Origin of the sequence: Erwinia sp. V90_4 (genome assembly GCF_029967685.1) — a bacterium.
In the GTDB taxonomy this organism is placed as follows: domain Bacteria; phylum Pseudomonadota; class Gammaproteobacteria; order Enterobacterales; family Enterobacteriaceae; genus Erwinia; species Erwinia aphidicola.
The window spans coordinates 1-55,471 of the sequence record NZ_JASCAQ010000056.1; the positions used below are offsets into that span (position 1 = coordinate 1).

The 55,471-nt window shown below is 54.3% G+C and carries 57 protein-coding genes (1 of these 57 cut by a window edge); 35 read left to right on the plus strand and 22 right to left on the minus strand.

Features of this window, described 5'->3' with window-relative positions; genetic code table 11:
• Positions 1 to 287: 287 nt before the first annotated feature.
• Positions 288 to 1,196 carry a LysR family transcriptional regulator gene (locus QLG07_RS16165; RefSeq protein WP_282469667.1) on the minus strand — a complete coding sequence of 303 codons (909 nt, stop codon included), beginning with the start codon at positions 1,194 to 1,196 and terminating at the stop codon, positions 288 to 290.
• 110 nt (positions 1,197 to 1,306) lie between these two features.
• Between QLG07_RS16165 and QLG07_RS16170 the strand changes: the two genes are divergently transcribed.
• On the plus strand, positions 1,307 to 2,689 hold the full coding sequence (locus QLG07_RS16170; RefSeq protein WP_282469668.1) for an MFS transporter: 1,383 nt from the start codon (positions 1,307 to 1,309) through the stop codon (positions 2,687 to 2,689).
• Here QLG07_RS16170 and msrA read toward each other — a convergent pair.
• Together msrA and QLG07_RS16180 are read right to left on the minus strand one after the other, a co-directional pair.
• Positions 2,686 to 3,222 (minus strand): peptide-methionine (S)-S-oxide reductase MsrA, encoded by a 537-nt coding sequence (gene msrA, locus QLG07_RS16175; RefSeq protein WP_282469669.1) that lies wholly within the window; start codon positions 3,220 to 3,222, stop codon positions 2,686 to 2,688. The two genes, QLG07_RS16170 and msrA, sit on opposite strands and share 4 nt — an antisense overlap.
• 185 nt (positions 3,223 to 3,407) lie before the next feature.
• The gene (locus QLG07_RS16180; RefSeq protein ID WP_282469670.1) at positions 3,408 to 3,548 is read right to left on the minus strand and encodes a hypothetical protein; all 141 of its coding nucleotides are present in this window, start codon (positions 3,546 to 3,548) and stop codon (positions 3,408 to 3,410) included.
• Between the two features lie 127 nt (positions 3,549 to 3,675).
• Between QLG07_RS16180 and QLG07_RS16185 the strand changes: the two genes are divergently transcribed.
• Genes QLG07_RS16185 through QLG07_RS16205 form a run of 5 tightly spaced genes read left to right on the plus strand, consistent with a single transcriptional unit; the run spans position 3,676 to position 8,907 of the window.
• Positions 3,676 to 4,989 (plus strand): MmgE/PrpD family protein, encoded by a 1,314-nt coding sequence (locus QLG07_RS16185; protein ID WP_282469671.1) that lies wholly within the window; start codon positions 3,676 to 3,678, stop codon positions 4,987 to 4,989.
• Between the two features lie 14 nt (positions 4,990 to 5,003).
• Positions 5,004 to 6,350, plus strand: a complete 1,347-nt coding sequence (locus tag QLG07_RS16190; RefSeq protein ID WP_282469672.1) for an LLM class flavin-dependent oxidoreductase — start codon at positions 5,004 to 5,006, stop codon at positions 6,348 to 6,350.
• A gap of 3 nt (positions 6,351 to 6,353) precedes the next feature.
• A complete protein-coding gene (locus QLG07_RS16195; RefSeq protein ID WP_282469673.1) occupies positions 6,354 to 7,250 on the plus strand; it encodes an ABC transporter substrate-binding protein in 897 nt (298 codons plus the stop codon).
• On the plus strand, positions 7,247 to 8,149 hold the full coding sequence (locus tag QLG07_RS16200; protein ID WP_048914864.1) for an amino acid ABC transporter permease: 903 nt from the start codon (positions 7,247 to 7,249) through the stop codon (positions 8,147 to 8,149). The genes QLG07_RS16195 and QLG07_RS16200 overlap by 4 nt, the downstream gene beginning before the upstream one ends.
• On the plus strand, positions 8,146 to 8,907 hold the full coding sequence (locus QLG07_RS16205; RefSeq protein WP_282469674.1) for an amino acid ABC transporter ATP-binding protein: 762 nt from the start codon (positions 8,146 to 8,148) through the stop codon (positions 8,905 to 8,907). Before QLG07_RS16200 ends, QLG07_RS16205 begins: the two co-directional genes overlap by 4 nt.
• A 46-nt stretch (positions 8,908 to 8,953) precedes the next feature.
• On the opposite strand, the gene QLG07_RS16210 is transcribed toward QLG07_RS16205, so the two are convergent.
• Complete coding sequence (locus tag QLG07_RS16210) at positions 8,954 to 9,613, minus strand: DUF1345 domain-containing protein (protein ID WP_133625236.1); 660 nt, start codon at positions 9,611 to 9,613, stop codon at positions 8,954 to 8,956.
• A 254-nt stretch (positions 9,614 to 9,867) separates the two neighbouring features.
• Between QLG07_RS16210 and QLG07_RS16215 the strand changes: the two genes are divergently transcribed.
• Genes QLG07_RS16215 through QLG07_RS16225 form a run of 3 tightly spaced genes read left to right on the plus strand, consistent with a single transcriptional unit; the run spans position 9,868 to position 12,384 of the window.
• On the plus strand, positions 9,868 to 10,893 hold the full coding sequence (locus QLG07_RS16215) for a methionine ABC transporter ATP-binding protein (RefSeq protein WP_282469675.1): 1,026 nt from the start codon (positions 9,868 to 9,870) through the stop codon (positions 10,891 to 10,893).
• Complete coding sequence (locus QLG07_RS16220; protein ID WP_048914860.1) at positions 10,886 to 11,554, plus strand: methionine ABC transporter permease; 669 nt, start codon at positions 10,886 to 10,888, stop codon at positions 11,552 to 11,554. The genes QLG07_RS16215 and QLG07_RS16220 overlap by 8 nt, the downstream gene beginning before the upstream one ends.
• A 17-nt stretch (positions 11,555 to 11,571) precedes the next feature.
• Positions 11,572 to 12,384 (plus strand): MetQ/NlpA family ABC transporter substrate-binding protein, encoded by an 813-nt coding sequence (locus QLG07_RS16225; protein WP_048914859.1) that lies wholly within the window; start codon positions 11,572 to 11,574, stop codon positions 12,382 to 12,384.
• Positions 12,385 to 12,445: 61 nt separating this feature from the next.
• Here the strand turns inward: QLG07_RS16225 and QLG07_RS16230 are convergent, their stop codons facing one another.
• Positions 12,446 to 13,240: a lipid II-degrading bacteriocin gene (locus QLG07_RS16230; RefSeq protein ID WP_062818100.1), complete on the minus strand. Its 795-nt coding sequence runs from the start codon at positions 13,238 to 13,240 to the stop codon at positions 12,446 to 12,448.
• Between the two features lie 208 nt (positions 13,241 to 13,448).
• Between QLG07_RS16230 and QLG07_RS16235 the strand changes: the two genes are divergently transcribed.
• The 5 genes from QLG07_RS16235 to QLG07_RS16255 all read left to right on the plus strand — a co-directional run bounded on the left by QLG07_RS16235 (position 13,449) and on the right by QLG07_RS16255 (position 17,492).
• Positions 13,449 to 13,832, plus strand: a complete 384-nt coding sequence (locus QLG07_RS16235; RefSeq protein ID WP_062818099.1) for a hypothetical protein — start codon at positions 13,449 to 13,451, stop codon at positions 13,830 to 13,832.
• A gap of 109 nt (positions 13,833 to 13,941) precedes the next feature.
• Complete coding sequence (locus tag QLG07_RS16240) at positions 13,942 to 14,673, plus strand: amino acid ABC transporter ATP-binding protein (RefSeq protein ID WP_282469676.1); 732 nt, start codon at positions 13,942 to 13,944, stop codon at positions 14,671 to 14,673.
• Positions 14,674 to 14,693: 20 nt separating this feature from the next.
• Positions 14,694 to 15,362, plus strand: a complete 669-nt coding sequence (locus QLG07_RS16245; RefSeq protein ID WP_187496736.1) for an amino acid ABC transporter permease — start codon at positions 14,694 to 14,696, stop codon at positions 15,360 to 15,362.
• Positions 15,363 to 15,381: 19 nt separating this feature from the next.
• Positions 15,382 to 16,173, plus strand: a complete 792-nt coding sequence (locus QLG07_RS16250) for a transporter substrate-binding domain-containing protein (protein WP_282469677.1) — start codon at positions 15,382 to 15,384, stop codon at positions 16,171 to 16,173.
• Between the two features lie 5 nt (positions 16,174 to 16,178).
• Positions 16,179 to 17,492, plus strand: coding sequence for an NtaA/DmoA family FMN-dependent monooxygenase (locus tag QLG07_RS16255; protein ID WP_282469678.1), 1,314 nt, complete (start codon positions 16,179 to 16,181; stop codon positions 17,490 to 17,492).
• A 31-nt stretch (positions 17,493 to 17,523) separates the two neighbouring features.
• On the opposite strand, the gene QLG07_RS16260 is transcribed toward QLG07_RS16255, so the two are convergent.
• Positions 17,524 to 18,165, minus strand: coding sequence for a TetR/AcrR family transcriptional regulator (locus QLG07_RS16260; RefSeq protein ID WP_282469717.1), 642 nt, complete (start codon positions 18,163 to 18,165; stop codon positions 17,524 to 17,526).
• Positions 18,166 to 18,449: 284 nt separating this feature from the next.
• Between QLG07_RS16260 and QLG07_RS16265 the strand changes: the two genes are divergently transcribed.
• Entirely contained in the window at positions 18,450 to 18,707 is a 258-nt protein-coding gene (locus tag QLG07_RS16265) for a YdgH/BhsA/McbA-like domain containing protein (protein ID WP_048914851.1), read from the plus strand.
• 35 nt (positions 18,708 to 18,742) lie between these two features.
• Positions 18,743 to 19,000, plus strand: coding sequence for a hypothetical protein (locus tag QLG07_RS16270; RefSeq protein ID WP_048914850.1), 258 nt, complete (start codon positions 18,743 to 18,745; stop codon positions 18,998 to 19,000).
• 138 nt (positions 19,001 to 19,138) lie between these two features.
• Here the strand turns inward: QLG07_RS16270 and hpaR are convergent, their stop codons facing one another.
• The gene (gene hpaR, locus QLG07_RS16275) at positions 19,139 to 19,582 is read right to left on the minus strand and encodes a homoprotocatechuate degradation operon regulator HpaR (protein WP_282469679.1); all 444 of its coding nucleotides are present in this window, start codon (positions 19,580 to 19,582) and stop codon (positions 19,139 to 19,141) included.
• Between the two features lie 253 nt (positions 19,583 to 19,835).
• Here hpaR and QLG07_RS16280 point away from each other — a divergent pair, with 253 nt between their 5' ends.
• Genes QLG07_RS16280 through hpaC form a run of 10 tightly spaced genes read left to right on the plus strand, consistent with a single transcriptional unit; the run spans position 19,836 to position 29,853 of the window.
• On the plus strand, positions 19,836 to 21,125 hold the full coding sequence (locus tag QLG07_RS16280) for a fumarylacetoacetate hydrolase family protein (RefSeq protein WP_282469680.1): 1,290 nt from the start codon (positions 19,836 to 19,838) through the stop codon (positions 21,123 to 21,125).
• The gene (gene hpaE / locus QLG07_RS16285; protein WP_282469681.1) at positions 21,112 to 22,566 is read left to right on the plus strand and encodes a 5-carboxymethyl-2-hydroxymuconate semialdehyde dehydrogenase; all 1,455 of its coding nucleotides are present in this window, start codon (positions 21,112 to 21,114) and stop codon (positions 22,564 to 22,566) included. Before QLG07_RS16280 ends, hpaE begins: the two co-directional genes overlap by 14 nt.
• 10 nt (positions 22,567 to 22,576) lie before the next feature.
• Positions 22,577 to 23,428, plus strand: a complete 852-nt coding sequence (gene hpaD / locus QLG07_RS16290; RefSeq protein ID WP_282469682.1) for a 3,4-dihydroxyphenylacetate 2,3-dioxygenase — start codon at positions 22,577 to 22,579, stop codon at positions 23,426 to 23,428.
• A gap of 15 nt (positions 23,429 to 23,443) precedes the next feature.
• Complete coding sequence (locus tag QLG07_RS16295; RefSeq protein ID WP_282469683.1) at positions 23,444 to 23,830, plus strand: 5-carboxymethyl-2-hydroxymuconate delta-isomerase; 387 nt, start codon at positions 23,444 to 23,446, stop codon at positions 23,828 to 23,830.
• Positions 23,831 to 23,843: 13 nt separating this feature from the next.
• Positions 23,844 to 24,647: a 2-oxo-hept-4-ene-1,7-dioate hydratase gene (hpaH, locus tag QLG07_RS16300; RefSeq protein WP_282469684.1), complete on the plus strand. Its 804-nt coding sequence runs from the start codon at positions 23,844 to 23,846 to the stop codon at positions 24,645 to 24,647.
• A 10-nt stretch (positions 24,648 to 24,657) separates the two neighbouring features.
• Entirely contained in the window at positions 24,658 to 25,455 is a 798-nt protein-coding gene (gene hpaI / locus QLG07_RS16305; RefSeq protein WP_282469685.1) for a 4-hydroxy-2-oxoheptanedioate aldolase, read from the plus strand.
• 16 nt (positions 25,456 to 25,471) lie between these two features.
• Positions 25,472 to 26,812, plus strand: a complete 1,341-nt coding sequence (hpaX, locus tag QLG07_RS16310) for a 4-hydroxyphenylacetate permease (RefSeq protein WP_282469686.1) — start codon at positions 25,472 to 25,474, stop codon at positions 26,810 to 26,812.
• 29 nt (positions 26,813 to 26,841) lie between these two features.
• Positions 26,842 to 27,720 (plus strand): 4-hydroxyphenylacetate catabolism regulatory protein HpaA, encoded by an 879-nt coding sequence (gene hpaA, locus QLG07_RS16315; protein WP_282469687.1) that lies wholly within the window; start codon positions 26,842 to 26,844, stop codon positions 27,718 to 27,720.
• Between the two features lie 41 nt (positions 27,721 to 27,761).
• Positions 27,762 to 29,345 carry a 4-hydroxyphenylacetate 3-monooxygenase, oxygenase component gene (hpaB, locus tag QLG07_RS16320; protein ID WP_282469688.1) on the plus strand — a complete coding sequence of 528 codons (1,584 nt, stop codon included), beginning with the start codon at positions 27,762 to 27,764 and terminating at the stop codon, positions 29,343 to 29,345.
• The gene (hpaC, locus tag QLG07_RS16325; RefSeq protein WP_282469689.1) at positions 29,335 to 29,853 is read left to right on the plus strand and encodes a 4-hydroxyphenylacetate 3-monooxygenase, reductase component; all 519 of its coding nucleotides are present in this window, start codon (positions 29,335 to 29,337) and stop codon (positions 29,851 to 29,853) included. Before hpaB ends, hpaC begins: the two co-directional genes overlap by 11 nt.
• Here the strand turns inward: hpaC and QLG07_RS16330 are convergent.
• Positions 29,850 to 30,710, minus strand: a complete 861-nt coding sequence (locus QLG07_RS16330; protein WP_282469690.1) for a LysR family transcriptional regulator — start codon at positions 30,708 to 30,710, stop codon at positions 29,850 to 29,852. The genes hpaC and QLG07_RS16330 overlap by 4 nt on opposite strands.
• A 103-nt stretch (positions 30,711 to 30,813) precedes the next feature.
• Here QLG07_RS16330 and QLG07_RS16335 point away from each other — a divergent pair, with 103 nt between their 5' ends.
• Positions 30,814 to 32,199, plus strand: coding sequence for an NAD-dependent succinate-semialdehyde dehydrogenase (locus QLG07_RS16335; RefSeq protein ID WP_187496732.1), 1,386 nt, complete (start codon positions 30,814 to 30,816; stop codon positions 32,197 to 32,199).
• A 2-nt stretch (positions 32,200 to 32,201) separates the two neighbouring features.
• Here QLG07_RS16335 and QLG07_RS16340 read toward each other — a convergent pair whose 3' ends face one another.
• Entirely contained in the window at positions 32,202 to 33,983 is a 1,782-nt protein-coding gene (locus QLG07_RS16340) for a sensor domain-containing phosphodiesterase (RefSeq protein ID WP_282469691.1), read from the minus strand.
• Between the two features lie 343 nt (positions 33,984 to 34,326).
• Here QLG07_RS16340 and QLG07_RS16345 point away from each other — a divergent pair, with 343 nt between their 5' ends.
• On the plus strand, positions 34,327 to 34,536 hold the full coding sequence (locus tag QLG07_RS16345; protein WP_048918560.1) for a glycine zipper 2TM domain-containing protein: 210 nt from the start codon (positions 34,327 to 34,329) through the stop codon (positions 34,534 to 34,536).
• Between the two features lie 32 nt (positions 34,537 to 34,568).
• On the opposite strand, the gene fhuD is transcribed toward QLG07_RS16345, so the two are convergent.
• The 5 genes from fhuD to QLG07_RS16370 all read right to left on the minus strand — a co-directional run bounded on the left by fhuD (position 34,569) and on the right by QLG07_RS16370 (position 40,331).
• Positions 34,569 to 35,489 (minus strand): Fe(3+)-hydroxamate ABC transporter substrate-binding protein FhuD, encoded by a 921-nt coding sequence (gene fhuD, locus QLG07_RS16350; protein ID WP_282469692.1) that lies wholly within the window; start codon positions 35,487 to 35,489, stop codon positions 34,569 to 34,571.
• On the minus strand, positions 35,479 to 37,653 hold the full coding sequence (gene fhuE / locus QLG07_RS16355; RefSeq protein ID WP_282469718.1) for a ferric-rhodotorulic acid/ferric-coprogen receptor FhuE: 2,175 nt from the start codon (positions 37,651 to 37,653) through the stop codon (positions 35,479 to 35,481). The genes fhuD and fhuE overlap by 11 nt, the downstream gene beginning before the upstream one ends.
• Positions 37,654 to 37,927: 274 nt before the next feature.
• Entirely contained in the window at positions 37,928 to 38,428 is a 501-nt protein-coding gene (locus QLG07_RS16360; protein WP_282469693.1) for a thioredoxin family protein, read from the minus strand.
• A gap of 63 nt (positions 38,429 to 38,491) precedes the next feature.
• Complete coding sequence (locus QLG07_RS16365; protein ID WP_048918556.1) at positions 38,492 to 38,848, minus strand: cupin domain-containing protein; 357 nt, start codon at positions 38,846 to 38,848, stop codon at positions 38,492 to 38,494.
• 190 nt (positions 38,849 to 39,038) lie between these two features.
• On the minus strand, positions 39,039 to 40,331 hold the full coding sequence (locus tag QLG07_RS16370; protein ID WP_282469694.1) for a glycoside hydrolase family 10 protein: 1,293 nt from the start codon (positions 40,329 to 40,331) through the stop codon (positions 39,039 to 39,041).
• Between the two features lie 202 nt (positions 40,332 to 40,533).
• Between QLG07_RS16370 and QLG07_RS16375 the strand changes: the two genes are divergently transcribed.
• The 3 genes from QLG07_RS16375 to QLG07_RS16385 are packed head-to-tail and all read left to right on the plus strand — an operon-like array spanning position 40,534 to position 43,362.
• Positions 40,534 to 40,926, plus strand: coding sequence for a GtrA family protein (locus QLG07_RS16375; protein WP_133625260.1), 393 nt, complete (start codon positions 40,534 to 40,536; stop codon positions 40,924 to 40,926).
• Between the two features lie 8 nt (positions 40,927 to 40,934).
• Positions 40,935 to 41,867: a glycosyltransferase family 2 protein gene (locus QLG07_RS16380; RefSeq protein WP_282469695.1), complete on the plus strand. Its 933-nt coding sequence runs from the start codon at positions 40,935 to 40,937 to the stop codon at positions 41,865 to 41,867.
• On the plus strand, positions 41,854 to 43,362 hold the full coding sequence (locus QLG07_RS16385; protein ID WP_282469696.1) for a glucosyltransferase domain-containing protein: 1,509 nt from the start codon (positions 41,854 to 41,856) through the stop codon (positions 43,360 to 43,362). Before QLG07_RS16380 ends, QLG07_RS16385 begins: the two co-directional genes overlap by 14 nt.
• A 1,864-nt stretch (positions 43,363 to 45,226) precedes the next feature.
• Here QLG07_RS16385 and QLG07_RS16390 read toward each other — a convergent pair.
• The 6 genes from QLG07_RS16390 to QLG07_RS16415 all read right to left on the minus strand — a co-directional run bounded on the left by QLG07_RS16390 (position 45,227) and on the right by QLG07_RS16415 (position 51,688).
• A complete protein-coding gene (locus tag QLG07_RS16390) occupies positions 45,227 to 46,264 on the minus strand; it encodes a tyrosine-type recombinase/integrase (RefSeq protein ID WP_282469697.1) in 1,038 nt (345 codons plus the stop codon).
• 581 nt (positions 46,265 to 46,845) lie between these two features.
• On the minus strand, positions 46,846 to 47,289 hold the full coding sequence (locus QLG07_RS16395) for an NUDIX domain-containing protein (RefSeq protein WP_282469698.1): 444 nt from the start codon (positions 47,287 to 47,289) through the stop codon (positions 46,846 to 46,848).
• A gap of 216 nt (positions 47,290 to 47,505) precedes the next feature.
• On the minus strand, positions 47,506 to 48,726 hold the full coding sequence (locus QLG07_RS16400; RefSeq protein WP_282469699.1) for a cellulase family glycosylhydrolase: 1,221 nt from the start codon (positions 48,724 to 48,726) through the stop codon (positions 47,506 to 47,508).
• Positions 48,727 to 48,817: 91 nt separating this feature from the next.
• Positions 48,818 to 49,645: a DUF2861 family protein gene (locus tag QLG07_RS16405; RefSeq protein WP_282469700.1), complete on the minus strand. Its 828-nt coding sequence runs from the start codon at positions 49,643 to 49,645 to the stop codon at positions 48,818 to 48,820.
• On the minus strand, positions 49,645 to 50,301 hold the full coding sequence (locus QLG07_RS16410) for a response regulator transcription factor (RefSeq protein ID WP_282469701.1): 657 nt from the start codon (positions 50,299 to 50,301) through the stop codon (positions 49,645 to 49,647). Before QLG07_RS16410 ends, QLG07_RS16405 begins: the two co-directional genes overlap by 1 nt.
• Complete coding sequence (locus QLG07_RS16415; protein ID WP_282469702.1) at positions 50,288 to 51,688, minus strand: DUF3404 domain-containing protein; 1,401 nt, start codon at positions 51,686 to 51,688, stop codon at positions 50,288 to 50,290. Before QLG07_RS16415 ends, QLG07_RS16410 begins: the two co-directional genes overlap by 14 nt.
• A 381-nt stretch (positions 51,689 to 52,069) precedes the next feature.
• Here QLG07_RS16415 and QLG07_RS16420 point away from each other — a divergent pair, with 381 nt between their 5' ends.
• Positions 52,070 to 52,387, plus strand: coding sequence for a helix-turn-helix transcriptional regulator (locus QLG07_RS16420; protein ID WP_048918046.1), 318 nt, complete (start codon positions 52,070 to 52,072; stop codon positions 52,385 to 52,387).
• Positions 52,377 to 53,642: a type II toxin-antitoxin system HipA family toxin gene (locus QLG07_RS16425; protein WP_282469703.1), complete on the plus strand. Its 1,266-nt coding sequence runs from the start codon at positions 52,377 to 52,379 to the stop codon at positions 53,640 to 53,642. The genes QLG07_RS16420 and QLG07_RS16425 overlap by 11 nt, the downstream gene beginning before the upstream one ends.
• Here QLG07_RS16425 and QLG07_RS16430 read toward each other — a convergent pair.
• On the minus strand, positions 53,631 to 53,888 hold the full coding sequence (locus QLG07_RS16430; protein WP_336798334.1) for a hypothetical protein: 258 nt from the start codon (positions 53,886 to 53,888) through the stop codon (positions 53,631 to 53,633). The two genes, QLG07_RS16425 and QLG07_RS16430, sit on opposite strands and share 12 nt — an antisense overlap.
• Positions 53,889 to 53,903: 15 nt before the next feature.
• Complete coding sequence (locus tag QLG07_RS16435) at positions 53,904 to 54,191, minus strand: VF530 family protein (protein ID WP_282469704.1); 288 nt, start codon at positions 54,189 to 54,191, stop codon at positions 53,904 to 53,906.
• A 175-nt stretch (positions 54,192 to 54,366) separates the two neighbouring features.
• On the opposite strand from QLG07_RS16435, the gene QLG07_RS16440 reads away from it, so the two are divergent.
• Both QLG07_RS16440 and QLG07_RS16445 read left to right on the plus strand, forming a co-directional pair.
• Positions 54,367 to 54,774: an Exc2 family lipoprotein gene (locus QLG07_RS16440; protein ID WP_282469705.1), complete on the plus strand. Its 408-nt coding sequence runs from the start codon at positions 54,367 to 54,369 to the stop codon at positions 54,772 to 54,774.
• Positions 54,775 to 55,249: 475 nt separating this feature from the next.
• Positions 55,250 to 55,471 carry the 5' end (the start) of a choline transporter gene (locus QLG07_RS16445; protein ID WP_048914845.1) on the plus strand. The gene runs 1,818 nt beyond the window's last position, so the window shows 222 of its 2,040 coding nt (coding positions 1-222); it begins with the start codon at positions 55,250 to 55,252; the stop codon falls past the right edge of the window.

Genomic DNA, 55,471 nt, shown 5'->3' on the forward strand with positions numbered 1-55,471 from the left:
ATCCTGCAATCCTGCAATCCTGCAATCCTGCAATCCTGCAATCCTGCAATCCTGCCTGAGTATTAGCCGTTCTGCCAAATGACTAGACCTGATGACTGGCCGCAAGTCTTTCAACCGTAGCCAGACCGATTTCGCCGTTACCGCCAATGACAACAGCTATCGGTCGGGGAATAGAAATAGGAGTCACGATTATCTGCGGTTGCTGGGATAACCGACGGTATCATTGCTCCAGTCGGCCGTTTAACGATGATATTGTGTTTTCCATTCTCGCAGCCTGGGAATCGGCTTTATAAAGGAGTGGTAGTAAACGCCGCTTTGAGCGCATCGATAGCACAACGTATCCGCCGAGGCATGACAGACGTTTTCAGCCACACGGCATAAATGGGCAAACTGCTGCAGCGTGTCCCCGGTAAAACTTCAACCAGCCTTCCACGTTCAATGTCCTGGTTCACCAGCCAGCGTGGCAGTTGCGCAATACCATAACCCTCCAGCGTTGACGCGTAGACGGCACTCATCGTGCTAAAGCGTAGTCGTCCATTCGGCTGCCAGTAAATCATTTCTTCCTGCGCATTTTTAATCAACCAAGGTTGAGAGCGCCCCTGCTCCAGCAGCGTGAGGTGAGGAAAGTCGGTCAGATCATCAGGACGATGAAGAACATCGCCTTCAGATAGCAAAGCAGGGGAGGCACAAAGCAGTAGCGCCTGATGCCCTAGCAGATGAGCGGTGAGATCGACATGGTGCCCCGGAGCGCCGATACGGATTGCCAGATCGATACCATCGGCGGCCAGGTCTACTCGCTGTGTGGACAGCCTCAGGTCCAGACCAAGCCCCTGCCAGCGTCGCGTCAACGGCAGTAAAACCGGCAATACCCATTTTTCACCCAGCAGAGGAGGAGCTGCAATTCGTAGCTGACCTGAAGGGGCGTTGACATGTGCCATCAGACGGTTTTCTGCGGCATCGAGGCTGGCGAGTATCTGCAGACAGTCCTGATAAAACACTTCACCTTCACGGGTGAGCGAAAGAGAGCGGGTGGTGCGCTGAAACAATTTTACCTGCAGACGAGCTTCCAGACGGGCAACGGCTTTCCCAACCGTCGAGCGGGATAGACCCAGTTGGTAAGCTGCCTGGCTGAACCCTCCCGCCTGAGCGGCCTGTACAAAAGCGCGGATGCTGTTAAGCCGGTCAGCATTAATCATGGAAAACAACTCTTAGATTGGCGATTTGGATTCTTCAGTATGGTGAAAAATCAGCGTAACTGAAGAATAAATATCGTGGCAGGCTAATGTTTTCCCTCCAGGAATGCTGCATGACAACTTCTTTCACTCTTTCCCGCACTCAGTTAATCAGGCTGCAAAGCGGGATATGCCTGGCCAGCTTCCTTGGCTGCCTGGATTTCACCATCGTGAATACCGCGTTGCCAGCGCTGCAGCGCTACTTCAGTCGCGACGTGGTTGCCATGCAGTGGTCGATGACGCTATTTGTGATGGCGCTGTGCTGCTGCATGGTAATGTCAGCCCGTCTGGCTGAGCGCTTTGGCGCTAAGCATGTACTGTTCGGCGGTATGTTGCTGTTTGGCGTCGCCTCGTTGGGAGCGGGGCTGGCGGTCAATCTGACAGTGATGAACTTCTGCCGTTTGTTACAGGGAACAGGGTGTGCAGTGCTGTATACCGTCAGCGCGAGCATACTGGTCAGTGTTATGCCGTCTGCAGGGCGGGGCAGGGCGCTGGGCATGCTGTTTGCTGCTAATGGTTTAGGATTGGCTCTGGGGCCGATAGCCGGAGGTATTCTGGTCAGCTGGTTAGGCTGGCGATCGGTTTTTTTGATCAATGTGCCGCTAATGCTGGTCAGTTTTATATGCTGCATGGGCGCCATCCCGACGTCCTCAAGGAATGTGCAGGTCCGACTCGATATTTCAGGCTGGTTAATGATGAATGCCGGGCTGATACCGCTGCTGATCTGGGCCAGTCAGGTGGCGCGTTGGGGGCTACTGAGTGTAAATTCACTCCTGTTGTTGATGTTGTCGCTGCTGTTTCTGCGGGTTTTCCTCACCGTAGAAAAGCGCACGATCCAGCCGCTAATTGATTTGCGTATGCTGCGCAATAAGGACTTTGCGGCTGCCTGCATGTTATCGGTGCTGCTGGCCATCTTTTATTGCAGCGCATTCATGCTGATCCCACTCAGGCTGGTTGCAGTCTTTCAACCCAGTGATGCCCTGATCGGCCTGATGCTGCTGCCGGTGACGCTGGTGATGGCGGTGGTTTCACCGATTGCAGGCCACGCTGCCGACCGCTTCACTCCCTGGCCTGTGATGGCGGCAGGATTCATCGCGCTGTCACTGTCAGCGTTGCTACAGAGCTTTGGCAATATTCCTATAACTACCGTTTTCGCTGCATTTATACTGATGGGGGCCGGATGGGGTGCGATCCTCGGGCCTTCGGTTAATGCGGCGCTTGGCGCTTTGCCTGCGTCAAGGCATGCGCAGGGGATTGGGATTTCCTGGACGCTGCATAATCTCGGCGGCGCACTTGGGTTGGCCATTGCTGCACAAATCTATCAGGCAGGCGGTGCCGAAGGCGGTTTTCAGCGGGTTATGATAGGACTTGCCGCGGGATCGTTGCTTGCCGTAGTGGTGGCACTTAGGGCGGCAAAGCGCGCCAGCACACAGCGGCTGGCGCAGAGCGATGATTAGCCGCTGATGGTTTTCGCCGCAAACTTTTTGCGTAGCTTCTGCAGCTTCGGTGGGATCACTGCCAGGCAGTAACGGTTTTCCTGACCTTCACCCGCCCAGTAATCCTGGTGGTAATCTTCTGCCGGCCACCATTTCGCATCGGTTTCGATGGTGGTCACAACCGGATCGGCGTGTTCAGTCTGCGCGCGCGCAATCGCCGCTTTCGCTTCAGCAAGCTGTGCAGCATCTGCCGGGAACAGCGCTGAGCGGTACTGCGTCCCGATATCATTACCCTGGCGGTTCAGCTGGGTGGGATCGTGAGTGGCAAAGCTGATATCCAGCAGGTCGCCATAGCTGACTTTGTCAGGGTTGAAGCCAATACGGATAGCTTCAGCGTGGCCGGTGTCCCCATTGCAAACCTGCTTGTAGGTTGGGTTTTCGGTGTGGCCGCCGATGTAGCCGCTCTCGACCGATTCCACGCCGTGAATCTGTTTGAAGACTGCTTCAGTGCACCAGAAGCAGCCTCCGCCAATAGTTGCGTATTCTGTCGCCATGTTTAACTCCTTCAGGGGTTTCCCTGCATATTGGCTATTGATATGGGATTAACCTTAGCTTTTTGCAACGGCAGGTCAATGCGTTTTTAGCCTTTACCCGCCAGCCGCTGATATTTTGCCATTGTTTCGCGTCAGTTCGCCAAGCGGAAGATCGTTCATAAAGCAGTAAAGTCGCTGAACGGTCATTACCAGGTTCCCTCATCCTGCTTGCGAGTGTTTTCCAGCGGGCTGATATCCAACTGTAAATCCAGCGCAGCGCAGGCGCGCAGCAGCGTCTCAATTTGGCAGATACGGTTTTTCTGAGAAAAGATAGTGCGAATTATCATTCTGCTTAGTTTATTTCGGAATGGCGTATAACCGTTGGATATTGGCCCCTCAACTGCGAACAAAAGAAAATAACCGTAATTTATAACGTATTGATTTATGTCAATACCTTATCAAAAAAGGTGTCTTTTGAACATTTCGCTTACTGCACGGCTGGCAGAAACGCTATCCAGCATCAATCCTGGCGCGACTGAGCGGCATAATGCCCGTGCTGGCGTCATGGATTACTTCGCCTGTCTGTTTCCTGTACTGCACGGAAGCGTACTGGACAGCGGCCTGGACGCAATATTTCGCGTATTCCCGGCTGAACATTCGCTGGAAAACCTGGCGCTGCAGCTCGGCTATCTCAGTCATTCTCTGGATTTCGATGATTATCACGCTAATTTCCGCGGCCACCCCACTACTGTGGTGCTCTCCTCACTGCTGGCGCTGAGTACTACGCGTAAAGCGCAAAGCGTGGAGGATTTCCTCGATGCTTATGTTGTCGGGGTAGAACTGGCAGGCCGGTTAGGGAAAGCCATCGGCACGCGCCACTATTCGGCCGGATTCCACAGCACTGCCACGCTTGGAACCCTTGCTGCCACTGGCGCAGCCTGCCGGTTATTGCAGCTCAGTAACGCCGAAACGCAGGTGGCCATCGGGCTGGCGGCGACTCAGGCCTCCGGTTTACGCAGCCAGTTTGGTTCAGCGGCTAAACCTCTGCATGCCGGGCTGGCCGCCCGCAGCGCGGTCAACAGCGTACAGCTGGCGCAGGCGGGTTTCGCCGGGCAGAGCAGCGGTGTTTTGGAGAGCTTCCTGCAGGCGCTGGGCTTTGGTGCCGGACAGCCGGCTGACTTGCTACATGAGTGGGGATCCCCGTGGCGCATTGTTTCACCGGGCCTGGAGTTTAAACGCTACCCGACCTGTGGTGGCACCCACAGCGCGGCCGAAGCCGCATTCATCCTGCGTGAGCAGTTGCTGGCGAACGCGAAATTGTCTGACGTTGAACGGATTGAAGTCAGCTTTCCACCAGGCGCCGATACCGCACCGAATATCACCGCGCCGCGTAACGGCGTTGAAGCGCGTTTCAGCCTCGAATACGTGATTGCCGATGCGCTGCTGAACGGCAGCGTTGCGCTGGAAAATTACAGTGAAGCGCCGGTTGACGACGTGATTGCTGAACTCGCCGCGCGCGTCAGCCGCCATCCCGACCCGAGTGCGCCTGCGGATGAGCTCGATCCCGATCGTCGTTTCCATCGCGTCACGCTTTATCTGCGCAACGGCAGCTCGCTCAGCCACTGTGTTACGCGCCGTGAAACCGCCGCAGCGCCCACTGACGTCGAGGCCAAGCTGCGCAACAGTCTGGCAGCTCTGCCTGCCGCCCAGGCACAAACCATTTTCAACGATGCATGCCTGGCGGATAGCGCCGCGCTGCAGCGTCTTATTTTCCTGATTAGCCAATAACGAAAGGATCTCCCATGTCTGTGCAGAAAACCTCACCGCGCCAGCTGCGTCTCGGCCTGTTTGTTCAGGCTCTGGGCCACCACGTGGGCGGCTGGCGTGCTGAAGGGGCGAAAGGCTCTCCGACCGATGTCGAATGGTTTACCTGGATCGCCAAAAAAGGCGAAGAAGGCCTGTTTGATATGTTCTTCGTTGGCGATGCGCTGGCAACCAGCGTTCACCGCCTCCCTTCCACCATGTCACGCCTGGAGCCTCTGACGCTGCTTTCCGCGTTGGCGGTGCAGACTAAATATATTGGTCTGGCGGCGACAGCCTCTACCACTTTCGATCAGCCGTTCCACCTGGCGCGCGCGCTGTCATCGGTCGACCATATCAGCCGTGGCCGCGGTGCGTGGAACGTGGTGACCTCATTCTCTGCTGATGCCGCGCGCAATTTCAGCCGTGAAGATCTGCCTTCCCACGCCGAACGCTACGACGTGGCGCGCGAGTTCCTCGATGTGACCTTTAAACTGTGGAACGGTTGGGAAGAGGGAGCAATCGTGCGCGAAAAAGAGAGCGGTCGTTACTCTGACGAAGGGAAGATTCACGCTGCCAACCACAAAGGTAAATATTTCCAGGTGCAGGGACCGCTGAACATCGCCCGTTCCCCGCAGGGGCGTCCGGTGATTATTGAAGCCGGATCTTCCCCGGCCGGTCAGAAACTGGCGGCGGAAACTGCTGAAGTGGTGTTTACCGCAGCGGCCTCACTGGAAGAGGGGCAGGCGTTCTACCGCAGCCAGAAACAGTTTGTGCGCGATGCTGGTCGCCAGCCGGATCATTTGCTGATCCTGCCGGGCGTGATGCCGATTGTCGGGCGCACGCGTGCGGAGGCGCAGGAAACCTGGAACCAGCTGAATGAACTGGTGGATATCGATAACGGTATTGAACAGCTGTCCGCGCGCTTTGGTGTGGATATGACCGCTTATCCGCTGGATGGGCCGGTGCCGGAGATTGGCGGTACGGAAGGCGGGCAGAGCCGCGTCAAGCTGCTGACCGACCTCGCCGCGCGTGAAAACCTCACCCTGCGCCAGCTGGCAGCCGTGGCGGCCGGTTCCCGCGGTCACCGGGTGATTGTGGGCACCGCCGAAGATATCGCCGATGACTTCCAGCAGTGGCTGGAACAGGACGGGGCGGACGGTTTCAACATCATGCCAGCGGTGCTGCCAAATCAGCTGGAGCTGTTTGTCGAACTGGTGGTGCCTGAGCTGCAGCGCCGTGGCCTGTTCCGCAACGAATATCATTACAGCACTCTGCGTGAAAACCTGGGGCTGCCGTCCGTCGATGAAAATTTTGCTGCCGTGCCTGCACTGGCAACTGAGGGGTAACTGATGAAACACATTGCACTGACTGCCGCCGTACTGGCGCTGGCTCCAATCACCGCCGCCCTGGCTGCCGATCAGGATGTTGCCTTTGCCAGCAGCGTGAAGCCGAAGGCCGATGCGGCGCTGCACGCTACGCTGCCGGAAGATATTCTCAAGAAGGGCTATATTGTGGCGGGAACCAACCCCAACACGCCGCCTACTACTTTTTACCAGGCGGATAATAAAACCCTGGCCGGGCGCGAGATTGATATTGTCAGCGCGGTTGCTGATCGCCTCGGTGTGGCCGTGCACTGGCGTGATACCGGGGGCTTTGACAACATTATCCCTGGTCTGAAATCTGGTCGTTACGATCTGGCCGCGTCTAATATCGATGCCAATAAGAAGCGTCTACAGCAGGTTGATTTTGTTGGCTACTACAACGCATCTAAACTGGCGCTGGTCGCCCGTAAAGATGCGGAGCTGGGGCCATTCAACACCTTCGCCGAGCTGTGTGGCAAGACCGTGGGCGCGGGAGCAGGTACGTCGCAGATCACCCGCCTGCAAACCGCCAGCGAAGCCTGCATTGCCGATAAAAAACCAGCGATAACTATCCCGGTATTCCCGGATCGTCCGGCGGGCGTGCAGGCAGTAATCAGCGGTCGCGTGCCGATGTTCTTTGGTCCGTATGAAGGCCTGCGCTACCAGGCCAGCCACGTTAAGCCGCTGGCATTAGCGGGTGAAATCACCATTGAGGACACCATCGTCTCTATCGCTCTGCCAAAACAGTCGCCGCTGGAGAAGCCGATTCAGGCCGCATTGAACTCACTTATCAAAGATGGTACCTATCAGCAGATCCTCGATAAATGGGAAATTGGCTTCGGCGCGGTGAAAACAGCGGGCCTGAATGAAGAGATTGCCAAATGAGTGTGCGGCCTGACGACTCAGGCGCCGGGCTGCGCATTGTCGGTCACCGCCATTACGGGCGCTGGTTTAGCGCGCTGATCGTGCTGCTGTTGGTGGTGCTGATGGGGTCATCGGTGGTCAGCAATCCGCGCTTCGAGTGGGACGTGGTGGCGCAGAATCTGACGGAAGCCTCGATCCTCAACGGCGTGATAATGACCATCAAGCTGACGGCGATCTCCGTGCTGTTCGGCTTTGCCGGGGGAACGCTGCTGGCGCTGATGCGCCTGTCGGCCAATCCAGTGCTGGTCGGGGTGAGCTGGGCCTATACCTGGTTCTTCCGTGCGGTGCCGATGCTGGTCCAGCTGTTCCTCTGGTACAACATCGCTGCGCTCTATCCGAAGTTAACCCTGTCGCTGCCGTTTATCGGCGAGGTCTGGCATGCCACCACCAACGAGATTATCAGCCCGTTCAGCGCGGCGGTGATTGCGCTGGTGATGCACCAGTCGGCCTATGCGGCGGAGATTATCCGTGCCGGGATCCAGAGCGTTAATCCGGGCCAGCTGGAGGCGGCGAAAGCGTTAGGCTATCGTCCCGGCCAGATTTTCCGCCAGACCGTGCTGCCGCAGGCGATGCGCACCATTCTGCCCCCGGCAGGCAATGAAGTGATCGGTCAGCTGAAAACCACCGCCGTGGTTTCGGTGATTGCGCTGCAGGACGTGCTCTATTCGGCACAGATTATCTATCAGCGTACCTACGAGGTGATCCCGCTGCTGCTGGTTGCCACCGCCTGGTATCTGCTGATGACCTCAGTACTGTCCATTGGCCAGCATTATGTTGAAGCATGGTTCAGCCGCGGTAACAGCCCGGCGAAACGCAGCTGGTTTCGCCGCCTGCCGCAGCAACAGGAGCAGGAATCATGAGTGAATCGATCAGCCTGCGCGGCATTCATAAACAATTTTCCGGCAAAACGGTACTGCGCGATATCAGTATGGATATTGCCGCCGGTTCGGTGACGGTAATCCTCGGGCCTTCCGGCTCCGGGAAATCAACGCTGCTGCGCTGTATTAACCACCTGGAAAAACTTGATGCCGGCACCATCCACGTGGGGCAATCGATGATTGGCTACCGCCGCAAGGGGCGGAATTTAGTGGAGATGCCGGAGAAACGCGTTGCCGCGCAGCGTCAGCGCATCGGCATGGTGTTCCAGCAGTTCAATCTGTTTCCGCACCGTACCGTGCTGCAGAATATCAGCGATGCGCCGCTGCGCATTCGTGGTGAGAAGCGTGCCGTGGTGGAAGCCCGCGCGCTGAAATTACTGGAGCAGGTCGGGCTGGCGCACCGGGCGCAGGCGTGGCCGCGCGAACTGTCCGGCGGTCAACAGCAGCGCGTGGCGATTGCCCGGGCGCTGGCAATGGAGCCGGAAGTGATGCTGTTCGATGAGCCGACCTCGGCGCTGGACCCTGAACTGGTGGGTGAAGTACTGCAGGTGATGAAGCAGCTGGCACATTCCGGTATCACCATGGTGGTGGTCACCCACGAAATTGGGTTCGCCCGCGAAGTGGCGGATAACATCGTGTTTATGGATAACGGAACAGTAGTGGAAAGCGGCGATGCGCGCACATTACTGGACAATCCGCAACATCCGCGCCTGCGCGAATTTCTCGCCAGCGTGTTGTAACTTGTTAAAGTCTGCCTCTCCCTTGAGGCAGATGATTTTATTACCCCTAACTCAGCAATCCCGCCCCGACGTTCACCGACAGCCCCAGAATTGCCAGATTAAACACAAATGAAATCACCGACTGCAGCAGCGCGATCTGTCGCATATCGGTGGTGCCCGTTGCCACGTCGGCGGTTTGTGCCGCCACGGCGATGGTGAAGGAGAAGTAGATAAAATCCCAGTATCCCGGCTCGGCGGGCTTTTCAGGAAAAATCATCGGCGTGACCTTGGCCGTTCGATGTAAGTAGTGATGATGGGCGTAATGCATGGCAAAAGAGGTGGGCAGCAGCGCCCATGACACGACCAGCGTGGCGGCGGTCAGCAGGAGGTGCAGCACGCGCGGGGTGCCATGCAGTGCTTTTAGCGTGGTCAGCTCCAGCAGAATCGCCACAATACTGACCAGGCAGGTGAGCGTCACCATGCTCAACACCAGCGTGGCGCTCTCATCCTCAATTTTCGCGATATGCGGAATATCTTTATTCGGCGTGCGCAGCATGCGTAACCACAAGAAAAACAGATACAGCCACGCCAGCACGTTCCAGCCGATCAGCAGCCGCTGAAGCAAACCCAGCTGAGCAGGAAGAAGGAAGAAACATAGCAGACCGGCGGTGATGGATACGATCAGCCGCAGGCGGGCGTGCAAATAATGTTGCAATGAAATACGCATGGGTTCAGGGCTTAGTTAACGTTGATATAGAGGTTTAACTGTAGACGCTGCTGGCCTGAACCCCCTCCCGACAAGCTTTAGATTGTTCCTCAGATATTTCTTTTGGTTATAAGCCATGTTTTTTCGGTCGTTTCCAATAAATCCTGGCCTGATTAATATCACTTGGCAATTAGTGCTACCAATAATGCATTAAAAATAATCAGTTTAATTAATCAGCATATTTTGCTGATAAAACGGCAGAAAACAGGCATCAGATGATAGTTTTGCGCAACGTTACTAAAATATTTAACGCCCGTTCCGGCCCGGTAACCGCCGTTGATGATGTCAGCCTGCAGGTTGAGCAGGGGCAGATTTACGGCATTATCGGTTACAGCGGGGCAGGGAAAAGCACCCTGATCCGCCTGCTGAACGGTCTTGAGAAGCCGACCTCCGGTAGCGTGACCGTCGCCGTGCAGGATATTGCCCAGGCCAGTGGTGAAACGCTGCGTCAGGCACGCTTAAAAATCAGCATGATCTTCCAGCATTTCAATCTGCTGTGGTCGCGTACCGTCAGTGAAAACATCGCTTTCTCACTGCAGATTGCCGGTGCGCCGAAAGCAGCGATCCAGCGCCGCGTGCAGGAACTGATAGCCCTGGTCGGGCTGAGCGGCAAAGAACACGCGTATCCGTCCCAGCTGAGCGGCGGGCAGAAACAGCGCGTCGGAATTGCTCGCGCGCTGGCTAACAGCCCGGATGTTTTGCTGTGTGACGAGGCAACGTCGGCTCTCGATCCACAGACCACCGACGCCATTCTTGAGCTGCTGCTGGATATCAACCGTCAGCTGAGGCTCACCATCGTGCTGATCACTCACGAAATGCATGTCGTCCGCAAAATCTGCCATCGCGTGGCGGTGATGGAAGCCGGGCGTATCGTGGAAGAGGGCGAGGTGCTGTCGGTATTTACCCGCCCGCAGCAGCCAATTACCCGCCAGTTCGTTAAGCAGACCACTGAATACAGCAGTGCGAACACACCCTTTAACCTGGCGCTGGTCAATCCCACCGAAGGTGAAGTGCTGAAGCTGACCTTTGTCGGGCTGAGCACGCAGCAGCCGATCGTCGGTGAACTGACGCTGAAATACGCATTACCGTTCAATATTCTGCATGGAAAAATGACGCAAACCACCAACGGAACCTTTGGCGAACTGTGGTTGCAGGTCCCGGCCAGCAGCACCCAGCTGGAAAATATCCTGGCGGACCTGCACGCCCACGCAATCACGACCGAGGTGGTAAAAAATGTTTGAGACCCTGTTTCCTCATCTGAAGCTGGACGCACTGTGGTCCGCCACCGGTGAAACGCTGTATATGACCGCGCTGTCCGGCGTGGCAACTTTTGTGCTGGGGATTTTGCTCGGGCTGGCGCTGTTCCTTACCGCGCGCGGCGGGCTGTTCCAGAACCGTGCGGTTTACTCGACGATCTCCCTGCTGGTTAATGTCTTCCGCTCTATCCCGTTCATCATCCTGATTGTGCTGCTAATCCCGTTCACCAAAACGCTGATTGGCACCATTCTGGGTGCCGATGCGGCACTTCCGGCGCTGATTGTCGGTGCTGCCCCATTTTACGCCCGCCTGGTCGAGATTGGGTTGCGTGAGGTAGACAAGGGCGTGATCGAGGCTTCCCGTTCGATGGGCGCGCGCCTCAGCACTCTGATTTTCCGCGTTCTGCTGGCGGAGTCCTCCCCGGCGCTGGTGTCAGGAATTACGGTGACGCTGATTGCGCTGGTGAGCTACAGCGCGATGGCGGGCGTGATTGGCGCGGGCGGCCTTGGCAATCTCGCTTATCTGGAAGGTTTTCAGCGCAACCACAGTGATGTCACGCTTGTGGCGACGCTCATGATTCTGGTGATCGTTTTTATCATCCAGTTCTTAGGTGATGTCATTACAACACGGCTCGATAAACGCTAACTTTTTAGGAAAACAAAATGAAAAAAACACTGACGCTGCTGGCCGCAGCAACTCTGGGTGCGCTGAGTTTGAGTGCATGGGCGGATACGCTGACCGTTGGCGCCTCTAACGTGCCGCACGCTGAAATTCTGGAGCAGGCTAAGCCGATACTGGCGAAGCAGGGCATCGATCTGGAAATCAAACCGTTCCAGGATTACATCCTGCCAAACACCGCGCTGGCGAGTCGTGATATCGACGCCAACTACTTCCAGCACATTCCCTATCTGAACAGCGTGCTGAAAGACCATGCTGATGATAAGAGCTATGATTTTGTCAGCGCCGGGGCAATCCATATCGAGCCGATTGGCATTTACTCGAAGAAATACAAATCGCTGAAGGATCTGCCTGAAAATGGCAAAGTGATCATGCGTGATGCGGTGGCAGAAGAGGGGCGAATTCTCTCCATCTTCGAGAAAGCGGGCGTGATCAAACTCAAGCCGGGCGTCAGTAAGGTTGATGCGCGCATCAGCGATATCGTTGAGAACCCGAAACACCTGAAGTTCCTCGCCAACGTTGAAGGCGCGCTGCTGCCGCAGATGTACAACAACGACGAAGGCGATGCGGTGGTGATTAACGCGAACTACGCAATTGATGCCGGACTCGATCCGGTGAAAGGCCCGATTGCGGTGGAGAGTGGTGAGAACAATCCTTATGCCAATATCATTACCGTGCATCGCGGAGACGAGAAGAAGCCGGATATCGTGGCGCTGGTTAACGTGCTGCACTCTAAAGCGATTCAGGACTGGATCCGCACCAAGTACAAAGGTGCGGTGATCCCGGTTAATAACTGATTTAAAGATTATTATTATTCGGATCATAGGGCTTCTTTTGTGGAGCCCTTTTTAGTATTGGTCAGTGACCAGATAATTTTATATTCGTAAGTTGGCCATTTATATTGATTTTGTAATCCTTACCATTGAACGTTTTTCCCAAAAAGTTGCCAATGGTAGTCAATGCTTCACCAACGAGTGACCGATGGGTGCTGGGATTAAAATCGTAAGTATCTTGAAAACTCCGAACATTACCAACAAATAACCACTCACCAGATTCCTTGCGAGTAAATTTTCCTTCCATTCTCAAATTTATGTAACCAAGATAAAGACCTGCTGAAATGTTGTCGAGACCAGTGTCATAAGAGAATTTATAATTAAAGTTGTACACTCCAGGAGCACTCATTGACATTATTTCATTGTCGAAATCCTTTATTCTATCCGGTGTTAATTTGAGGCCCAAGCTTCCAATTTCGGTATCCATCGTTCGACCATTCCCCCATAGAAAATTGGCTAAAGCGGATACCACGCTGTATGGTCCACCGCTTAACCTGTCATTCATGTCACTGATCTGAAAATTTTTCCAGTCTGCAGTCTGCCCCATATAGGCCATTGCAGAGTTTGGACCTGGATAGCCTTGGTCAAAAAATATCATTTCCCGACACCAGGCCAGAAGCCCTTTCAAATCTCCCTTTTTAGCCAGTTCCTTACCGCGCAATGGATCAAAAGCCCCACCGTTGGAAATCTGCATAATAGCCATAGCCTGAGCTTGTCCCGGTGGAACGGAGGTCGTACCGCCAGGGTTAAAACCGCCATAGCCTCCAGTACCGCCCGCAGAAACCACAGGAGCGGTAACTACCATTGTTCCTTCACTCATTATGTACCTCCATTATTACAGGGTAATATCCTGTGTAATATTTTTCATTTACCTTATAGAGAAAATCGTATAACTTTAGGGCGAATTGTGGGGGCATCTGGATCTTTATGATGAATAATATTTTTATTTTTAATAAAATTGTTTGTCAGTTGCATTCATATGTAAAACATTATTCCAATGAGTGATTTTAAAAATATCAAGGTGGCTTATGGTTAAGTTTTTTTACCGTTTGCTCATAGTAATGCTTATCATTCTGACGATGATGGTGTCGGTTGTTCTTTTATTTATTTATATACGCACAGGGGCCTATGCATACAGTGATGAAAACCTTGCTGAATGCGTTGCCTATACACCCGAGCAGGCGAAAATGCGCGTGCTTCAGGCTGTGCTGCATAAAGAGAATAACTGGAGTGACTGGCCGTCAGCGCAACGGGCGGCTAATGAAGCCGGTATTGGCTTTGTTGATTGGGATTTGCATAAGGGAGAGGACTCCTGGTTCGTCCCGTTCTACGATAATCGCTATCCAGACAAGGAGCAGTTCGGAATGCTTGATTGCGGCACGCTGATTGTTGAATTCGCGTCAGAAAAGTAACCGCCCGTCACTTCCCCGCATATCTGCTAACCTTATCTTTTTTAAGCATTCGTCACCTCTTTGCTGCAACGATACACTCTCCGGTAGCGCAACTTTACCCGGAGTAACGATGATATCGGTTAGCGGACTTAATAAATCTTTCAAGCATCATCAGGTACTTAACGATATCAACTTCAGCGTTGCACGGGGTGAGGTGGTATCGATTATTGGCCCTTCCGGCTCCGGTAAATCGACCCTGTTACGCTGCCTTAACCTGCTGGTTAAGCCCGATAGCGGCCAGCTGACGATCGGCGATCGCACCGTTGATGCTGCCCGTATAAAACGCCGTGATGTAGGCCCGCTCCGCCAACAGAGTGCGATGGTCTTCCAGCATTACAACCTGTTTCGTAATAAAACTGCGCTGGAAAACATCACTGAGGTGTTGATCTACGGCCGCGGCTATTCACGCCAGGACGCACGTGACAGGGCGATGGAACTACTGACCAGCGTCGGGCTGGCACATAAAGCCTCTGCTTACCCGGTTACGCTTTCCGGCGGGCAGCAGCAGCGTATTGGCATCGCCCGGGCGCTGAGCCTGGAGCCGCAGGCGCTGTTGCTGGATGAGCCAACCTCATCACTTGACCCGGAGCTGCGACGCGACATCCTCAATCTGATTGCCGACCTTGCCGCCCGTTCGCTCACAATGTTGATCGTTACCCATGAGATGCGCTTTGCCCGCGATATCTCCCGGCGCCTGCTGTTTATGGAGCAGGGGCAGATTATCGAGCAGGGCACGCCGGATGAGCTGTTCGATGCCTCCGGCAGCAGCCGTGTACACCGCTTCCTGCATGAAGCCGCCTGAACCCGGTACGGAAATCCACGATGAATTTTGATCTCAGCTATATGTGGGGGATCCTCCCGCAGCTCCTCGGCTATCTGCCGATCACCCTGACTATTTCCCTGTTGTCGATTGTGCTGGCTACCGTGCTGGGGCTGGCCGTTGCGCTGCTGCTGCGCGGGGCGCGCCCGCTGGCGGCGCTGGCGCATCTATATATCTCCTTTTTTCGCGGGACGCCGGTGCTGGTCCAGCTGCTGATTATTTATTTCGGTCTGCCGCAGCTGTTCCCGGCGATGAACAGCCTGAGCGCGACCTGGGCGGTTATCATTGGCCTGAGCCTGAACAGCGCGGCCTATCTTGCGGAAGTGTTTCGCGCCGCGATCGATTCGGTGGATAAAGGCCAGTGGGAAGCCTCGCTGGCTTCCGGGCTGAATGGCTTCCAGGCTGCACGCCGCATCCTGTTGCCGCAGGCGTGCCGTAATGCGGTCCCTGCGGCCGGAAATATCTGGATTGGCCTGATAAAAAACTCCTCGCTGGCTTTCACCCTTGGCGTGAGCGAACTGCTGGCGGGCGGCAAGCTGATTGCCACGGAATCGCTGAAGTATTTTGAAGCGTATTTTGCCGTCGGCCTGGTGTACTGGGCGCTGACGATAATTTTGAGCGCGTTACAGCGTCAGCTGGAGCGCTGGATCGGTAAACCTTACGTGGTCTGATTAGCGGGAAAAAACTGGGATGAAATTAGTAAAGCTGGCGCTGATTGCCTGCGCGTTACCTCTGCTCTATGGCTGTGATAAACCGGCTGATTCAACATCCGACCAGCCAGTACTGCGCGTTGGGGCAACGCCTGACGGCTATCCGCACTATTTTGTCGAAAATAAGGTCATCAAAGGGTTCAGTGCCGATATTTTGCAGGCGGTGGCGGACAAAATTCACTACAAAATTGAGTGGGTGACTTCCGACTGGGTGGGCGTACTGGGATCGCTGGAAACGGGTAAGGTTGACACCGTCGGCAACTTTGCGGACACCCCGGAGCGGCGTAAAAAATATGACTACAGCCTGCCGTATTACTACTCGGCCGCCGCGCTGGCGGTTAGCGAAAATAATCACACTATTCACGGCCTGAACGATATGGCCGGAAAAAGCGTGGCGGCGGAATTGGGCTCCAACTATGCCAAAGTGCTCAAGGAGTTCGACCCGCAGAATAAAATCAGGCTGGTCACCTTTGAGGGGATGGATGTGATTGTCAGCAGCATCGCACAGGGGAAAGTGGATGCGTTTGTCTCCGGCCAGGTGATCCTGCTGGGACAGATTAAGAAAAAGCATCTGCCGCTGAAGGTGGTTGGCGAGACCTTTGGTGAAAAGCAGGTGGCTCTGCCATTCCGTAAGGATGAGCGCGGAGAGGCACTTAAGGCGAAAGTGGATGTGGCGCTGGAAGAGCTGCGCGCAGAAGGTACGCTGAAGAAGATTTCCGAGAAGTGGTTCGACAGCGATCTCAGCGTCAGCTCACAGCCAGTAAAAGGATAACGCTGATGTCACTGCATCTTGCGCTGTTCCTGGAAACCACGGGCTGCCACTACTCAGGCTGGCGTATGCCGGGGGCTGCTCAGGCTAACCCCGCTGACTGGGCCACGATAAAATCGCTGGCGCAAAAAGCAGAGGCGGCAAAGTTCGATCTGATTTTTATGGCGGATAAACTGTCTGTTGATGATATCTACGGTGAAAGCGTGGTCGAGGCGGTGCGCCATCGGGTCACGGAGAGGCCCGAACCCTTTTCGGTGCTGTCGGCGATTGGCGCGGTAACGGAAAAAATCGGCCTGGCGGGCACGGTGTCCAGTTCGGTTATCCAGCCGTTTGCCGCAGCGCGCACGCTGGCCACCCTCGATCATCTGACCGGCGGTCGTGCGGGCTGGAACGTGGTGACATCAACCAGTGATGCTGAAGCGGCGAATTTCGGTCAGACGCTGTTAGGCCACGAGCTGCGATATCAGAAGGCGGCAGCGTTTATTCAGGCGGTGCGCACGCTGTGGGACAGCTGGGCGGATAACGCTATCGTGGCCGATCGCCAGCAGGGGATCTATGCGCAAGGCGAACGTATCCGCTATGCCAACATCAATACTCCGTGGTTCCAGAGCCGTGGCCCGCTCAATATGTCGCGCCCACCGCAGGGCCACCCGGTGACATTTCAGGCCGGAGGATCCGGACCCTTTATAGAGCTGGCGGCGCGTGAGGCTGATGCGGTTTTCGCCGCGGAGAAACCCGACCTGGCCTCCGCTCAGCGCTATTATGCCCAATTGAAAGCGCGAGTGGTGGCTCACGGGCGCGACGCGGATAGCCTGAAGATCCTGCCGGGGTTACAGCCGGTGATAGGCCGTACGCAGAAAGAGGCCGACGAACTGCTGGCCGAACTGTCGCAGCGGCATCATCCACTGGCCACCTTAACGCATCTGTCGAATACCATGAACTATGACTGGGCGCAGCACGGTTTAGACGACCCGATGCCGGACATCGCCGATCGGCTGGCGCGCCGCGAACGTTTTGCACCGATGCTGGCTTATGCCCGTGAGCAGAGGATGAGCGTCAGGCAGTTCACCAAATGGATTGCCGGCTCAGGATTTATCGTCGCGGGCACCGCGTCAGCGCTGGCCGAGCGAATTGCGCAGTGGTATCAGCAGCGGGCGGTAGATGGTTTTGTAGTGATGCCGCCGTGGGTGCCGGGCGCATCCGACGCATTCTTCAGTGAGGTGGTGCCGCTGTTGCAGGAGCGCGGTGTTTTTCGTTCAGAGTATCAGGCCGATACGCTGCGCGGGCATCTAGGGCTGGCACGCCCGGAACTGATAAGATAAAAAAGCGGAAGGTATTCACCTTCCGCTCTCATCAGCAGCCTAGCTTGCTCAGCGCCGGCCACTGCTTCATCAGCGTATCGATCAGCTCGTCCAGCTCCGCTCTGGTCGCACCTTCGCGGGCGCGTACCGACATTCCTTGCAGGAGACAGCCAAGAAAAGCCGCCAGCGCACGAGTGTTGGTGCGCTCATCCAGTTCACCCGCCTTTTGGCGAAGCTGCAGAAACTCCAGCAGATTACTTTCCTGATTATTATGACGGTGGCGCAGCATCTCGGCCACTTCGCTGGAGTCTGCCGACAGCCCGCTGGAGGTGCAGATAAAGAAGCAGCCGCCCGGTTTCTTGCCATCGGTAAAGCAGGAAGCGGTTGAGCGGAAGTAGTTCTCAATGCCGCTGGCGACGCAGCTTTCCGGGCAGGCGAGCGCGGCTTCATTCTGTCGTGCGAATTTCTCTGTATAACGGTCCACAGCCGCGCGGAACATACCCTCTTTGTTGGTAAATTCTGCATACAGCGTGGGCGCTTTGGCTCCCGTTGCCTCGACTAAATCCGCGAGAGAAGTGCCTTCATAGCCGTGACGCCAGAAAAGCTCAAGCGCTTTGTCCAGCGCGGCTTCGCGATTGAAAGTCTTTGGCCGTCCCCGGCTTTTACGTGTCCCTGCGTCCTGCTCAGTAGTCATCATTCCTCACTTACGCAATACCGCATTAACGAATAAATTATCAATCAGTATAAAAATAATGTTCGCTCTTGTCGAGCGAGATTGTCGTCTGGTTTATAAGGATGTTCCTAAGAGAAAATCCTAACTTTAAAATAAATAAATTCAATGTGTTAACTATTAAATTATCGATCATTAATAAATTGTCTTTGACGCAGGTCAACAAGGCGTTTAGTATTTACCTATCGATCGTTAATTAATTGACGACGGCAACATCAGACAACCTAAATTACTTAAGAGAAAACATTATGAAAAACATCAAAATGGCTCTGGCCGCTATCGCTCTGACTTCCGTATCTTTCGCTGGTTTCGCCGCTGACCTGGTCAACAACGAGCCGGTTCAGCAGCAGCAGATTGGCGTGATTTCTGCCAGTGGCGCAACCAATCTATCTTCACTGGAAGCCCAGCTTTCCGCTAAAGCGGATCAGGCCGGTGCCAAATCATTCCGTATCACCTCAGCATCAGGTGATAACAAAATGAACGGTACTGCGGTGATTTACCAGTAACAATGAAAATGTTGAATGAGCATCAAGGGGGGATGATGAAAAGCCGTAAATTAGCCCTTGTTGCCGTCATCCTGAGCACAATATCGGGTGCCAGCCTGGCAGCACTTCCTGAGGGTAGAGTCATTACCGTTCAGCCGCTGACAACCAGCAGCTATGTGACCGGCAGTACCACGCTGGTGTCGCTGGATGTGCAGCTGTCGGGAAAGCAGGCCGCACCCGTAGCCAGAGCCTTGCGTACCGCTTCGGCCTCTGGCGCGAGCAGCCTGTATGGCACCACGATTAGCTATCATTAAGTTGTGATATTCAAAAACGCCGCTGCTCAGTCAGCGGCGTTTTTTTACCCTTTAAAAATCTTGTCCGATCTCCCTGATGTTAACGCTACCTTTCTTGCCCGAGCTGAACGCTGGCAGGTGAAACGCCTGGTCTGCCGCTTAGCCTGTTTCCGTTGCTGCCTGAGGTGATGGCGGGGATAACTGATTAAACTCCCCCAGCAGACGCTGTAACTGCGCCAGTTTCTCACTGTTGAACTGTTGTTCAATCTGGCTATAGCCGGCGTCGATCTCGCGACGTGCCTGATGATACAGGCTTAGGCCTGCCGGGGTTAATGCTGCCACCAGTTTGCGCTGGTCGTTCACTGGCTTCAGGCGCGATACCATTCCGTCGCGTTCCAGGCGGGTGAGGATACCGGTCAGACTGGGACGCAGGATGCAGGCCCGCCGCGCCAGCTGATGAAAATCCAGCATATGGGCCTCTGCAAGGATACGTAAAACCCGCCATTGTGGTTCGGTAAGGCCATAACGATGGAGTATCGGGCGGAAGTATCCCATCGCCTTTTCTCGTGCCTGAAGCAGGGCAATAGTCAATGATTCATGCATATTCTTCACACGTTATTTTGGTATTTCATTAATACTAACATTTTTTCATTCCGATGGATGTTGCGGAATTTTGGTACTTTTCATTTAACTCGATGTACTTATCAACTTAATGATAAATAAGTTTTTTATACAAAAAAAGGTTTTTTGTTAGTCAGGTCACAACTCAAATAAACATGTTTGATCCCCGTAAAATTAGAGCGTAACTATGATTTCATTAACATGTTAATGAAATGTTCTGTTTGAGGGCGTGGAGATGAAAAGAACTGTTTTTGCGGTGGCGCTGAATCATCAGTCGCAGACCACATACTGGGAAGAACGCTTCCGTCAGCCGCCTTATCAGACCCCACCTCAAACACCTGTCTGGTTTATTAAGCCGCGTAACACCTGGCGGGTGAATGGCGATGCGATCGGGTTAGCACAGGAAACGGTATACAGCGGGGCTACAGTAGCGGCGATCGTAGGTAAAACAGCGCGTAAAGTCAGTGCAAAGCAGGCGGCAGACTACATTGCAGGCTACGCGCTCGCCAACGAACTCAGCCTGGCGGAGGAGAGTTTTTACCGCCCGGCGATCCGCGCCAAATGCCGGGATGGTTTTTGCCCGATTGGTGAGATAGCGCAGGTGCGCAATATTGCTGCATTGAAAATCCTGACGGAAATTAACGGCGAGATTAAGGATTGCTGGAATACCGCCGATCTGCTGCGTAGTGCTGAAGAGCTGGTCGCCGCGCTCAGTGAGTTTGCCACCCTTCAACCGGGTGATGTCATCCTGCTGGGTACGCCACAACAGCGAGTGACTATTCAGCCGGGCGATGTGGTGACGGTGAAAGCGGCGGGATTACCCACGCTGAGTAACGTTTATGTCGAGGATAACGAATCCATCCTGCAGCCCGAAGCCTCGCCTACCGTTTTTGCTCTCGGGCTGAATTATGCCGACCATGCCAGTGAACTGGATTTTAAAGCGCCGCAGGAGCCGCTGGTTTTTATCAAGGCAGCGAATACGCTGACCGGTGACCACAGCGTGTCGGTGCGGCCAGATAACGTCGACTACATGCATTATGAAGCTGAACTGGTTGTGGTAATTGGCAAAACGGCCCGGCAGGTCAGCCGTGAAAATGCGATGGATTATGTTGCTGGCTATACGTTGTGCAACGACTATGCGATACGCGACTATCTGGAAAACTACTACCGCCCGAACCTGCGGGTAAAAAGCCGTGATGCGCTGACCCCGCTGCGGGCAGTAATCACCCCCTCGTCTTCCCTGCTCAATCCCCATCATTTACGGCTGCAAACTTTCGTTAACGGCGAGCTGCGCCAAAGTGGTAATACCCGCGACATGGTGTTTGATATCCCGTTTCTGATCTGCTGGCTCAGTGAGTTTATGACGTTACAGGCGGGCGACATGATCGCCACTGGTACGCCTAAAGGTCTGTCAGACGTGAAACCCGGCGATGAAGTGGTGGTAGAAATCGAGGGCGTTGGGCGTTTAACCAACCGAATTATCAGTGAAAAACAGTTTGAGGAAAGCCTGCATGAAAAAAGTTAACCACTGGATAAACGGCAAAAATGTTGCCAGCCACGATTACTTTACCACCTGCAATCCGGCGACCGGTGAGGTGCTGGCCGAGGTTGCCTCCGGCGGCGAACAGGAGATTGAACAGGCAGTGGCAGCAGCAAAAATCGCTTTTCCGAAATGGGCAGGTACGCCAATGAAAGAGCGGGCGCGCCTGATGCGCCGTCTGGGAGAACTGATTGACCGCAACGTGCCGCAGATTGCAGAACTGGAAACTGCCGATACCGGTTTACCGATCCACCAGACGCGCAACGTGCTGATCCCGCGGGCCTCACACAATTTTGAATTTTTTGCGGAAATCTGCCAGCAAATGAACGGACGCAGCTATCCGGTTGACGACAAAATGCTGAACTACACCCTGGTACAGCCAGTGGGAGTCTGCGCGCTGGTGTCACCGTGGAACGTGCCCTTTATGACGGCGACCTGGAAAGTAGCACCCTGTTTGGCGCTGGGCAATACCGCCATCCTGAAAATGTCCGAGCTGTCGCCGCTCAGTGCCGATCGGCTTGGCGAGCTGGTGCTGGAGGCCGGTATTCCGGGCGGAGTATTAAACGTAGTGCAGGGCTATGGTGCAACGGCCGGGAATGCGCTGGTGCGCCATCACGGTGTGCGCGCCATATCATTCACCGGTGGCACTGCCACCGGGCGCAACATTATGAAAAATGCCGGACTGAAGAAATATTCGATGGAGCTGGGAGGGAAATCGCCGGTGTTAATCTTCGAAGATGCTGACATCGAGCGTGCAATGGATGCGGCGCTGTTCACCATCTTCTCGCTTAACGGCGAACGCTGTACCGCCGGTTCGCGTATTTTTATCCAGCAAAGCATCTATCCCGAATTTATTCAACGTTTCGCTGAGCGTGCTAACCGCCTGCGCGTTGGCGATCCTGGTGACCCTAAAACCCAGGTTGGTTCTCTGATCAGCCCGCAGCACTGGGAAAAGGTTTCAGGCTATATCCGCTTAGGGATTGAAGAAGGGGCGCAGCTGCTGGCAGGCGGGCCGGATAGACCCGCAGGCTTGGAACGCGGAAATTTCCTGCGGCCAACGGTGCTGGCCGACGTAGACAATCGTATGCGCGTGGCGCAGGAAGAGATTTTTGGTCCGGTCGCATGTCTTTTGCCATTCAAAGATGAGGCGCAAGGGCTGCGTCTGGCGAATGACGTGGAATATGGCCTGGCTTCCTATATCTGGACTCAGGACATCAGCAAAGTGATGCGGCTGGCACGGGACATTGAAGCCGGAATGGTATTTGTGAATACCCAGAACGTGCGCGATTTGCGCCAGCCGTTTGGCGGCATTAAGGCTTCCGGCACCGGAAGGGAAGGTGGTAAGTACAGCTTTGATGTGTTCGCCGAAATGAAAAATGTTTGTATTTCATTAGGCGATCATCCGATCCCGAAATGGGGCGTGTAAGGAGTTCATTATGGGAAAACTTGCGCTGGCGGCCAAAATCACCCACGTGCCGTCAATGTATCTCTCCGAGATGCCGGGTAAACACCACGGCTGCCGCCAGGCGGCGATCAATGGCCATCACGAAATCAGCCGCCGCTGCCGTGAGCTGGGGGTCGACACGATGGTGGTTTTTGACACTCACTGGCTGGTCAACAGTGCCTATCACATCAATTGTAACGCTCACTTCGAAGGGGTCTATACCAGTCACGAACTCCCGCATTTTATCCGGGATATGGCTTACGAATATCAAGGTAATCCCGAGCTGGGCTACATGATCGCTGATGAAGCGAAGCAGCAGGGAGTGCGCGCTCAGGCGCATGCCATTGAGAGCCTGACGCTGGAGTACGGCACGCTGGTACCGATGCGTTATATGAACGGCGACCGCAAATTCAGGGTGGTGTCGATCTCTGCTTTCTGCACGGTACATGACTTTGCCGACAGTCGCCGTCTTGGTGAGGCGGTACGGCGGGCGGTGGCAAAATATGATGGCACGGTTGCAGTGCTAGCCAGCGGTTCGCTGTCGCATCGTTTTATCGACGATCGGCGTGCGGAAGAGGGCATGAACGCCTGGACGCGTGAGTTTGATGAACAGATGGATAAACGGGTGATGAAACTGTGGCGGGAAGGGAGATTTGCCGAGTTCTGCCGAATGCTGCCGGAGTACGCTGACTACTGCTACGGCGAGGGCAATATGCACGACACGGTCATGTTGATGGGACTGCTGGGCTGGGATCACTACCAGAAAAAGGCAGAAATTATCACCGATCTGTTTCCCAGCTCCGGCACCGGGCAGGTTAATGCCATTTTTCCGCTAACGGCCTGATTCAGGGAGGGAGAGATGCCACATTTCATCGTGGAGTGTAGTGAAAATATTCGCCAGCAGGCCGGACTGCCGCAGCTGTTCGCGCAGGTAAACCGCTATCTGGCCGCCAGCGGGCTGTTCCCGTTGGCGGGTATTCGTAGCCGTGCGCACTGGGTGGACTGCTGGCAAATGGCTGATGGCAAACATGATTACGCCTTTGTGCATATGACGCTGAAAATTGGCCACGGCCGCACGGCGGAACAACTGTTACCGGTGTTGAGTGCGCTGTTTGAGCTGATCAAACAGCATTTTTCACCACTGATGGCGCAGCGCTACCTGGCGCTGTCGCTGGCGGTCGAAGAACTGTCCGCCACGCTCAATTTTAAGCAGAACAACGTCCATACGCTGTTTGACCCGCAGTGAGAAGGAGTCTCGTATGTTAGAGCAAAGTGCCGTTAACCGGCTGGCAGCTGAACTGGACAGGGCAGAAAAAGATCGCCAGCAGATCCCCCAGCCATCGCTGACCTACCCGGAAATCACGCTGGACGATGCCTATGCCATTCAGCAGCGCTGGATCAGTCAGAAAATCGCCGCCGGTCGGAAATTAAAAGGCCATAAAATCGGTCTGACGTCGAAGGCGATGCAGGCCAGTTCGCAAATCAATGAGCCGGATTATGGTGCGCTGCTTGACGATATGTTTTTCGCCGAGGGCAGTGATATTCCTTTCAACCGTTTCATTGTGCCACGGGTGGAGGTGGAGCTGGCCTTTGTGCTGGCGCAATCGCTGCAGGGGCCACACTGCTCGCTGTTTGATGTACTGAATGCGACTGATTATGTCATCCCGGCTCTGGAAATTATCGATGCCCGCTGCCACAACATCGACCCGGACACGCAGCGGCCACGCAAAGTGTTCGACACCATCTCCGATAACGCCGCCAGTGCGGGGGTGGTGCTAGGGGGCCGCCCGGTAAAAATAGATGCGTTCGATCTGCGCTGGGTGAGCGCCCTGATGTACCGTAATGGCGTGATTGAAGAGTCCGGTGTGGCAGCCGCAGTGCTTAACCATCCCGCTAACGGTGTCGCCTGGCTGGCGAACAAACTTTCTCACCACAATGTGCAGCTGGAGGTGGGGCAGGTGATTCTCAGCGGCTCCTTTACCCGTCCGATAGCCGCCCGCAGAGGGGATACCTTTCATGTTGATTACGCGGCCCTTGGTGCCATCGGTTGTCGCTTTATCTGAAGGAGTCCTCATGAATAACCTCTTTAAACAGGCACTCATCCAGCAGACGCCACAAGCAGGACTGTGGCTGGGGCTGGCCAATAACTACAGCGCCGAACTGTTGGCTGGAGCGGGTTTCGACTGGTTGCTGATTGATGGTGAACATGCGCCAAACGATCTGCGCTCAGTGCTCGGGCAGTTGCAGGCCATTGCACCCTATCGCAGCCATCCCGTAGTGCGGCCAGCGTGGAATGACGCGGTGCTGATCAAGCAGCTGCTGGATGTTGGCGCGCAAACATTGTTAATACCGATGGTCCAGAGCGCGCAGGAAGCTCAGAGCGCGGTGTGTGCCTGCCACTATCCACCGCTGGGGATCCGCGGCGTGGGCAGCGCGCTGGCGCGCGCCTCTCGCTGGAACCGTATTGGGGATTATCTCCAGCGAGCCGGGGAGCAGATCTGCCTGCTGGTACAAATTGAAACCCGGCAGGGTGTGGAAAATCTGGCACAGATCCTCGCCGTGGATGGCGTTGATGGTGTGTTTATCGGCCCGGCCGATCTCAGTGCCGATATGGGTTTTGCCGGTAATCCGTGCCACCCGGAAGTGCAGTCAGTGATTGAAAAAGCCATTGTTCTGATCCGCGCGGCGGGTAAAGCACCGGGAATTCTGACGGCTGATGAAATATTGGCTAAGCGTTACCTTGAGCTTGGCGCACTGTTCGTGGCTGTCGGCGTTGATACCACGCTGTTGGCGCGTGCGGCAGAGGCACTCGCCGCACGCTTTACCTCGCTGACTGCGCCGATTAACAGCGTACATAACGGCGATTATTAATCTCCAGGGAGGGGCCATGGCAGCGATTATCCAGCCACTAAGCGACGCGGCACAGTCCGTAACTGAACAGCGGGCTATCCGTAAACTGTTCAGTCGTCTGATTGTATTTCTGTTTCTGCTGTTTGTGTTCTCGTTCCTTGACAGGATAAATATTGGCTTCGCCGGGTTGACCATGGGAAAAGACCTCGGTCTGAGCGCTACCATGTTCGGGCTGGCGGCCACGCTATTTTATGTTACCTATGCGATCTGCGGGGTTCCTGCCAACCTGATGCTGGGGCTTATTGGTGCGCGGCGCTGGATCGCCAGCATTATGGTGCTGTGGGGTATTGCCTCAACCTGCACGCTGTTTGCCAGCGGAGCACATTCACTTTATCTGCTGCGTATGGTGGTCGGTATTACCGAGGCAGGCTTCCTGCCAGGCATTCTGGTGTATCTCACCCACTGGTTTCCGCTTTATTACCGGGCGCGTGCCAATGCGCTGTTTATGATTGCCATGCCTGTAACCATGATGCTGGGCTCTCTGCTTTCCGGTTCTCTCCTGGCGCTGGATGGCAGGCTGAACCTGCACGGCTGGCAGTGGCTGTTTCTGCTGGAGGGGCTTCCAGCCGTCTTTCTCGGGATCATAACCTGGTTTTTCCTCGATGATACTCCGGCGCAGGCGCGCTGGATGAGTGTGCAAGAGAAGCTGGCGCTGGAAGAGATGCGGCGGCGGGACCGTCAACCGAGTGAGGGGGCAACCACCCAGTCTCAGTGGCGCCAGGTCCTGACGCCAGTGGTGCTGATGTATACCCTGGCATACTTTTGCCTCACCAATAGCCTCAGCGCCATCAATATCTGGACGCCGCAAATCCTGCAAAGCTTTAACCAGCACAGCAGCAATATGGTTATCGGCGTGCTTGCCGCTATTCCCCAGCTATGCACTATTTTTGCCATGGTCTTCTGGAGCCGCCACTCCGACCGTTTTCAGGAGCGCCGCTGGCATACGCTGCTACCATATCTGTTTGCTGCAACGGGATGGTTGTTAGCATCGGCGACCAGCCATCCTCTGTTTCAACTGAGCGGTATTGTCATGGCATCTATGGGCTCGTTTAGTGCGATGACGATCTTCTGGACTACCCCCGATAGCGCCATCAGCCTGCAGGCAAGGGCGCTGGCAATCGCGGTAATTAATGCCTTTGGTAACATTGGTTCAGCCGTCAGCCCGCTTTGCATCGGCTTCCTGCATGACAGAACAGGTAGCTTTAGCAGTGGGTTGTGGTTGGTTGCGGGTCTGCTGGTTATTGGCGCTGCGGTGGTCTGGCGCATTCCATTACTGCATGAATCCCGCGCGACGGAAGGCTCAGCCTTACAGCGCTGAGGTGTGAAACGACCTACGGACAGCATGTTATGGAAAACATCAATATCAGCCAGCAGTGCGACGACCGGCTGTATGACGAAGATGTTCACTATGCGGTTTTTTTACGGCTGGCGGGGTTTGTTGTTCGTAATATGCCCTCACACTGGCACAGCTGTTATTTCCAGCTGCATCATCTGACCAGCGGTGAAATTGAGCTGCTGCTGGACGATCGCCACTATTCACTGCAGGCCCCACTGTTTATCCTCACGCCCCCCACCGTCCCCCACGCATTTATCACCGAAAAGGACAGTGACGGACATGTGCTTACCGTTCATCAAGAATTTATCTGGCCGCTGATGCAGGCTTTGTGGCCCGGCAGCCGTGAAGCGCTGGAGATCCCGGGATTCTGCCTGCCGCTGGATGCAGGCTCAGCAACTCAGCGCGCGCTAGAGGCTCTTTGGCCGCTGCTGGCAAGCGAGTTTGGCCATCAGCAAAACGGGCGTGATACTCAACTGCACCTGCTGGCACAAAGCGTGTTCATGATGCTGCTGCGAGAGATGGAACGAGGCGAGGGTGCTAACGTCAGCGTGCGGGGTGAAATGAAACTGTTGCGGCGTTTCATCCATAGGGTTAACGAGAAATACCCGCAGCATTTGACCGTGCCGGATTATGCCCGCGAGCTGGAAATTAGTGAATCGCGACTAAACGAGCTGTGTCGGCGCCTGGCAAACCAATCGCCCAAACGACTGATCCACGAACGCTTACTGCGTGAAGCAAAACGTCTCTTATTGTTCAGCGACAGCAGTGTCCATCAGATTTCCTTGGCGCTGGGCTATAAAGACCCGGCCTATTTCGCCCGTTTTTTTCATCGTCTGGCTGGTTTTTCACCCAGCGAATTTCGCCGCCGCTGGAACCTGTTGCGGCATTGAGCGTAGGTGCCGTTATCCACTCTTAACCTGAGAGGCAATGTATGAAACCCGAAGATCATCGTTCCGCCATCAATCGTCCGTTCACCGGCAGCGAGTATTTGAAAAGCCTGCAGGACGGGCGCGAAATTTTTATCTATGGTCAGAAAGTGAAAGATGTTACCCGCCATCCGGCTTTTCGTAATGCTGCCGGATCGATTGCCATGCTCTATGATGCACTCCACGCGCCGGGGAGCCATGACAAGCTGTGCTGGAGCACCGACAGCGGTAACGGCGGCTATACCCATCGTTTCTTCCGCTATGCGCGGTCAGCGCAGGAGATCCGTCAGCAGCGTGATGCGATTGCCGACTGGTCACGCCTTAGCTATGGCTGGATGGGGCGTACCCCGGATTACAAGGCTGCTTTTGCCAGCGCGCTCGGTGCCAATCCCGACTTTTACGGCCCTTATGCCGACAACGCACGCCGCTGGTACAAGCGCATTCAGGAGGCAGGCCTTTACTTTAATCATGCCATCGTCAACCCGCCGATCGACCGCAATAAGCCGGTTGATGAAGTGAAAGATGTTTATGTCAAAGTCGAAAAAGAGACCGACGCGGGGATTATCGTCAGCGGAGCCAAAGTGGTAGCGACCAACTCGGCGCTCACCCACTTTAACTTTATCGGCTTTGGTTCTGCGCAGGTAATGGGAGATAACCCGGATTTTGCCATGATGTTTATTGCCCCGATGGATGCAGATGGCGTGAAGCTGATTTCACGTGCCTCCTACGAGCTCACTTCCGGTGTTACCGGCTCACCGTTTGATTATCCACTTTCCAGCCGTTTTGACGAGAACGACGCGATTCTGGTCATGGATAAGGTGCTGATCCCTTGGGAGAATGTTCTGGTTTATCGCGATTTTGACCGCTGTCGTCGCTGGTATGCCGAGGGTGGATTTGTGCGGCTGTACCCGATGCAGGCCTGTGTGCGGCTGGCAGTGAAGCTTGATTTTATAACCGCACTACTGCAAAAAAGCCTCGAATGTACCGGCACCATCGAGTTTCGCGGCGTGCAGGCGGCTCTGGGGGAAGTGGTCGCCTGGCGTAACCTGTTCTGGTCGCTGAGCGATGCGATGGCGGCGGAAGCCAAGCCCTGGATTAACGGCGCCTGGCTGCCAGATTCTCAGGCGATGAATACTTACCGCGTGATGGCGCCAATGGCCTGGGCGAAAATCAAAAATATCATCGAATGTAACGTGGCCAGCGGGTTAATCTATCTGCCTTCCAGCGTGCGCGACCTGCAAAATCCAGAGATTGAACAGTATCTTGCGCGCTTTGTGCGTGGCTCCAACGGCATCGATCATGAGCAGCGCATCAAAATACTGAAGCTGATGTGGGACGCTACCGGCAGTGAGTTCGGCGGCCGCCATGAGCTGTACGAGATCAACTACGCCGGTAGCCAGGATGAAGTACGCATACAGTGTCTGCGCGATGCGCGCAGCTTGGGAGCGATGGATGGGATGCTGGAGATGGTCGATCGCTGCCTGGCTGACTATGACCGCGCTGGCTGGAGAAAACCGCACCTGCATAGCAACAGCGATATTAACCAGCTTGACCGTCTGCTCAGGGATGGGGGGCACTATGTGGAATGAAAACCAACACCGCTTACATTTTCGTGATGCGATGGCAAATCTGCCCGCGGCGGTAAATATCGTCACCACGCAGGGAGCCGCAGGGCGCTGTGGCATCACTGCGACGGCGGTGTGTCCGCTGACTGATACGCCACCAACACTACTGGTGTGCATTAATCTCAACAGCGCGATGAACCCGGTGTTTCAGAAAAATCAGCGTATGTGTATCAATGTACTTAATCCCCAGCAGGAGGAGATGGCGCGCCATTTTGCCGGTATGACGACAATGACGATGGAAGATCGCTTCCTGTTGGACGGTTGGCAGGAGGGGACATTAGGTCAGCCGGTGCTCGTTGAGGCGCTGGCCAGCCTTGAAGGTTTTATCAGCCAGGTCAGGGCTCTTGGCACGCACCAGCTGTACCTGGTAGAAACCCGTCACATCCGGCTGACGGAAAGCAGTGAGGCAGGATTAATTTATTTTAAACGCCGCTTCCATGCGCTGCCGGGCAACGACAGCACTCATGTTTAGCACTCATTTTCCAGCAGGCGAGTCATCGCCTGCAAATTATTGGAACGGGTATCTTTGCGCCATACCAGCCAAATGGCAATTTGCCCCATTCCCTCACTTAAGGGCCACGCATGCACATTATCGCGCCCTGGCATATTCTCCAGCATGCTACGCGGGATTAGCGCCAGACCTGCTCCGGCGCTGACGCAGGCCAGAATGCCGTGATACGACTCCATTTCGAAAATTTTTCCCGGCGCGGCGTTCTCGCGTGAGAACCAGTTTTCAAACAGGCGGCGGTAAGAGCAGTTGGCGCGAAAGGCGTAGATGGTTGAACCGGAGATACTGGTGGCATCAGGTACGGGGGGATGGTTGAGCGCCGAGATCAGCACCATCTCTTCTTCTACCACCGCGACACCCTCCAGCAGTGGGTGCTTCGGCGGGCCGTCGATAAAGGCGGCGGAATACTTCCCGGCGAGCACGCCGTCGGTCATATCGCCGGATGGTCCCGTTGAGAGATCCAGCTCAACCTGCGGCCAGTGCTGGTGATAGCGGGCGATCAGCGGTGGCAGGCGTACGGCCGCAAAGCTCTCAATGGCGCCAAGGGTAAAAATCCCGCCGGGCAGCTGGCCGGAAACGCTGTGTTTTGCTTCGGTCGCCAGCGCCAGAATGCGCCGCGCATAGTCGAGAAAGGTTTTGCCGCTATCGGTGATGTACAGGCGCAGCTTTTCCCGGCGGAACAGTTCGCACTCCAGCTCCTCTTCCAACTGCTTCAAGCGCGTTGATATGTTGGAAGGCACACGATGCAGCTTCTCTGCCGCCGCCGTAATGCTGCCCTCTTCAGCGATAGTGCGAAAGATTTCCAGCTGGGTCAGATCCATATCATTCTCTTTCTGAGTAAATAGCTTTCTTTATTATTCATTTTTAAAGAATCAACGGCAAGCCTATGATGGATTCCATTGTGAACAACTTAAGGCGGCAATCATGACTCAGGTTTCCTCAAACGCAGCGATTTCTCGTAATCCAACCAGCGGTGAAATCTTTGCCCGCTATCCATTTGCCACGGCGCAGGACGTCGACAGCGCGCTGGCACAGACTAATAACGCCTTTCAGGCCTGGCGCAGCAGCGCGATGACCAGACGCGTACAGTTGCTAAACGCAATTGCCGGCGGCCTGCGTCAGCAGGCACGCGAGCTGGCTGAGATGATGACCAGTGAAATGGGCAAACCGATTGACCAGGGGCTGGCCGAAGTTGAAAAGAGCGCAAAGCTGTGTGAATGGTATGGCGAACACGGCCCTGCCTACCTTGAGCGTGAACCGACGCTGGTCGAAGGCGATAAGGCCTTTGTTGACTATTTACCGCTCGGCCCGGTGCTGTCGGTGATGCCGTGGAACTTTCCTGTTTGGCAGGTGCTACGCGGAGCGGTGCCAATTTTGCTGGCGGGGAATAGCTACCTGCTGAAACCTGCTCCGAACGTCATGGGCTGTGCGCTGCTGCTGCAACAAATCCTGCAGGATGCTGGCGTGCCGGAAGGGCTGTTTGCCGTGGTCAATGCCGACAACGACGGTGTGGCGCAGGCGATCAACGACCGTCGTATTGCCGCCGTCACCGTGACCGGGAGCGTGCGTGCCGGTGCGGCAATTGCCGCGCTTTCCGGTGCGGCAATCAAAAAATGCGTGCTGGAACTGGGCGGTTCCGATGCGTTTATCGTGCTGGCCGATGCCGACATTGATGCCGCAGTTAAAGGAGCAATTGCTGGGCGCTTTATGAACAACGGCCAGCTGTGTATTTCGGCCAAGCGCATCATTGTGGAAGCGGCGGTCTTCGACCAGTTCTGCGAGAAATTTGTCACTGCAGTTAAAGCAATGAAAATCGGCGACCCGCGTGAAGCCGGCGTATGGATTGGCCCGATGGCGCGCTACGATCTGCGCGACGAGCTTGACTCACAGGTGCAGGCGACGCTGAAAGAGGGCGCAACGCTGCTGCTGGGTGGCCATGTACTGCCGGGGGAAGGTAACTACTATGCCCCCACGGTGCTGAGCAACGTGAAGCCGGGTATGACCAGCTTCGATCAGGAGCTGTTTGGTCCCGTTGCCTCGCTGATTGTGGCGGATGATGCCGATCATGCGGTAGCGATGGCGAATGACTCTGAGTTCGGCCTTGGCGGCAGCCTGTGGAGCAAGGACTTGTCCCGCGCTCAGCAGCTGGCATCACGTATCGAAACCGGCGGTGTGTTTATCAACTCGCCGAGCTTCTCTGACCCGCGCGTGCCGATTGGCGGCGTGAAGAAAAGTGGTTTTGGTCGCGAACTGTCGCACTTTGGCCTGCGCGAGTTTACCAACACGCAGACCGTGTGGATCGAGTCCTGATCTTAGCTGGCCTGCGGGTAGTAGCGGCTAAGCCAGCTCTCCAGGCCTTCCGGTATCAGCGGGCGTGAGTAATAAAAACCCTGGATTTCATCGCAGCCTAATCGCTGCAGTGATGCCAGGGTTTGCAGATCCTCCACCCCTTCGGCCAGCACCACATACTCCAGCTCTTTCAGCATGGTGATCACGTGGCGGGCTATCACCTCGCTGGCCGGATCGTGCGACAGCTGCTGGATCAGCGAACGGTCGAGCTTGATAACGTCAACCGGGATGCGGCGCAGCGTGTTGATGTTGCTGTAACCAGATCCGAAATCATCCAGCGCGATGCGAAAGCCGCGTAGCTTCAGCATATCCAGCCCGCGCCGCGCCTCGGCGCTCTCCAGCACCTGCTCGGTTTCCAGACATTCAAGATTGAGATCTTCAGCCTGCAATCCTGCACGCAGTAGCTTCTCTTCCAGCTTGTTGGCGAAGTCCGGGCGCGAAAAATCGCTGACGCACAGATTCACCGACGCCGGTAGGTTCAGTCCTTTACTCCGCCACAGTTTAAGCTGCGCCAGCGTATGGTCTAACACCCAGTCGGTCAGCTCCTCCATTAGGTTGGTTTGTGCAGCCAGAGGGATAAATTCGTCAGGCGGGATATTGCCGTAAAGCGGATGATCCCAGCGCAGCAGCGTTTCCAGTCCGACGGGTTTGCCGTTGCGCAGCGAGATTTGTGGCTGATAGACCAGATAAAGCCCCGGCGTGCCGCGTAGCGCTGCGGCCAGGTCGTTTAGCAGGCGGAAGCTCTGATTTCTGCGCCCATCGCTGTCGGCGTTATAGGCCATATAGTTCTGTTTCAGGCTGATTGCTTCATGCAGCGCACTGACTGCGCGGCGCAACACTTCCGAAACTTGCGAATCGACCGGAACAAAGCTGACTTCCCCGAGATACGGTTTGGCATCAACCGTAATATTATCGAAAATCTGTGCGCGAATGCCGCCGAGGCGCTGGCTGAGCTCACGTCCGCTGGGTGCGTCGGGCTTGTCGCTCAGCAGGGCAAAGCGGCCCAGTGCAACGGTGTATAGCACATCATCACTGTCCAAACGCAGGCGGGTACGCAGCGTGGCTGCCATCTCTTTGAGCAGCGTTTCCACCGCATTCATTCCTACTGAACGGGCGATCTCATAGGCGCGCGGCATATCAATGCAGTCAATCAGCGTCAGATTATGCGGTTCGCTATTGCCCGCCTGCTGCAGCAGTTCAATATCCTTCAGCAGCCGCTGGCGGTTAGGCAGCAGCGTGACGACATCCTGATAGCCGGTGATATACCAGGCATCGAGGTAGCCCACCACCAGGCCTGCAAGCAGTGCCAGCAGCGCGGCTTTCTCTGCGCTGAAGGCATGCGGCTGGGTATCTGTGACGCACAGCGTGCCGATGATGATGCCTTCACGGTTGCGCAGCGGGGCGCCGGCATAGAAACGGATAAAGGGCGCGCCAAGCGTCAGAGGATGCGCGCTGAAGCGTGGATCAAGATGCGTATCAGCACAAACCAGCACGTCATCCAGCTCCAGCGTGTGGCGGCAGAACGCATCCTGCAGCGAGGTCTGTTTCAGATCGAAGTTGCAGGCCGCTTTAATGTACTGGTTTTCATCGTCCAGCACCGATACGAAACCCCCGGGGATTTCCAGCAGTTCGCTGGCCAGCTGGCTGAATTTTTTTAAAATATCATCGCGCGCCGCATCCTCGGATTTCAACATCTCCAGGGCAGCCAGACGTTTGGCATCGTCGCTACTAAAAGTCCCGCTCATGATTACGCTTCACATTAAGAGTTGTTGGCCCAAAGCGCAGCCAGATGAGATCGAGTATCGGCCAGCGAGGGAAAGTCTTTATTGATAACTTGATGAAATTATTTAATCAACGAATTTTTCACGCCTTTTACGCCGGAAGTATCACAAAATTAACGCCGGACGATCGCTAAACAGGTAACCAACAAAAGCTGGTACTGAAATAGGATTTTTTACCTGTCGCAAAACAGGGATAAGCAGTAAATTTCCTGCGCCGGGGAGTGGGCACGACCCCGTACTCTGGCACCAGAAAAATCATAATTAACACTTTTACCTTCCATTAATTCTAATGGTGATGAGGTCTTGAATGCTTTTAAAACGCAGCTGTACTGTTGCCGTTGTTCTGCTGGTCACGTTTTCACTGACGGCGTGCGGCATGTCCCATCGTGGCAGGAATACCGCTATCGGCGCCGGTGTCGGTGCGGTGGGTGGCGCAGTGCTGACCGGCGGCAGCACCTGGGGAACCCTGGGCGGTGCGGCGATCGGTGGCGTTATCGGCCACGAAGTCAGTCGCTAATCAATAACGCTATCCGTCTCTGTCGGATAGCGTTAGTTTTGCCAGATTCTGTCCAGCTGTTGCAGCATATGGGTGAAGCGCAGAGCCGCCAGGGTTGAGCCAAATATCCAGATAGCCGGAACCGTTCGCAGCGTCCTCTGGCGCACAAAAGGAAGAGCCTGCCACAGCGGCGAAGCGCTGACGCGGCTGCGCAAGCTTTCATCTCCATGATCGAGACACACCGCCCGCAGTGCTGGCAGCTTTGCCAGATGCTCAATTCCCACCGTTGCCGTTCCCCAGAAACTGTCCTGCTGCTGCCAGGCATTCTCTATGCCCAGCTGCTGCATCACGTTGCCGAACAGGCTGCGTTTACCGAGGATCACCACGTGGCGTTCATCGAGCAGTGTAAAAACCAGCAGCGGCTGTTGGCGCCAGGCTACCAGCTGGTCGCGGGCTTGCGCCAGCTGTTGGTCAAACCACGCCAGATGTGCTCTGGCTTCTGCCATTTTCCCTAAGCGCTCAGCCAGCCCCAGCAATCCGCTGCGCACTTTAGCCAGGGGCTGGCCGTCCTCATCAATAAAAGCTAACTCCATCGTCGGGGCGATCTTCTGCAATTGCTGCGCGTGCGGCCCGTAACCCTGCGAATAAATAATCAGGTCCGGTTTAAGCTGCGCCATAAATTCGAGGTTAGGCTCTGAACGCAGCCCGATGTCGAGCACGCTGGCGGGCAGGGCGGGTTCCTTCACCCACAGGCGATACTCGTGGGTATCCGCTGCGGCAATTGGCAGCACGCCAAGGGCAAACAGCATCTCCAGCGGCAGCCATTCGAGGGCGATAATGCGCGGCTCTGGCAGCGCAGCGCGGGCGGGTAATCCCGTTAGCCAGGGGGCCAGCGCCAGCGCGATCAATAGCTGCCGCCGCCGATGGTCAATCTCCCCGGCAGTGAACCGGGGGAAGCGCTTATCAGAAAGCATAGGTGAGGCTGACAGAGTAGTTACGCGGTTCGCCGTACAGCGTATAGTCGCTGGCCCAGGCAGAGTAACTGCGGTCAAACAGGTTGTTGATGTTGGCCTGCACTGCCACCTGCTTCGTTGCCTGATAGCGGGCAAACAGGTTAGCCAGCGGATAGCTGCTCTGATAGACACGCTGGGTTTCCCCGTCCGGCCCGGTAGCATCCTGGTAGGTGCGGTTCTGCCAGTTGATGCCGCCACCGACTGTCAGGTCGCGCAGCATCGGCAACTGGTAGCGGCTGAATAGCTTGAACGAAGTCTGCGGCATATTGCTGTTGTAACGGCCGCTCTCTGTTTTGGCCACATAGCGCGTGGCGCCAAAGGTCATCTGCAGGTTATCGGTTAACGCGCCGTTGAGTTCAAACTCTGCGCCTTTACTTACGGCCCCTCGCGTGCTGATATACGCCTGTTCGCTGCTGCCGTTAACGAAGTTGCTGCCGTCGGTTTGCGCAGCATTTTCCTGCTCAATGCGGAATACCGCCACCGTTGCCGTCAGGCGGCCATCCATCCACGCGGATTTCAGTCCGGTTTCATAACTTTTTCCGGTAACCGGGTCGAGGTAGCGACCGTCTCTGTTGCGATAGGTTTGCGGCTGGAAGATGGAGGTGTAGCTGGCGTAGGCGGACCAGCTTTCGTTGATGTCATACATCAGCCCACCGTAAGGAGTGATGTTGTTTTTAGTCACGTCACCACTGCTGCCATTAGTGCTCCACTGGGTATAGCGCGCGCCGAGGATCAGCGACAGGGGATCGGCCAGTGAGAAACGGGCGGCGCTATAAGCCGATTTCTGGCGCACCACGTCGTCAGCATTCTGATACCAGTCTCCCCACTCAGGTTCGGCCACGTTGCCGCTCCATGCATCGTTGAAGCTGCCCATCTGGCTGCTGTCGAGGGCGCCGTCGGCACTGTAGGTGGCATTGTGCTGGCGGCTGTAGCTGACCCCGGCCATCATCTGATGCTGGCGGCCGAACAGTTCGAATGGCCCGCTGGCGTAAGTATCGATTGAATCCAGCTTTCGCTTACCACGATCGAGGCTGCCAAAGCCCGAGGTGCCTTGCCCGGTGACCACGTCCGGGAAATCCATCACGTAGAGCAGCTTGTCGTTGAAAGTTTGTTCGGCGTGCGTGGCATTGACGCGGAAATTCCAGCCGTTATTGAAATCGTGCGTTACGTTTGCAAACACCTTACGTGAATCGAGGCTGTAACGTGCCCAGTCGGCCGCCGGATTGGTACTGCGGTCATAGCCAGTGCGTGAGCCGTTGCTGTACCAGGTTGGCAGCCCGCCCCAGGTCGGATTGCCTGTATTGCTCTGCTGATAATCGTAGCCCAGCGACACGGTGGTGTTATCGGTTACGTCAGCATCGATTACGCCATAAAGGAATTTTTTGCTTTTGTGGTAGCGGTCCAGCGAGCTGTCCTGATCCTGATAACCCGCTATCACGCGTCCACGCACGCTGCCAGCCTCGTTCAGCGGACCGGAAACGTCCGCAACGTAACGCTGCTTATTCCAGCTGCCGTAGCTGGAGCTGAGGTTGCCGGTAAATTCTTTACTGTCGGCGTGCTTGCGCACCATATTGACCGACGCCGCCGGGCTGCCCGCGCCAGTCATCAGCCCGGTGGAACCGCGCACTATTTCGATGCGGTCATAAATCGCCGTATCTTCCCCGGCATCGCCATAGTTCCAGTTATCGCTGGCGGAAGTCGGGATATCGTCGAAGGTGTAGTTGGTTATCTGGAATCCACGGGCGAAGTAGGCCGAGCGTTCACTGTCGATAATTTCGGCGGAGACGCCGGTAGTATTATTCAGCACGTCACCCACTGATTGCAGATCTTGATCCTGCATGCGCTGCCCGGTCACAACGCTGAACGACTGCGGCACATCGCGCGGCGTCAACAGCATTTTGGTGCCTGCGCGCGTGGTTTTAACGCTGTAGTCCTGCTGCTCATCGGCGGCATTATCAACTGTGGCATCGACCACCAGATCGGGCTGGGCGACAGCCGTTTCCTCACTGGCGGCCTGCGCCGGATGAAGCAATGAGTTGATCGCCAGTGCCAGCAGCGAGACGGCAAACGTTGTCGCCATATACGGCATGCGCCGTGCATTGTTTTCCCTGAAATTAAAAGACATCATCGTTCCCCACGCGGAAGCATTATTTTTTTGGTATGGCGTTTATTGGCGGCGTGCCCATTTTGGCGACATTAAATCTCGCTAACATGGAAATCGCAATGCAGATGATAATCATTTTCTTTAAGATTATCATTGTAAAATTTTTGTCAGCATGAGTGGCAGAGCATTACTTTTCACTATTTACAGTGACTTATGAGGAGTTACAGCGAAAAAGAAGCGGGTTGAAGGGAAGGCAAACCCGGCGCCGCGTTGGACGGGCCGGGACAGGAAATGATTAGTTTTGACGCATAATGCTGACAATCTCTTCAAGCGTATCGGCCAGACGCTCGCCGCGCCTGTAGGCGAGCAGGGCCTCTTCAGCGCCGCTTTGTAGCGACTTTGGCCGCTCGACAAACGCACCCAGTGGGGAAAGCTGTGCATCCAGCACTGCGGCAAACGGGATGCGTACTTTATCCAGACTGAACTGCTGTTTGAACAGTGACTCTGACTGATCGCGGGTGATCACGGCCAGCTGAGCATCAGGATAGCGCTCGCACAGCGCGTTAATTGCCGGCATATTGCGCTGGCAGTCCGGGCACCACATCTCTGCGGCCGCCAGGATGACGAATTTTCCTGAGAGCGCCGCGATATCCGCGGTGGTTTCCTGACTGAGAAAGTCCGGTCGAGTGATTTTCTCCTGCTCAATGCGCAGCTGCGCGATCTCCTGCGCTGTCCCCTGGCTGACGAACTCTTCATAGCCAACGCTGTTCTCAATGAGGCTGTTGAAATCTGCCACGCTATTTCTCCTGTCCGGTATTGCGAAATGATTCACGGATAATAGCAGGAGTGGGGGCAGAAATTAGCTCGCATCAAAAATGACGTAGAGTTTGCGCATCTGCGTGTCGACCACCCAGGTACCTGCGGTGTTCGCTTCGAAGAAAAAGGAATCGCCAGCTTTGAAGGTCAACGTCTCTTCGCCGTCCGGCGTGAAGGAACCGCTGCCGGCGAGAAAGTGCATTATCTCGGCCTGCTTCACCGAGCGGCGATAGCTGCCGGCGCTGCACTCGAAAATACCGGTATCAATATCTTCTTTTCCCGGGATCACTTTCTGAATACCCGACAGCTGAATTGGCGACGTTTCCGGCAGACCGTCAACGCTGCCCCAGGGTTCTAACACTTCTATAGCCGCTGGCTGTTCAATCTTTTGTACTTTCATTGGCCTTTCCCTTTAGTGAATGTGATACAGCGAGCGTAACCTGATAAAAATTTCAGGGTTTTACTTGCTACGGTTACTCAGCATAAGAGAAGCACCAAATAGATTGGCGGGATTATTAGCCGCCGGTTAACACATTTGTGTGTTAATCGGCGTGCCTCTGGCAGAAACTTTTGCGGCCTGACTTTGCCATTTATTCGCCCCAGCGTTCTCTGAGGTAGTTAACCGCCTCCTGCGTCTGCATCTGGTTTAGGTAGTTTTCCCGGAACAGGATGGTGCCGTTGATTTGCGGCACAGATTCGTTCAGGTCGAGCTGTTTTTTTAGCTCGGGCACGCCGCCACCAATCATCCAGTCAGGTTCATTTTTTGACGGCTCACCCACTTTATACAGCGCGATGCCAATGTAGAGGCGGGTATGAGTCGGCTTGACCACATCCGCCCACCATTTTGCCAGCACGTCATAGCGTGCCGCCTGGCGGGCAAAGGGCCAGTAGAGCTGCGGGGCGATATAGTCCAGCAGCCCCTGCTGCACCCAGCGGCGAGTATCGGCATAGGCTTCATCGTATGCCGCCGCGCCGCGCGTGTCGGAGCCGGCCGCATCGTGCGAAAGGTTGCGCCATACCCCCGCCGGACTGACGCCAAACTCCACGTCAGGCTTCAGCTGTTTGATGGTGCGTGATACCTGTTCAATCAGCTGCTGGGTGTTGTGCCGCCGCCAGTCCGCTTTGCTGGCAAAGCCCTGACCATAGGTCCGGAAGGTCTGAGAGTCGTTGAGCATCGAACCCGCGGATTCCGCATAGAAATAGTCATCGAACTGCACGCCGTCAACGGGATAACGCGCCACCACTTCGGCCACGATGCTGGTGATCCAGTCACGCGCCTCCGGGATGCCAGGGTCCAGCACAAAGCGGTCACCGGCGGTGCGGATCCACTCTTTATGCAGCACGTAAACGCTGGCCGGATGCAGCGACAGCGTGCGGTTTAACTCAGCAACGGTGGACGCTTTGGTGTTCACCGACACGCGATAAGGGTTGAGCCAGGCGTGGACTTTCATACCGCGCTTGTGAGCTTCATCCAGCATAAACTGCAGCGGGTCGTAGCCAGGATCCTTGCCAATCTCGCCCGTCAGCATATCGGACCACGGCAGTATTTTGGATGCCCACAGCGCAGTGCCATCCGGTTTCACCTGGAAAAACACGGCGTTGACACCGAGACTTTTCAGCTTATCCAGCTTATCGGTCAGCGCTTTCTGCTGTTGGCTGATGCGCGCGGCGGCACTGCTGGCATTGACTGAGGCCACCGGCGGCCAGTCAAGGCGGGAAACGGTTGCCAACCAGACACCTCTTAACGGCGGCTGACCCTGCTGCGGTTCCACCGGCAATGGCTTTGTGACCACCGGGAAAGGAGTAACCAGCGACTTTGGCGGTTGCGAAGAGCAGCTGACCAGCAGCAGGAGAGCTACGCAGGCTGTGCTAACTGTCTTCATGCTGGATAACGATGGCAAGCGGCGAGGGCGGGTGATGGTGTGCTCCGGTTCATTACGGTGGTGATGAGATAGCGAACATTCTCTTATTATCCAAAATTAAGTCAATGCTTTAGCTATAGACATATTCCGCGGCGAATGATGAGATTCCCCGCTATGCTTGTGTATCACCAGTTTTGCCAGCGACTGTTCCTGAGGAATATCGATGGGTAATAAGGGCATTTCTGCAGGTACCGTTTACGGTATTCCAATCACCTTTATCCGCTATGGCTTAACCGGGGGGCTTAATACCCTGGTGCACTGGCTGGTGTTTTTCACCGGCTATAGCCTGTTTCATTTTAATCAGGCCAGCGCCAACGCAGTCGCCTTTGCCTGCGCGGTAACGGTGAGCTTTTTTATTAACGCCCGCTGGACGTTCAGTAGCCCTGTGTCGCTTAAGCGCTATCTATTGTGGGTCAGCTTTATGGCGTTTTTCGCTCTCTTTACCGGCTGGTGTGGGGACTTAATGGTGCTCAATCCCTTCCTTACGCTGATAATTTTTTCTGCGTTAAGTCTGGTGATCGGTTTCTTTTTTGCCAACCGTTTCGTTTTCAGGTGAGGATCGGAATGCTGATATCTCTGGTGGTGCCCGTGTGGAATGAGGAGGAGGCCGTACCGGTTTTTTACCGCGCGCTGGATATCCTCGGCGATCTGCAGCTGGAACTCATATTTGTTAATGACGGCAGTAGTGACAGCACCGCCGAGGTGATTGAGCGACTGATAGCCAACGATGAGAGGCTGGTGCTGGTTAATTTGCGTCGTAATTTCGGCAAAGAAGCCGCTCTGCTGGCGGGATTTAATTATTCTACTGGCGATGCCGTTATTCCGCTGGATGTTGATATGCAGGACCCCTTAGAGCTTATTCCCGAGCTGGTCACCATCTGGCAACAGAAGGGGGTGGATATGGTACTGGCGCGGCGCAGCGATCGGAGTGCTGATTCCTTCCTGAAACGTATCTCCTCGCGCTGGTATTACAAAATGCATAACGTGTTAGCGCGCGAGAAGATTGAAGAGAACGTTGGCGATTTTCGCCTGTTATCGCGCAATACGGTTGATGCGATCTGTTCACTTCCCGAGCACACCGTGTTTATGAAAGGTATGATGCCGTGGGTGGGGGGCAAGACCGCTATTCTGGACTATGCCAGGATGCCGCGCGTGGTGGGTAAAACGAAATTTAACGGCTGGAGCCTGTGGAATTTCGCCCTCGACGGTATTACCTCATTTTCCACACTGCCACTCCGCGTGTGGACCTATATAGGCGGCGTCGTCGCCGTTATTTCTCTGCTTTATGGTATCTGGATTGTGCTATCAAAATTTATCTGGGGTAATGCGGTTGCCGGCTATTCTTCGCTGATGACGGTCATGCTGTTCCTCGGCGGTGTGCAGCTGATTGGCATTGGTATTCTCGGTGAATATATCGGTCGGATGTATACCGAGAGTAAGAACAGGCCGCGTTATATTATTGAGAGCGTGCTGAGGAAGAAAAATGACGGCCAGTGAGCTTCAGCCCGTTTCCCGTTTACGGCAGATAGTCTTTACCTTCATGATAGCGCTGCTGGCGACCCTGCCGGTCTGGACCAGCAAACTCTATTACCGTGACGATCTGTACCGGATATTTAATGGCAGCACCTCGGCGTGGCTGTCAAATGGCCGGCCAATGACCTGGCTGCTGCAGTCGATGCTATCGTTCAGCAGCAACCTTAGCGATATCTCACCGCTTAATTTGTTAATCGGTCTGCTGGCGCTGAGCATTGCCTCGGTGATCTATATCGAGAAGCTGCGCATCCCACTCACCGGTTATTGGGCGCTGATACCCCCCCTGTTCATCATCCTTAACCCTTTTCTGGTGCAGTGCCTGCTTTACGCCTATGACAGTCTGACCATCCAGCTTGCCTTCGCCATTGCGATGATGGCCAGCCTGAAGCTGAGGCCGGGCGGGTTGCAGCAGCTCATCCTTGACGTGCTGCTTTTGCTGATGGTTCTGACGCTGTATCAGTCCGGCTTAAACCTGTTTATTGGCTGCGTGGCGTTACTGATTGTATGCCGCATTATTCAACATTTACCCGTCTGGCAATGGCTTGGCGTCAAGATATTCGCGCTGCTGATCGCTGTGCTGATCTATAAATACGGCATCAGCGGCCCCCTGATTGATAAAGCGGATTTATACAGCATGCAGCATAATCAGCTGCTGATTCCCGGGCCGGGCGCGCTGCATATTCTGACTGAAAGCATCAGACGTTATTACTCCCTGTTTTTCAGCGCTTACCCTGGGTGGCGAGCCGGGTTTGTTTGGGGTTCTGTTCTGTTTGCTGCCGTCGGCCTTGGCATTACTGGAATCCGGTTAAAGCAGCAGCAAAGACTCAATGTCTCCACTCTGCTGCTGCTGTCAACAACACTACCAGTGGCCATTGCATCCGTTGCCGGACTCTCGCTTATGCTGGCCAGCCCGGTTTTTGTTCCGCGCATGCTGGCAGCCTGGGGAGTGACTCTGCTGTTCTGCTTTTATATCAGCGTTCAGGCATGGCCTGCGTTGAGGCGGTGGTTAGCTGGGCTGAGCGGGGTTCTGCTGCTGTACCATCTGGTGGTGATGCTGGCCTGCTTTAACACGGTGGTCAACAGCCAGCGCTACGAGTTTAGCGTGATGGCTCAAATTAAAAGTGACTTCTACCGACTGCCCGCACGCAGCATTGATAGCATGGCATTTATCGGTCAATTAGATGATGAGCCTGAGGTGCGAACTAATATCAAAAATCTCCCCCTGATTAACAACATACGCATGAAAATGCTGGGCGAGTCAGAACCCTGGATTTGGCAGGCGCTAATCGCCCATGCCGACTTACCGTTAAAATCAATCAGAGCGACTGAGCTGATTCGGGCGGCAAAGCCGCATAACTATCTTTCTCAGGGGCCCGAGTATGACGCCTATGTTGTCAACAGTACCCTGGTGATTGATTTCCGTAAGTCAGGTGGGGTGGTGGAGGCTGATGCTCAGTAGGTTGGATAGCATGTCAGTGCAAAGAAAAGGATGAATATGTCAGATAAATTATACGAGATAATCTATTAACGATATCTTCCCAGATAATCCGGAGTAATAGATAACAGGGATATTAGTTACAACACACACGATTCTGTTCCATTTTTCTGTGTAAACCTCAGCTCCATAGAAACGGTAAGCTTCCAGCTCCCCACTGCAAAGCCCCGCCGCCCCGGGCCGGAGGCCCGGAACTGAATGGCTTTGTAACCGGGTGTTGTAACTATTAAAGTGCTTTTATGGTGAGGTCTGAGTTTGGTGAATACGATAGTGCCCAACCTACCGGTTTGCGGGCGAAAAGATCCAGCAACAGATCTTTGCAACAGTGCCCCATGTTGTAGGTAGCCCAGTTTGTGATTTTGAACTTTTGTTTTGCCACGGGATACAGCTAAAGAATCAGGAGTGTGGTGACCTTATCCTGACTACGGAAAAAGTTCAGTTTAATCAACAAAGCCACTCAAATACATAAAATTCCCATATCGTGGCATGATTTTTTAATTAATATAAAGCGATTTAATAAAAGACTATATATTTCAATAATAAGAAATAGAGGAAAGTGAAAAAACGCCAGATAACGCCAGTACTTTCCGATTTTCATAAAAATAAAAGTTGAAAATAATGCTGTGGCAATGTATTAGTCTATCTAACAAAGAATTGCCATGAATTTCACCAATGTCATAACAAAGGAAGTGTTTATGAAAGTAATCGAAAGAGATTTTTTAGCCGAAGTTTCTGGCGCAGGCGGTCGTAACGACCCACCGTTTAATTAAGAATGTAACAACAGCAGTAATGAGGGAGGGGCGGGGTCACAAAATAAAGGTAACTCAAACTACAGTCAGAGTGTAGTGCATCCTGTAATAATGGTATGATCGGTGGAGTTATTGCCGGGGCAGATTTAGGCATGGCCGGTGGTACGTTTGCAGGCGGTTGTTTCAGCGGTAACGGTGGTAATAATTCATCTGGAAGCTGTAACTCTGGTGGAATGGGCGGCTCCTGCACCCAATAAATAATCATTACCCGCTGCGTGTTTCGGGTGGGTCATAAGGAGGATAAATTGAAGTTAATCTTGAAAAATTTAATATTACTCTTGTCAATAATGACTGGGTTTTTATTCCTAAGTGGTGTGGGTATTTATCCGGGATTCTTCACCTTTACACCTTCAGCTGAAGTGTCGAAATTTGTCATCACCATCAGCTCACTGATATCTTTTTCTTTACTGGGTCGTAGAATAATAAAATTAATTTTTAAAAATGACGATAAAATCATCGGTAAAACTGAATGACTAAAAAAGTTACGCATCGAGATTGGTTAAATTATGCGATTAATGTACAAAAATCTCCAATCTCCAAACTGCCCCCCTTATTCAACAAAGTCCTGTTAAACCCGCAGCTCGAAAAACCGCCAGAACCGGATCCCACCCCTCCCGACGGCGGATTTTCACCCTGACACTATATGTAGTGGCTGTGTAACCTGCCACAGGCACAAAGTAGAAAAGCACCTAATGAGGTCAGAACTATAGAGATTCTAATTATAGAGCTCAAACATTGGGGTCATACGAAATCGTCACTCAGGTACTACAGGGCGCCATCAATGGTATACCTGATTCCTATACTGGGTGCAGCTCGGCTGCTCCTGGACAGTACTTTAAGGCTACAATTTTCCAGCGATTTTACCGGATCCACGACTGCATAGGGATTGAAACTGGATGAATACTGGCTAGAGATAATTACCTGGAACTTGATCCTGCAGAAGCAGTTAAGACGCTGACAATTGACGACAAACGCATTTACGTGTGAGTTATACCTAATATTAAAATATAAATAATCACTTAAATCACACCGTCATCTTCTTCCATCAGTGCAACCATTGCGCCTTTATGCGCTTCAACCATACGTATATAGCGCATCACAGTCTGGGTTTGAGTCCAGGTGCCTTCCTGCATAATCTGGGCGAGTGGAACGCCCTTTCTTGCCATATCCTGTGCGGCCCCCACGCGCGCACTGTGTCCGCTCCAGCCTGCGTAACGTCCCTTGTTGGTTTTCACACGCTCTTTTTCGCAGATCGCTTTTCGGGCGCGACAAAAGATATCTTCAAGACTCGGCGCACTCATAGGGGTCGTAGTCACACTGACAATCTTATTAGAACGATGAATAGGGCAGAACAGCACCGCATCAGGTTCGTCGTTCAGTCCGGCGGCGTCAATCCATTCTGTTAAACGCTGAGATGAGCGAGCACTCAACGCTTTAACAATGCCACCAGAATGAAGAATAGTTTTAGTCCAACCGACATCAAGGATGATTCGGCCGTCCTCAGTTCGACTAATATCTCTCACTCGCAGGCGCGACATCTCGCTCATTCGAAGAAGTGTACTATACGCCACATGCAAAAATGCCAAATCACGTTTCAGCTGCAGGCGAGGTGAAGCTTGCCAAATTTTATCCAGCCGATTGAGGTCTGCCCTGCAGAAGGGTACCGCCTGGCCAGTACGTTCACCGGATGATACTGCCTTACGGTTAATTTTCTTCCTGGCACGCACCACAACGGGCGAGACGTTAGGGGGAATGAAGCCGGCGTTACGGTGTAACATAGAAATTAGAGCTGCATGCGTTGAAATCGTAGATGCTGCTCGGCCAGCATTCTGCAGATGCAGCAGATAATCCTGTAGATCTTCCGCCAACATCGGCAGGAATGAACGATGGTTTTCTTGTGCCCAGCGCCAACATACCCGCATGACGCTGAGGAGCTGTTTCCACGTGTTAGACGAGAATGCCTCTCGCTGGTTAACGAAGGAGGCGAGTCTTTGCGAAATGTCTTCATCCATTGATGTCAGCAAGTTGGGGCTGCTGAAGCCGGCAATCTGAGTCATATCGGTCAGTATTCATCCAGCCAGAGATTGGCAACGCTACGTGAAATCTGAATAATTCGCAGGGGTATCGTCCTCAAAATTTTACGTAGCGATGCCGATATTTTAATCATTTATAGAGCGGGCATTTCGCCAGCCTGAGCGTGTCGGATATCTGTTGATACCAAAGGCCTCCTGAGCAGGATCTGGCCCAGACCCACATGGTACAGGGATTCATTGCTTATGTCTGGCCTTATATAATCTTAATTATATAAGGTTAGGATATTATCTTTCGGGATGAGAATTTTTAAAGTGATTATTTATGGCTTACTGCGAAAGGTATGAGTCAAAAGGGTTAAGTAATGAGGTCAAAGTTGCTGGATGTGCAGATGGGGGGGTAATTTAACATAAGATGTATTATGTGTACTAATTATGTCAGTCTAAAGCGATAATGCGTGCTCGCAGGCGCTTCCGTCTGGTGATGGACCAAGCCGCAGAAGCGCAAACAAAGTTCCAACTAAAAAGCGGCAACGTGCGGCCAATGGGGATGATTTGCTATAGGTGCTGATAAGTTTACAGGCGCGAAGTCAGGAAATATTATGTAATTAATCCAGCATTGAGCAGATATCAGGAATATTTGAGGGGTAAACAACGTCGTGAGTATTTCTCAGTTGATTAAGATCCCACCAGTGATAATTATTAATGACTGATTTTTCATTTTCAGTCCATCCGCTGTTACTGATATCTTCATCACCCACTTTAATTAAATAAAATTGCTCATGTGCCAGAACCACCTCACCGCTGGGCAGAGTCATTTCAAAAATCCTCTCAGTTAATGACTGCCCCACGTTATCAACATAAATGCCTGTTTCTTCTGCGAGTTCTCTGATAGCTGCCTGCTCAAAAGTCTCTCCTGATTCCACTCCTCCACCGGGAGTTGCCCAGTATTCTCTACCTGCCAGCGCATCATTGTCATGCCTGAACCTGAATAATAAGACCTGATTGAGAGGGTTGATGATAAGCAAACGGGCCGAATTACGGGTACGCACTGGATAATTCCTTTTCATTTCCTATGTAAGTCAGCATAACTGATTTTGATAATAAAAAAAGAGTCGAAGTTAAATCACATATTATTTGAGAATATCGGACATCTCAGATTTGCCCAACCCCGGTCATCTCTACTTAGCGTTGACAATTGCTGTCAGTCCAAAGCAACGATGTCGTGCTTGTTTCCAGCTCTGCTCATCTGCCGGCATCTTATGAATTCATTTCGGGCCAGCTTTTACTCTGCCGTGCTCCAGACGCCGGCGAATGGGTTCAAACTCAGGCCCCGGATGACGCGCTAAGGTGTCCGCAGTATGTTGCTCCATCGCCTGCCAGTATGACCACGGCACCTTACGTTTGCCGAGTTCGTAGTCCATGGCATCCCAGCTGTCTTCGCGGAAGCTGTAAAAGGCCCAGTGCGACTGCTTTTTATCCAGTACCTGCAACACATCCTCCAGGTACTGCTGGCATCCCGGCAGCATGCGGATACAGCCGAACTCTCCGGCTACCATCCGGCTGGCCGGTATATGCTGTTGTTCAGCCCAAATAAAAGGTTGTTGCAGATACTGTGCTACGCGCTGCGCGTTCCACATCTCTTTCCCCGTACCGAAGGGGACCACACCGGGATACGAGTACGGTTTTTTGCGCTTAAGATTTGGTCCACTGGTGGCGGCGTAGGGTTCATACATATGAAAACTGTACAGCACACGCGTGTCGTCCAGCGCCGCGGGCCAGTAGCCAAACCCGTCAGCAGCACCATACCAACCACCGTCTACCATGACAGGCGTAAGCGGATCTACTTCGCGAATAGCGCTAATCAGCATCTGATAAAATGCCGGCAGATCGCGTGCGCTGCCCTGATGATGCTGGTACCAGCGCTGCATCTCTTCGATGCTGCCGTGTTCGGCAAGCCCGGCACGCTTTTCTGGTGCGGGCTCATTAATCAGGTTATAGGCTGCCACCCCGGGAACATCCTTCAGCGCCGCAGCCAGGTCGCGCCAGAAAGCCGCACTCTGCTTCCAGTAGCTTTTGTCCTGCCACAGACGGTCATCAAATTTCCCCCCGTTATTTTGCGACCAGCGCATACCGGGCAGGCTCAGCGGGGAGATGACTACTTTGAGGCCTGAATCATGTGCTTTTTTTAGCGTGGCCTTCAGCGTGCTGAGATCCGCAGGCTGTAGCCCCTGATAATGATCAGCATCGCCCATCAGAAAGTCACGCTGCTGGGGGTGCCATTTGTCATAGGACAAACGTACCCAGCTGGCACCGTAGCCACGTAATGCAGCAAAATAGGCCTTGTCCGGCGGCAGGCGGTTAAAGCTGTTGCCTCCATAACGTGGGCTGTCCCAGAAGGTAATCTCATCGGCGGCATGCGACAAACCAGACAGTATTCCCCAGAGCAACAGGGCCAGGCACAGCGATACCGGCAGATTTTTCATCATCGTTATCTCTCTTATCTTGAAATGATGAGAGGCAGTATCCCCTGCGCCGGAAGCCGAATTGTCAGAGCAATGTCAGAATATGCCCGCGCCCTCAGTTTTTTAGCGTGAGTAGCGGTCCGGCCATGCGGTGTTCAAAACGCAGCGTGAGCCCGCCCCGCGCTTCCACGCGGATCACGGAAGCAGTGCCCCATAAATTTTCTGCATCATCACGCGGCGGCCAGTTATGTAGCTGGAGGTCATCGCTGCGATGCCACGCTGTCTGCGCAAAGCTATCGCGCCTTAACAGTGCCTGCTCTAGCCAGGGAGCAGGGCAGGCAGCCGCTACTGTCGGGGGATGCAGCTTAATCTTTCCCTGCTGAAGCTGTATCCAGTTAAGATGGTTGCTGCCCTGTAAAGCCAGCGGCTGCTGCCACATTTCACTGCCGGAACGCACCGTCAGCAGATAGATACCGGCGGCTAACGGTTTATTCAGGTCCTGGCTTTGAATGCTGAACCCATCACTGCCGTAATATTCTTGCTCAGCTCCCGCCATTAAATCCCTGCCGTCCGGGGAAGAGAGCACGACACGTAACTGACGAGACGGGCTGTTCCCACTCAGCTGCACCCGGTAAATACGGTTGAGGGGCATATCGCGCTGGATCAGCGACAACGAAGGGTGATCCAGCCAGTCCGGGATTGCTATCGGCAGGTCATTGCCACACTGGACTGTGATCAATGCATCCAGCGCCTGTAGCCATGCATCACGCTGCGCCGCACTACTCATCTGAGGCCAGCTGATAAGCAGCTGTTGCCAGGCCAGATCGCTGCGCTTAGTGAGAAGAGCGTGATAGAGCGGTGTCAGCGGCGTGGCGGGCAGCGTGACGGCTGCGATTCCAGTGGGGAGAAGCAGCCCGGCGATAAACGTTAGAAACGGACGCATCAAGGCAGTTTTTCCAGACGATAACCGACACCGCGCACGCTGCTGATAGCGATATCCGGCAGCTTCTGCCGCAGCTGTAAAATATGGGTATCCACGGTGCGGGTCGAGGGAAAACTTTGGTAGCCCCAGACCTGATTCAGCAGTTCGTCACGGGTAAACACCCGTCCGGTCATTTGCACCAGCGTTGACAGGAGTGAAAATTCCGTTGCCGTCAGGGTAACCTCTCTTTTTTGCCAAATCACGGCCTGCCTTGATGGGAAAAGCTGAAGTTCCCCGACCGTCAGCTGCCCCTCGCCCAATGTACGCAGCTGGGCACGAATGCGCGCCAGCAGTTCGACATGCGCAAAAGGTTTAGTCAGATAATCACGGGCCCCGGCTTCTAGACCGTCAACCCGGTCATCAATACTGGCGCGAGCGGTCAGCACAATCACCGGCAGCGCTTTTTTTGCCAGCCATCGCGGGAGAAAACGCAGGCTGTCACCGTCGGATAACTGCCGGTCGAGGATAACCAGCCCGGCCAGATTCCACAGGTGCGATACCGCTGCTGTTTCGCGCGTCCAGTGGCAGATAAACCCTTCCTGCCGCAGGAAGGAGGTCAACCCCTCACCCAGTGCAGGATCGTCCTCTATCAGCAACAGCGTATTATTGCTTGTCACAAGGCAGCTCCAGAGTGAAGGTGGTAGGTGGCCCGCTGAGCGTCAGGCGCCCCTTAAGTCGCCAGATAATGCGTCTGACAATCGCCAGTCCGAGGCCCATCCCGGACTGCGCTGAAAGAGACCGCCCCAGGTGGGGTAAACGCGGTGACTGCAGTGAACCTGCATCCGTCACCCGCAGAGTGAGCCGCCCTTTACCCCACTCTGCGCTCAGACGAACCGGGGCGCGTCCGTGGCGAAAGGCATTATCCAACAGGTTATTCAGACACAGGGTGACCCAATATATTGGCAGTGCGACCCGGCGATCGCTGGCGAGGCAAAACGTCAGCCCGGGCCAGCATCCCGTTATATGGCTAAGCCAGTCGCTCAGTAACAGCGCGGTGGGGGCCTCCAGCACCTTCCGCCGACTGTTACCAGTCAGATAGTGCTGGCTGGCTTCAGCCATCTGCCGCATGCGCTGCACGCAATCCGCCAGCGCGGCAAAACCGGACTGTGCAGGCAGCGGCAGAGTGTCGAAATCACGACGAAAATCTTCCACCACGTTGCCCAGGCGGGCGATGGGCGTGCGCAGTTCATGCGTCAGCATCTGCAGGATAAAGCGATGCCGCTGCTGCAAACGTCGCCGCTGCCAGGCAAACCAGATCAGGGATACAGACGCCATGATTGCCGCACCGGTCAGTAACGATCGCCAGCCTTCGCTGCTCTCAACGCCTGGTATGATGCAAAGCGTGCTCAGGGCAATATCACAACGCCCGCCAGCAGCAAGTAATGTTATTCCTGCGCGTCTGGCTAGCGGCTGCCAGACCTGGGGCGCGTATAGCAGCCACTGTTGATGATGTAATCGCCACAGCGTGCCGTTCTGCATCAGCCAGCCCTGTCCACTTGCCAGCGCATCAAGGTTCTCATCAGATAGCAGGCCAATGCCTCCCAGCGCCTGCGGTCTTTCCCGCACGTGTAGCACCTTTTCCAGCGCCGCACGCTGCTCAGGGTGGCGCTGCAAGTAGTACCAGGCGTTGCTTCCTCCGAGCGGAGAGACGGGATGTGCGGCAAACCAGTCCGCCGTAAGCAGCGTGTCATGACACAATGCCAGCGCCAGCTGACGGCTCGCCCTGGGTACCTCACGAAGTGACCCGGTACAGCGCTGCTGATAATGGTACAACGCCGACAATACCGGTAATGGCAAGTCGTCAAAGTCCGGATAAAGTGAAGAAGGGCGTAATAGCAACGGGTCCAGCTGCTGCAGCGTGCTGAGCGGGATCGCTATGCTAGCCGGAGCCTGTTCGAGTGCGGAGAAAAACTGGTCGGCAGACTGAGAAAGCGGCAGCGGCGCACAGGCAGCGATCAACAGTGAACAGACTGTCAGCAGCGACAGCATTTTGCTTCGTTCCATGCGCACTCTCCACCGATCGCTGAGGCGCAGATAACTAACAAAAAAACGGTCCATGATAAACAAGATATTGTTAATAACGCGAGTTCGGTCATGGAAATGGGCAGGCTACTATTTCTGCTCACCCGCCGCCAATGCGCTTAATCAACCAGCGAATTGACATCCTCCCCTCCCTGAAGAACGGCTTTTACCGCGCACCTGATAAACTGCACCATTCCCTGTAAAACAGCTTTCGCCGACCGACTAACTCCATAATTTCATAGTTTGTATCGATATTAAGCTGTTTAACCCCATGATTATGGATTTAATCGTTTTGCCACAATTACTACTTAACTCTATAATAACGTGTATTAACCTCATATTTTAAAGATAAGCATCATTATGATGGATTTAACCCTTAGTAAACCCGGCGAAGTTGTTAAGCTGCTCTGCGAGCGGCTACGCAAAGAGCGCCTGACGCAGCAGATGACGCAGGCCGACGTCGCGTCGCGGGCGGGGATTGGCGTCAATACGGTGTCAAACCTCGAAGCCGGGCGCAACGTGGGGTTCGAAAATCTGGTACGGGTGGCGATGGTGCTTGGGCGCGGGAAAGAGCTGGAGGCGCTGTTTATGCCTCAGATCGACAGCATCGACGATCTTCTGCGTTACGAGAAGAGTACTGCACGCCAGCGCGTAAAAAGGAGTTCAACCCATGGTCAATAAAGTCGATGTTTACTACGAGGGCTGGGGTGAACGATGGCAGTGGGGAACGCTGGTGTCATCGATCGCGTTAACCGGTCGCCCGCTGATCATGTTTGAATACAGCGAAGAGGCGGCGCGGCGCGGACTGGAGCTTTCATCGCTCCGCCTGGCGCTAAAAGGGCCGCGGCTGCGCAGAGATTTCCCCGCGCATCAGCTTGGCTTACCCGGCCCGGTTTACGATGCGCTGCCCGATGGTTGGGGCATGCTGCTAATGGATCGCCTGTTTCGCCAGCGCGGGCTGAATGCAGCGCGCATTGGCCCGCTTGAACGGCTGACTTACATCGGTAGCAATGCGATGGGGGCAATGTCGTTTGAACCTTCACAATCGGAAGCTGCTGCCCTGGCGCAGGATATTACGCTGTCGAAGCTGGCGACGGAGGTTCAGGAAGTTCTGGACGGCGAAGGTGGCGCATTTCTGCAGCGGCTGCTCCAGATGGGCGGGTCGCCTCAGGGTGCGAGGCCGAAAGCGCTACTGTACCGCGATCCGGCCAGCGGCCATTTCACCACTTCCGCCTCTGCACAACTGGAGGCCTGGCTGATTAAATTTCCCGCCCGCCAGGAACATCCTGAAGTGTGCGCGATTGAGGCGGTGTATGCACAGTGCCTGCGCGAGTGTCAGATCGATACGCCTGACACCGCTTATTTCTCTCTGCCCAATGGTCAGGCGGCGTTTGCCTCAAAACGGTTTGACCGCCAGAACGGATTGCGGGTGCCGATGCAGAGCCTTGCGGCCTACACCGGGGCCAATTATCAGGTACCCGGCGCGCTGGATTACACCAGCTTCCTACGTGCAACACAGCTGTGTACCAACGACGTACGCCAGAAAGCCCTGGCTTTTGAGCGCGTCGTGTTCAATATCGTGTTCAATAACCGCGACGATCATCCGAAAAATTTTGCTTACACCATGACGCACAACGGCCAGTGGCAGCTGGCACCGGCCTACGATGTCACCTGGTGCGAGGGACCGGGTGGTTATCATCAAATGGACGTAATGGGCGAAGCGTTACAGATTGGCCGTGAACATCTCCTGGCGCTTGCTGAGCAGGAAGCCGAGCTGAGTTCGCAGCAGGCGGGTAATATTATTGCGAAGTGCTGTGATGTGGCAGCGGGCTTTGCGCTGAAGGCTGGCGATATGTTCCCCGGCCAAATCACCGGGGAAACGTTGCGTACCCTGCAGGCGCGGATGGATGACAACATTAAACGGTTAGGCCGCTAGCGACTGCGTTTTCATCAGCAGGGCTGCTTTGGCAATCTCAGGTGCAAGCCAGCGGTCGTCAGTCCAGGTCGCGACCTGCTCACGCAGCAGCGCATGTGCCCTGCGCGTGCCTTCCCCCGCCTGGCTGGCATCGTGGAAGTCTAACGCCTGCGCCGCCAGAAAAGCCGGTAACTGCAGACCTGCGAATTGTTCATAAAGGGAACGTGACGCACTAAAACAGAGCAGGCTGCACCATAATTGGTGCAACCCCAGGTAGCTTATCTACGAACGGGGGCGGTTTTTCGCGTTGGCCCAGGGATCGCTATCCTGAGATTCCTCACTGGCGTCAGGCTCACTCACCGTGGCGATGTAGAGCGCTTCCACTTCCTGCCGCGCCCAGGGCGTGCGGCGTAAAAATTTCAGGCTGGATTTGATGCTCGGGTCGCTTTTGAAGCAGTTGATCCTGATGCGCTGCGCCAGTTCTTCCCAGCCATATCGCTCAACCAGCGCGGTGACCAGCGCTTCCAGCGTGACGCCGTGCAGAGGATCTTTTGAAGAGTGAGTGGTCATGGTCATTCCGGTTCTGTCAGAAAATTGCGCACACCATACTGAGCGCAAACGCGTTATGCAATCTTCACCATCATAGCAGCAGGTGAAAATAACTGTATCTGGAGGAAATTTTGCGACAGAATCAGCAGCGCTACAGTTTTATAAACAGGATGTTACCCCCACAAAAGGAAATGTTATGCCTCGTACATTCTTCGCCATGATTGTCGCTTCATTGCTCCCGTTTTTAACCGGCTGCAACAATCACCTTCCCAGCCCGCAAGCTCATGCCAAAAGTTATGTGTTCAAAACGAAGACGAATTTCGATCCTAACTTCTACACCAAAACGTCCGATACCATTAAAGCCATGACCCCGGTATTTGCTCAGTTCTACGATATGGGGACGAAAGATCGTCAGGCAGGAGTAAGCCGCAGCGAGGCCGAGAAAAAAGCGGCGGCGATGTATCACGATGAAGCACTAAATGGGCTGCAAATGCAGGAGACATTCGTGAACCAGACCATCACCTCTCCGGCAGGTAAAAGAAGAGTTCACATCTTCATTACTGAAGCCTCCGGTGCCTACCTTGATGGTTTTGACGGGCGTTAATGCCCCCCTGGCCGCAAGTCAGTATCGGTGCTTAATGATAAAATTCATGCAGAATTAATCACGAGGGGATAACCGCAATATTAACGCGGTTATAAGTTAATTCTCATAAAGAATAAACAGCCCAGAGACAGGAAATTGACGACGATAAATCCCCAGGCTGACCGGGAAAATATCGCCGAGACTTACCGATTTTCTGCCGAAAAATAGCTGGAAATGAGACGCTAAAGTTTTTTTTAATTGAATGCTCAATCAATAAAACTTATCATCGGTGCTCAAATTTACTCAAAACTCAGCGTCAGGAGGCCATTTGCAGAAAAACTAAAACAATAAAATCATAAAGTTACACCACTCATCACCTGAGAGTTCTCCCAGTGTAATTAGCGGATATACGGCGGATTTTACCCAGTATGCGCTAATGCGCGCTTCGCAGAGCGGACTTCAGGCTATTTTTCTGGTCACTGTTTGCGGAGACATTATGCCGTCAATCGAAATACCTGCAAAACCTCAAAAAGATCGTATTAATCCCGTGGTGTTTTACACCTCAGCGGTTCTTATCCTGCTATTTTCCCTGACCACTATTTTCTTCACCGATTTATCCGACCGCTGGATCAATCTCACCCTTGACTGGGTGTCGAATACCTTTGGCTGGTATTACCTGCTGGCGGCCACGGTTTACATCGTTTTTGTAATCTTTATG

Excerpts from the sequence above, each read along its gene's own strand:
- QLG07_RS16250 (WP_282469677.1), top strand. The coding sequence starts at position 15,382 with ATGAAATTAGTAAAGCTGGCGCTGATTGCCTGCGCGTTACCTCTGCTC.
- QLG07_RS16375 (WP_133625260.1), top strand. The coding sequence starts at position 40,534 with ATGGGTAATAAGGGCATTTCTGCAGGTACCGTTTACGGTATTCCAATC.
- QLG07_RS16180 (WP_282469670.1), bottom strand. The coding sequence starts at position 3,548 with ATGATAATTCGCACTATCTTTTCTCAGAAAAACCGTATCTGCCAAATT.
- QLG07_RS16195 (WP_282469673.1), top strand. The coding sequence starts at position 6,354 with ATGAAACACATTGCACTGACTGCCGCCGTACTGGCGCTGGCTCCAATC.
- QLG07_RS16425 (WP_282469703.1), top strand. The coding sequence starts at position 52,377 with ATGGTCAATAAAGTCGATGTTTACTACGAGGGCTGGGGTGAACGATGG.
- QLG07_RS16245 (WP_187496736.1), top strand. The coding sequence starts at position 14,694 with ATGAATTTTGATCTCAGCTATATGTGGGGGATCCTCCCGCAGCTCCTC.
- QLG07_RS16415 (WP_282469702.1), bottom strand. The coding sequence starts at position 51,688 with ATGGAACGAAGCAAAATGCTGTCGCTGCTGACAGTCTGTTCACTGTTG.
- hpaI (WP_282469685.1), top strand. The coding sequence starts at position 24,658 with ATGAATAACCTCTTTAAACAGGCACTCATCCAGCAGACGCCACAAGCA.
- QLG07_RS16330 (WP_282469690.1), bottom strand. The coding sequence starts at position 30,710 with ATGGATCTGACCCAGCTGGAAATCTTTCGCACTATCGCTGAAGAGGGC.
- QLG07_RS16265 (WP_048914851.1), top strand. The coding sequence starts at position 18,450 with ATGAAAAACATCAAAATGGCTCTGGCCGCTATCGCTCTGACTTCCGTA.
- QLG07_RS16365 (WP_048918556.1), bottom strand. The coding sequence starts at position 38,848 with ATGAAAGTACAAAAGATTGAACAGCCAGCGGCTATAGAAGTGTTAGAA.
- fhuE (WP_282469718.1), bottom strand. The coding sequence starts at position 37,653 with ATGTCTTTTAATTTCAGGGAAAACAATGCACGGCGCATGCCGTATATG.
- QLG07_RS16210 (WP_133625236.1), bottom strand. The coding sequence starts at position 9,613 with ATGCGTATTTCATTGCAACATTATTTGCACGCCCGCCTGCGGCTGATC.
- fhuD (WP_282469692.1), bottom strand. The coding sequence starts at position 35,489 with ATGCTTTCTGATAAGCGCTTCCCCCGGTTCACTGCCGGGGAGATTGAC.
- QLG07_RS16370 (WP_282469694.1), bottom strand. The coding sequence starts at position 40,331 with ATGAAGACAGTTAGCACAGCCTGCGTAGCTCTCCTGCTGCTGGTCAGC.
- QLG07_RS16385 (WP_282469696.1), top strand. The coding sequence starts at position 41,854 with ATGACGGCCAGTGAGCTTCAGCCCGTTTCCCGTTTACGGCAGATAGTC.
- QLG07_RS16400 (WP_282469699.1), bottom strand. The coding sequence starts at position 48,726 with ATGATGAAAAATCTGCCGGTATCGCTGTGCCTGGCCCTGTTGCTCTGG.
- hpaC (WP_282469689.1), top strand. The coding sequence starts at position 29,335 with ATGTGGAATGAAAACCAACACCGCTTACATTTTCGTGATGCGATGGCA.
- QLG07_RS16340 (WP_282469691.1), bottom strand. The coding sequence starts at position 33,983 with ATGAGCGGGACTTTTAGTAGCGACGATGCCAAACGTCTGGCTGCCCTG.
- QLG07_RS16380 (WP_282469695.1), top strand. The coding sequence starts at position 40,935 with ATGCTGATATCTCTGGTGGTGCCCGTGTGGAATGAGGAGGAGGCCGTA.
- QLG07_RS16165 (WP_282469667.1), bottom strand. The coding sequence starts at position 1,196 with ATGATTAATGCTGACCGGCTTAACAGCATCCGCGCTTTTGTACAGGCC.
- QLG07_RS16225 (WP_048914859.1), top strand. The coding sequence starts at position 11,572 with ATGAAAAAAACACTGACGCTGCTGGCCGCAGCAACTCTGGGTGCGCTG.
- hpaH (WP_282469684.1), top strand. The coding sequence starts at position 23,844 with ATGTTAGAGCAAAGTGCCGTTAACCGGCTGGCAGCTGAACTGGACAGG.
- QLG07_RS16240 (WP_282469676.1), top strand. The coding sequence starts at position 13,942 with ATGATATCGGTTAGCGGACTTAATAAATCTTTCAAGCATCATCAGGTA.
- QLG07_RS16435 (WP_282469704.1), bottom strand. The coding sequence starts at position 54,191 with ATGACCACTCACTCTTCAAAAGATCCTCTGCACGGCGTCACGCTGGAA.
- hpaD (WP_282469682.1), top strand. The coding sequence starts at position 22,577 with ATGGGAAAACTTGCGCTGGCGGCCAAAATCACCCACGTGCCGTCAATG.
- hpaE (WP_282469681.1), top strand. The coding sequence starts at position 21,112 with ATGAAAAAAGTTAACCACTGGATAAACGGCAAAAATGTTGCCAGCCAC.
- hpaX (WP_282469686.1), top strand. The coding sequence starts at position 25,472 with ATGGCAGCGATTATCCAGCCACTAAGCGACGCGGCACAGTCCGTAACT.
- QLG07_RS16220 (WP_048914860.1), top strand. The coding sequence starts at position 10,886 with ATGTTTGAGACCCTGTTTCCTCATCTGAAGCTGGACGCACTGTGGTCC.
- QLG07_RS16270 (WP_048914850.1), top strand. The coding sequence starts at position 18,743 with ATGAAAAGCCGTAAATTAGCCCTTGTTGCCGTCATCCTGAGCACAATA.
- QLG07_RS16390 (WP_282469697.1), bottom strand. The coding sequence starts at position 46,264 with ATGACTCAGATTGCCGGCTTCAGCAGCCCCAACTTGCTGACATCAATG.
- QLG07_RS16440 (WP_282469705.1), top strand. The coding sequence starts at position 54,367 with ATGCCTCGTACATTCTTCGCCATGATTGTCGCTTCATTGCTCCCGTTT.
- QLG07_RS16295 (WP_282469683.1), top strand. The coding sequence starts at position 23,444 with ATGCCACATTTCATCGTGGAGTGTAGTGAAAATATTCGCCAGCAGGCC.
- hpaR (WP_282469679.1), bottom strand. The coding sequence starts at position 19,582 with ATGCATGAATCATTGACTATTGCCCTGCTTCAGGCACGAGAAAAGGCG.
- QLG07_RS16235 (WP_062818099.1), top strand. The coding sequence starts at position 13,449 with ATGGTTAAGTTTTTTTACCGTTTGCTCATAGTAATGCTTATCATTCTG.
- hpaB (WP_282469688.1), top strand. The coding sequence starts at position 27,762 with ATGAAACCCGAAGATCATCGTTCCGCCATCAATCGTCCGTTCACCGGC.
- QLG07_RS16405 (WP_282469700.1), bottom strand. The coding sequence starts at position 49,645 with ATGCGTCCGTTTCTAACGTTTATCGCCGGGCTGCTTCTCCCCACTGGA.
- QLG07_RS16205 (WP_282469674.1), top strand. The coding sequence starts at position 8,146 with ATGAGTGAATCGATCAGCCTGCGCGGCATTCATAAACAATTTTCCGGC.
- QLG07_RS16260 (WP_282469717.1), bottom strand. The coding sequence starts at position 18,165 with ATGACTACTGAGCAGGACGCAGGGACACGTAAAAGCCGGGGACGGCCA.
- hpaA (WP_282469687.1), top strand. The coding sequence starts at position 26,842 with ATGGAAAACATCAATATCAGCCAGCAGTGCGACGACCGGCTGTATGAC.
- QLG07_RS16255 (WP_282469678.1), top strand. The coding sequence starts at position 16,179 with ATGTCACTGCATCTTGCGCTGTTCCTGGAAACCACGGGCTGCCACTAC.
- QLG07_RS16280 (WP_282469680.1), top strand. The coding sequence starts at position 19,836 with ATGAAAAGAACTGTTTTTGCGGTGGCGCTGAATCATCAGTCGCAGACC.
- QLG07_RS16170 (WP_282469668.1), top strand. The coding sequence starts at position 1,307 with ATGACAACTTCTTTCACTCTTTCCCGCACTCAGTTAATCAGGCTGCAA.
- QLG07_RS16230 (WP_062818100.1), bottom strand. The coding sequence starts at position 13,240 with ATGAGTGAAGGAACAATGGTAGTTACCGCTCCTGTGGTTTCTGCGGGC.
- QLG07_RS16215 (WP_282469675.1), top strand. The coding sequence starts at position 9,868 with ATGATAGTTTTGCGCAACGTTACTAAAATATTTAACGCCCGTTCCGGC.
- msrA (WP_282469669.1), bottom strand. The coding sequence starts at position 3,222 with ATGGCGACAGAATACGCAACTATTGGCGGAGGCTGCTTCTGGTGCACT.
- QLG07_RS16190 (WP_282469672.1), top strand. The coding sequence starts at position 5,004 with ATGTCTGTGCAGAAAACCTCACCGCGCCAGCTGCGTCTCGGCCTGTTT.
- QLG07_RS16345 (WP_048918560.1), top strand. The coding sequence starts at position 34,327 with ATGCTTTTAAAACGCAGCTGTACTGTTGCCGTTGTTCTGCTGGTCACG.
- QLG07_RS16335 (WP_187496732.1), top strand. The coding sequence starts at position 30,814 with ATGACTCAGGTTTCCTCAAACGCAGCGATTTCTCGTAATCCAACCAGC.
- QLG07_RS16200 (WP_048914864.1), top strand. The coding sequence starts at position 7,247 with ATGAGTGTGCGGCCTGACGACTCAGGCGCCGGGCTGCGCATTGTCGGT.
- QLG07_RS16420 (WP_048918046.1), top strand. The coding sequence starts at position 52,070 with ATGGATTTAACCCTTAGTAAACCCGGCGAAGTTGTTAAGCTGCTCTGC.